The 55,877-nt window shown below is 71.4% G+C and carries 51 protein-coding genes, 7 tRNA genes and 1 pseudogene (2 of these 59 running past the window's edge); 17 read left to right on the top strand and 42 right to left on the bottom strand.

Annotated elements, in window-relative coordinates:
* The 5 genes and pseudogenes from pdxS to pgsA all read right to left on the bottom strand — a co-directional run.
* Positions 1 to 361, bottom strand: the 5' portion of a protein-coding gene (gene pdxS / locus MB828_RS29485; protein ID WP_133025986.1) for a pyridoxal 5'-phosphate synthase lyase subunit PdxS. It extends 545 nt beyond the left edge of the window; 361 of the gene's 906 nt are visible here — the first part of the coding sequence; its start codon is at positions 359 to 361; the stop codon falls past the left edge of the window.
* Positions 362 to 466: 105 nt separating this feature from the next.
* Positions 467 to 1,009: a membrane protein gene (locus tag MB828_RS29480; RefSeq protein ID WP_046726607.1), complete on the bottom strand. Its 543-nt coding sequence runs from the start codon at positions 1,007 to 1,009 to the stop codon at positions 467 to 469.
* 124 nt (positions 1,010 to 1,133) lie between these two features.
* Positions 1,134 to 2,297 (bottom strand): glycosyltransferase family 4 protein, encoded by a 1,164-nt coding sequence (locus MB828_RS29475; protein ID WP_301650835.1) that lies wholly within the window; start codon positions 2,295 to 2,297, stop codon positions 1,134 to 1,136.
* Entirely contained in the window at positions 2,294 to 3,202 is a 909-nt protein-coding gene (locus MB828_RS29470; protein WP_301650834.1) for a phosphatidylinositol mannoside acyltransferase, read from the bottom strand. The genes MB828_RS29475 and MB828_RS29470 overlap by 4 nt, the downstream gene beginning before the upstream one ends.
* Positions 3,199 to 3,934, bottom strand: a pseudogene (gene pgsA / locus MB828_RS29465) (phosphatidylinositol phosphate synthase). The gene MB828_RS29470 and the pseudogene pgsA overlap by 4 nt, the downstream one beginning before the upstream one ends.
* Before the next feature lie 222 nt (positions 3,935 to 4,156).
* On the opposite strand from pgsA, the gene MB828_RS29460 reads away from it, so the two are divergent.
* Both MB828_RS29460 and MB828_RS29455 read left to right on the top strand, forming a co-directional pair.
* The gene (locus tag MB828_RS29460) at positions 4,157 to 6,355 is read left to right on the top strand and encodes an elongation factor G-like protein EF-G2 (RefSeq protein ID WP_301650833.1); all 2,199 of its coding nucleotides are present in this window, start codon (positions 4,157 to 4,159) and stop codon (positions 6,353 to 6,355) included.
* A 151-nt stretch (positions 6,356 to 6,506) separates the two neighbouring features.
* Positions 6,507 to 8,150 carry a hypothetical protein gene (locus MB828_RS29455; RefSeq protein ID WP_301650832.1) on the top strand — a complete coding sequence of 548 codons (1,644 nt, stop codon included), beginning with the start codon at positions 6,507 to 6,509 and terminating at the stop codon, positions 8,148 to 8,150.
* A gap of 33 nt (positions 8,151 to 8,183) precedes the next feature.
* Here the strand turns inward: MB828_RS29455 and MB828_RS29450 are convergent, their stop codons facing one another.
* Positions 8,184 to 8,744 carry an HIT family protein gene (locus MB828_RS29450; protein ID WP_301650831.1) on the bottom strand — a complete coding sequence of 187 codons (561 nt, stop codon included), beginning with the start codon at positions 8,742 to 8,744 and terminating at the stop codon, positions 8,184 to 8,186.
* Between the two features lie 67 nt (positions 8,745 to 8,811).
* Here MB828_RS29450 and MB828_RS29445 point away from each other — a divergent pair, with 67 nt between their 5' ends.
* Positions 8,812 to 9,474 carry a potassium channel family protein gene (locus MB828_RS29445; RefSeq protein WP_301650830.1) on the top strand — a complete coding sequence of 221 codons (663 nt, stop codon included), beginning with the start codon at positions 8,812 to 8,814 and terminating at the stop codon, positions 9,472 to 9,474.
* Positions 9,475 to 9,505: 31 nt separating this feature from the next.
* Here MB828_RS29445 and thrS read toward each other — a convergent pair whose 3' ends face one another.
* From thrS to MB828_RS29430, 3 genes are all read right to left on the bottom strand, one after another.
* Positions 9,506 to 11,482, bottom strand: coding sequence for a threonine--tRNA ligase (thrS, locus tag MB828_RS29440; RefSeq protein WP_133025978.1), 1,977 nt, complete (start codon positions 11,480 to 11,482; stop codon positions 9,506 to 9,508).
* 110 nt (positions 11,483 to 11,592) lie between these two features.
* Positions 11,593 to 12,828 (bottom strand): hypothetical protein, encoded by a 1,236-nt coding sequence (locus MB828_RS29435; protein WP_301650829.1) that lies wholly within the window; start codon positions 12,826 to 12,828, stop codon positions 11,593 to 11,595.
* Positions 12,825 to 13,391 (bottom strand): DUF4365 domain-containing protein, encoded by a 567-nt coding sequence (locus tag MB828_RS29430; protein ID WP_093505297.1) that lies wholly within the window; start codon positions 13,389 to 13,391, stop codon positions 12,825 to 12,827. Before MB828_RS29430 ends, MB828_RS29435 begins: the two co-directional genes overlap by 4 nt.
* Positions 13,392 to 13,560: 169 nt before the next feature.
* Here MB828_RS29430 and MB828_RS29425 point away from each other — a divergent pair, with 169 nt between their 5' ends.
* Positions 13,561 to 14,286 carry a 3'-5' exonuclease gene (locus MB828_RS29425; protein WP_301650828.1) on the top strand — a complete coding sequence of 242 codons (726 nt, stop codon included), beginning with the start codon at positions 13,561 to 13,563 and terminating at the stop codon, positions 14,284 to 14,286.
* Positions 14,287 to 14,352: 66 nt separating this feature from the next.
* On the opposite strand, the gene MB828_RS29420 is transcribed toward MB828_RS29425, so the two are convergent.
* The 9 genes from MB828_RS29420 to MB828_RS29380 all read right to left on the bottom strand — a co-directional run bounded on the left by MB828_RS29420 (position 14,353) and on the right by MB828_RS29380 (position 23,078).
* Positions 14,353 to 14,427, bottom strand: a tRNA-Val gene (locus tag MB828_RS29420).
* A gap of 39 nt (positions 14,428 to 14,466) precedes the next feature.
* Entirely contained in the window at positions 14,467 to 14,913 is a 447-nt protein-coding gene (locus tag MB828_RS29415; RefSeq protein WP_301650827.1) for an SRPBCC family protein, read from the bottom strand.
* 120 nt (positions 14,914 to 15,033) lie between these two features.
* Entirely contained in the window at positions 15,034 to 17,772 is a 2,739-nt protein-coding gene (locus MB828_RS29410; protein ID WP_301650826.1) for a Tat pathway signal sequence domain protein, read from the bottom strand.
* A 100-nt stretch (positions 17,773 to 17,872) separates the two neighbouring features.
* The gene (locus tag MB828_RS29405; RefSeq protein WP_301650825.1) at positions 17,873 to 18,454 is read right to left on the bottom strand and encodes a hypothetical protein; all 582 of its coding nucleotides are present in this window, start codon (positions 18,452 to 18,454) and stop codon (positions 17,873 to 17,875) included.
* A 7-nt stretch (positions 18,455 to 18,461) separates the two neighbouring features.
* A complete protein-coding gene (locus MB828_RS29400; RefSeq protein ID WP_301650824.1) occupies positions 18,462 to 19,337 on the bottom strand; it encodes a carbohydrate ABC transporter permease in 876 nt (291 codons plus the stop codon).
* Positions 19,334 to 20,296 carry a carbohydrate ABC transporter permease gene (locus MB828_RS29395; protein ID WP_301650823.1) on the bottom strand — a complete coding sequence of 321 codons (963 nt, stop codon included), beginning with the start codon at positions 20,294 to 20,296 and terminating at the stop codon, positions 19,334 to 19,336. Before MB828_RS29395 ends, MB828_RS29400 begins: the two co-directional genes overlap by 4 nt.
* Before the next feature lie 11 nt (positions 20,297 to 20,307).
* Positions 20,308 to 21,594, bottom strand: coding sequence for an ABC transporter substrate-binding protein (locus MB828_RS29390; protein ID WP_301650822.1), 1,287 nt, complete (start codon positions 21,592 to 21,594; stop codon positions 20,308 to 20,310).
* An 875-nt stretch (positions 21,595 to 22,469) separates the two neighbouring features.
* Positions 22,470 to 22,541: transfer RNA gene (locus MB828_RS29385), tRNA-Val, on the bottom strand.
* A 75-nt stretch (positions 22,542 to 22,616) separates the two neighbouring features.
* Positions 22,617 to 23,078 (bottom strand): TIGR02611 family protein, encoded by a 462-nt coding sequence (locus MB828_RS29380; RefSeq protein ID WP_301650821.1) that lies wholly within the window; start codon positions 23,076 to 23,078, stop codon positions 22,617 to 22,619.
* 191 nt (positions 23,079 to 23,269) lie between these two features.
* Between MB828_RS29380 and MB828_RS29375 the strand changes: the two genes are divergently transcribed.
* Both MB828_RS29375 and MB828_RS29370 read left to right on the top strand, forming a co-directional pair.
* A complete protein-coding gene (locus MB828_RS29375) occupies positions 23,270 to 23,683 on the top strand; it encodes an SsgA family sporulation/cell division regulator (RefSeq protein ID WP_004002642.1) in 414 nt (137 codons plus the stop codon).
* A 308-nt stretch (positions 23,684 to 23,991) separates the two neighbouring features.
* The gene (locus MB828_RS29370) at positions 23,992 to 24,552 is read left to right on the top strand and encodes a CGNR zinc finger domain-containing protein (RefSeq protein ID WP_133025969.1); all 561 of its coding nucleotides are present in this window, start codon (positions 23,992 to 23,994) and stop codon (positions 24,550 to 24,552) included.
* Between the two features lie 96 nt (positions 24,553 to 24,648).
* On the opposite strand, the gene MB828_RS29365 is transcribed toward MB828_RS29370, so the two are convergent.
* The gene (locus MB828_RS29365) at positions 24,649 to 24,801 is read right to left on the bottom strand and encodes a hypothetical protein (protein ID WP_165941591.1); all 153 of its coding nucleotides are present in this window, start codon (positions 24,799 to 24,801) and stop codon (positions 24,649 to 24,651) included.
* Positions 24,802 to 25,048: 247 nt separating this feature from the next.
* Positions 25,049 to 25,495, bottom strand: coding sequence for a hypothetical protein (locus MB828_RS29360; protein ID WP_301650820.1), 447 nt, complete (start codon positions 25,493 to 25,495; stop codon positions 25,049 to 25,051).
* 547 nt (positions 25,496 to 26,042) lie between these two features.
* Between MB828_RS29360 and MB828_RS29355 the strand changes: the two genes are divergently transcribed.
* Positions 26,043 to 26,561, top strand: coding sequence for a DsbA family protein (locus tag MB828_RS29355; protein ID WP_046726634.1), 519 nt, complete (start codon positions 26,043 to 26,045; stop codon positions 26,559 to 26,561).
* Between the two features lie 334 nt (positions 26,562 to 26,895).
* Here MB828_RS29355 and MB828_RS29350 read toward each other — a convergent pair whose 3' ends face one another.
* The 3 genes from MB828_RS29350 to MB828_RS29340 form a co-directional block, all read right to left on the bottom strand.
* A complete protein-coding gene (locus tag MB828_RS29350) occupies positions 26,896 to 27,720 on the bottom strand; it encodes a GNAT family N-acetyltransferase (RefSeq protein ID WP_301650819.1) in 825 nt (274 codons plus the stop codon).
* A gap of 75 nt (positions 27,721 to 27,795) precedes the next feature.
* The gene (locus MB828_RS29345) at positions 27,796 to 28,617 is read right to left on the bottom strand and encodes an aminotransferase class IV (protein ID WP_301650818.1); all 822 of its coding nucleotides are present in this window, start codon (positions 28,615 to 28,617) and stop codon (positions 27,796 to 27,798) included.
* Positions 28,614 to 29,657 carry a chorismate-binding protein gene (locus MB828_RS29340; protein ID WP_301650817.1) on the bottom strand — a complete coding sequence of 348 codons (1,044 nt, stop codon included), beginning with the start codon at positions 29,655 to 29,657 and terminating at the stop codon, positions 28,614 to 28,616. Before MB828_RS29340 ends, MB828_RS29345 begins: the two co-directional genes overlap by 4 nt.
* Positions 29,658 to 29,835: 178 nt before the next feature.
* Here MB828_RS29340 and MB828_RS29335 point away from each other — a divergent pair.
* From MB828_RS29335 to MB828_RS29315, 5 genes are all read left to right on the top strand, one after another.
* Positions 29,836 to 29,908, top strand: a tRNA-Gly gene (locus MB828_RS29335).
* 37 nt (positions 29,909 to 29,945) lie between these two features.
* Positions 29,946 to 30,019, top strand: a tRNA-Cys gene (locus MB828_RS29330).
* A 1-nt stretch (position 30,020) separates the two neighbouring features.
* Positions 30,021 to 30,092, top strand: a tRNA-Val gene (locus MB828_RS29325).
* A 19-nt stretch (positions 30,093 to 30,111) separates the two neighbouring features.
* Positions 30,112 to 30,183, top strand: a tRNA-Val gene (locus tag MB828_RS29320).
* 34 nt (positions 30,184 to 30,217) lie between these two features.
* Positions 30,218 to 30,289 (top strand) — tRNA-Val (locus MB828_RS29315).
* 52 nt (positions 30,290 to 30,341) lie between these two features.
* Here the strand turns inward: MB828_RS29315 and MB828_RS29310 are convergent.
* From MB828_RS29310 to MB828_RS29295, 4 genes are all read right to left on the bottom strand, one after another.
* Positions 30,342 to 30,644, bottom strand: a complete 303-nt coding sequence (locus tag MB828_RS29310) for a zf-TFIIB domain-containing protein (protein ID WP_071659444.1) — start codon at positions 30,642 to 30,644, stop codon at positions 30,342 to 30,344.
* Positions 30,645 to 30,787: 143 nt separating this feature from the next.
* Positions 30,788 to 31,711 (bottom strand): phosphotransferase family protein, encoded by a 924-nt coding sequence (locus tag MB828_RS29305; RefSeq protein ID WP_301650816.1) that lies wholly within the window; start codon positions 31,709 to 31,711, stop codon positions 30,788 to 30,790.
* Positions 31,712 to 32,385: 674 nt separating this feature from the next.
* Positions 32,386 to 32,562, bottom strand: a complete 177-nt coding sequence (locus tag MB828_RS29300; RefSeq protein ID WP_046726640.1) for a hypothetical protein — start codon at positions 32,560 to 32,562, stop codon at positions 32,386 to 32,388.
* Positions 32,563 to 32,760: 198 nt separating this feature from the next.
* Entirely contained in the window at positions 32,761 to 33,015 is a 255-nt protein-coding gene (locus tag MB828_RS29295) for a hypothetical protein (protein WP_301650815.1), read from the bottom strand.
* Positions 33,016 to 33,212: 197 nt separating this feature from the next.
* Here MB828_RS29295 and MB828_RS29290 point away from each other — a divergent pair, with 197 nt between their 5' ends.
* Positions 33,213 to 34,589 (top strand): serine/threonine-protein kinase, encoded by a 1,377-nt coding sequence (locus MB828_RS29290; RefSeq protein WP_301650940.1) that lies wholly within the window; start codon positions 33,213 to 33,215, stop codon positions 34,587 to 34,589.
* A 14-nt stretch (positions 34,590 to 34,603) separates the two neighbouring features.
* Here MB828_RS29290 and MB828_RS29285 read toward each other — a convergent pair whose 3' ends face one another.
* From MB828_RS29285 to MB828_RS29245, 9 genes are all read right to left on the bottom strand, one after another.
* Positions 34,604 to 35,422, bottom strand: a complete 819-nt coding sequence (locus tag MB828_RS29285; RefSeq protein WP_046726642.1) for a TrmH family RNA methyltransferase — start codon at positions 35,420 to 35,422, stop codon at positions 34,604 to 34,606.
* 64 nt (positions 35,423 to 35,486) lie between these two features.
* Positions 35,487 to 36,734, bottom strand: coding sequence for a uroporphyrinogen-III C-methyltransferase (gene cobA / locus MB828_RS29280; protein WP_301650814.1), 1,248 nt, complete (start codon positions 36,732 to 36,734; stop codon positions 35,487 to 35,489).
* 286 nt (positions 36,735 to 37,020) lie between these two features.
* Complete coding sequence (gene cobT, locus MB828_RS29275) at positions 37,021 to 41,001, bottom strand: nicotinate-nucleotide--dimethylbenzimidazole phosphoribosyltransferase (protein WP_301650813.1); 3,981 nt, start codon at positions 40,999 to 41,001, stop codon at positions 37,021 to 37,023.
* Between the two features lie 344 nt (positions 41,002 to 41,345).
* A complete protein-coding gene (gene cbiE / locus MB828_RS29270; protein ID WP_301650812.1) occupies positions 41,346 to 42,572 on the bottom strand; it encodes a precorrin-6y C5,15-methyltransferase (decarboxylating) subunit CbiE in 1,227 nt (408 codons plus the stop codon).
* Between the two features lie 115 nt (positions 42,573 to 42,687).
* Positions 42,688 to 43,317, bottom strand: coding sequence for a GNAT family N-acetyltransferase (locus tag MB828_RS29265; protein WP_133025958.1), 630 nt, complete (start codon positions 43,315 to 43,317; stop codon positions 42,688 to 42,690).
* A 156-nt stretch (positions 43,318 to 43,473) separates the two neighbouring features.
* Positions 43,474 to 44,310 carry a MetQ/NlpA family ABC transporter substrate-binding protein gene (locus tag MB828_RS29260; protein ID WP_301650811.1) on the bottom strand — a complete coding sequence of 279 codons (837 nt, stop codon included), beginning with the start codon at positions 44,308 to 44,310 and terminating at the stop codon, positions 43,474 to 43,476.
* Positions 44,311 to 44,375: 65 nt separating this feature from the next.
* Complete coding sequence (locus MB828_RS29255; RefSeq protein WP_133025956.1) at positions 44,376 to 45,101, bottom strand: methionine ABC transporter permease; 726 nt, start codon at positions 45,099 to 45,101, stop codon at positions 44,376 to 44,378.
* Positions 45,098 to 46,132, bottom strand: a complete 1,035-nt coding sequence (locus MB828_RS29250) for a methionine ABC transporter ATP-binding protein (RefSeq protein WP_301650810.1) — start codon at positions 46,130 to 46,132, stop codon at positions 45,098 to 45,100. The genes MB828_RS29255 and MB828_RS29250 overlap by 4 nt, the downstream gene beginning before the upstream one ends.
* A gap of 373 nt (positions 46,133 to 46,505) precedes the next feature.
* The gene (locus MB828_RS29245; RefSeq protein ID WP_133025954.1) at positions 46,506 to 47,153 is read right to left on the bottom strand and encodes an HAD family hydrolase; all 648 of its coding nucleotides are present in this window, start codon (positions 47,151 to 47,153) and stop codon (positions 46,506 to 46,508) included.
* Between the two features lie 69 nt (positions 47,154 to 47,222).
* Here MB828_RS29245 and MB828_RS29240 point away from each other — a divergent pair, with 69 nt between their 5' ends.
* Together MB828_RS29240 and MB828_RS29235 are read left to right on the top strand one after the other, a co-directional pair.
* On the top strand, positions 47,223 to 47,582 hold the full coding sequence (locus MB828_RS29240) for a hypothetical protein (RefSeq protein WP_046726650.1): 360 nt from the start codon (positions 47,223 to 47,225) through the stop codon (positions 47,580 to 47,582).
* A gap of 1 nt (position 47,583) precedes the next feature.
* A complete protein-coding gene (locus MB828_RS29235) occupies positions 47,584 to 48,003 on the top strand; it encodes a hypothetical protein (RefSeq protein ID WP_301650809.1) in 420 nt (139 codons plus the stop codon).
* Positions 48,004 to 48,119: 116 nt separating this feature from the next.
* On the opposite strand, the gene MB828_RS29230 is transcribed toward MB828_RS29235, so the two are convergent.
* From MB828_RS29230 to MB828_RS29220, 3 genes are all read right to left on the bottom strand, one after another.
* Positions 48,120 to 48,617, bottom strand: a complete 498-nt coding sequence (locus tag MB828_RS29230; RefSeq protein ID WP_301650808.1) for a GNAT family N-acetyltransferase — start codon at positions 48,615 to 48,617, stop codon at positions 48,120 to 48,122.
* A 44-nt stretch (positions 48,618 to 48,661) separates the two neighbouring features.
* Positions 48,662 to 49,168: an RNA polymerase sigma factor gene (locus MB828_RS29225; RefSeq protein ID WP_301650807.1), complete on the bottom strand. Its 507-nt coding sequence runs from the start codon at positions 49,166 to 49,168 to the stop codon at positions 48,662 to 48,664.
* Between the two features lie 74 nt (positions 49,169 to 49,242).
* On the bottom strand, positions 49,243 to 50,424 hold the full coding sequence (locus MB828_RS29220) for a glycerophosphodiester phosphodiesterase (protein ID WP_301650806.1): 1,182 nt from the start codon (positions 50,422 to 50,424) through the stop codon (positions 49,243 to 49,245).
* A gap of 321 nt (positions 50,425 to 50,745) precedes the next feature.
* On the opposite strand from MB828_RS29220, the gene MB828_RS29215 reads away from it, so the two are divergent.
* Both MB828_RS29215 and MB828_RS29210 read left to right on the top strand, forming a co-directional pair.
* A complete protein-coding gene (locus MB828_RS29215) occupies positions 50,746 to 51,417 on the top strand; it encodes a lysophospholipid acyltransferase family protein (RefSeq protein WP_133025949.1) in 672 nt (223 codons plus the stop codon).
* A 191-nt stretch (positions 51,418 to 51,608) separates the two neighbouring features.
* Complete coding sequence (locus MB828_RS29210) at positions 51,609 to 53,249, top strand: multicopper oxidase family protein (RefSeq protein ID WP_301650805.1); 1,641 nt, start codon at positions 51,609 to 51,611, stop codon at positions 53,247 to 53,249.
* A 92-nt stretch (positions 53,250 to 53,341) separates the two neighbouring features.
* Here the strand turns inward: MB828_RS29210 and MB828_RS29205 are convergent, their stop codons facing one another.
* From MB828_RS29205 to MB828_RS29195, 3 genes are all read right to left on the bottom strand, one after another.
* A complete protein-coding gene (locus MB828_RS29205) occupies positions 53,342 to 54,853 on the bottom strand; it encodes an MFS transporter (protein WP_301650804.1) in 1,512 nt (503 codons plus the stop codon).
* Entirely contained in the window at positions 54,850 to 55,401 is a 552-nt protein-coding gene (locus MB828_RS29200) for a TetR/AcrR family transcriptional regulator (RefSeq protein WP_301650803.1), read from the bottom strand. Before MB828_RS29200 ends, MB828_RS29205 begins: the two co-directional genes overlap by 4 nt.
* Before the next feature lie 87 nt (positions 55,402 to 55,488).
* On the bottom strand, positions 55,489 to 55,877 hold the 3' portion of the coding sequence (locus MB828_RS29195) for an aldo/keto reductase (protein WP_301650802.1). 583 nt of this gene lie beyond the right edge of the window; 389 of the gene's 972 nt are visible here — the last part of the coding sequence; the start codon falls outside the window, past its right edge; its stop codon occupies positions 55,489 to 55,491.

Below are 55,877 nucleotides of genomic sequence, written 5' to 3'. Positions count from 1 at the left end.
TGACCTCGTCGGCCGGGGTGAGGACCTCGGACTCGTCGATGTAGTCGACGCCGAGGGACTGGAGGACCTGGGCCTCGACGAAGTGGCCGATGCGGGACTTGGCCATGACCGGGATGGAGACGGCCTCGATGATGCCTTCGATCATGTCCGGGTCGGACATCCGGGCCACGCCGCCGTCCTTGCGGATGTCGGCCGGGACCCGCTCCAGGGCCATGACGGCGACGGCGCCCGCGTCCTCGGCGATCTTCGCCTGCTCCGGCGTGACGACGTCCATGATCACGCCGCCCTTGAGCTGCTCGGCCATGCCGCGCTTCACGCGGGCGGTGCCGGTCTCGGGGGCCTGGTTGTCGGTGGTGGACACGGGTGACCTCACTCGCTGAAAGAGGGTTTCTTCAGAAACCGAGGAAACGCGAGCGGACCAGTCCACAGCAAGGGCCAATGGGAAGGGCGTGGATCCTTTTGCCGGCTAGGCGGCGCGGTCCGCCAGGGCGGTGGGCGGTTCATCGTCCATCTCGAAGGCCATCGGGAAGGGGGCGTGTCCGGCCAGCCGGAACCAGCGGACCTTGCGGTGTTCGCGCAGCCGGCGGGCCGCGCCGACGGCGTCGTTGTGGAACCGGCGGGCCATCGGCACCCGGCGTACGGCCTCGCCCAGCTCGGACGCGGCCGCCTCGCCGCCGGGTGCCTCGCGGACCTCCTCCACCTGCTGAGGCTCCTCGAAGACCACGCGCAGCGCCTGGCTCAGCTCGCTCTCCGCGACCTCCCGCTGCTCCTCCTCGGCCTGCCGGGCGGCGTGCGCGGCCTCGTAGAGCACGATCGAGGCGGCCGGATCCAGCACCCCCGAGGTCGCCAGCTCCTGGGCCACGGAGGCACGCCGCAGCAACTGGGCGTCGAGGGCCGCGCGAGCGGCGTCGATACGGGAGTGCAGCCGGTCGAGCCGCCCCGCGGTCCAGCTCAGGTAGAGGCCGATCACCACGAGAACAGCGAGGATCCAGATGAGCGTTGCGGTCACGGGCGGAACGCTATAGGAAACGCCCGCAGTAGCGCCCCGTCAGGGGCGCCGGGGCCGAAGGCCGGAGGAGGAACCGCGCGACCAGCCACGACAGTGCCGCGTCCGTCAGACTGCCTCTCGCGGCTCACTGATCCCGCGCCAGCCCGAACCGCGCCCGCAGCCCCGGACGTTCGACCGCCGCCACCGCCGCCGCTCCCGCGGTCACCGTCTCGTAGACGGACAGGATGTCCGCACCCACCGTCGACCAGTCGAAGCGGCGCACGTGCACGCTGCCGCGTTCGCTCAGCCCGGCCCGGCGCTCCGGGTCCGCCAGGAGCCGTACCGCCGCTTCCGCCAGTGCGTCCGCGTCCTCGTTGGCGAAGAGTTCGCCCGCCGCGCCCTGGTCCAGGACCTGGGCGAAGGCGTCGAGGTCGGAGGCGAGCACGGGAGCCCCCGCGGACAGCGCCTCGACCAGGATGATGCCGAAGCTCTCGCCACCCGTGTTGGGCGCGATGTACAGGTCGAGGCTGCGCAGGAAGCGGGCCTTGTCCTCGTCGCTGACCATGCCGAGGAACTCGACGCGGGAGCGCAGCTCGGCCGGCAGGGACTCGACCGCGGCCTCCTCGTCGCCCCGGCCGGCCACCAGGAGCCTGGTCGCCGGCCGGGCGGCGAAGATCTTGGGGAGGGCCTTCATCAGCACCGGGAGGCCCTTGCGGGGCTCGTCGATACGGCCGATGAAGCCGATGGTGTCGCCCTGCCACTCGGGGCGCGGCTCGGCCTTGGCGAAGAAGTCGACGTCCACGCCGTTGGGGATCACGACGGCGTCGCCGCCGAGGTGTTCGACCAGGGTGCGGCGGGCGTACTCGCTGACCGCGATCCGGGCGCTGATCTTCTCCAGGGCGGCCTGCAGGATCGAGTACGCGGCGATCATCGCGCGGGAGCGCGGGTTCGAGGTGTGGAAGGTCGCCACCATCGGGCCCTGCGCTGCCCAGCAGGTCAGCAGGCCGAGGGAGGGCGACGTCGGCTCGTGGATGTGGACCACGTCGAACGCCCCGTCGTGCAGCCAGCGGCGGACCCGCGCGGCGGACAGGAAGCCGAAGTTGAGGCGGGCCACCGAGCCGTTGTACGGCACCGGGACCGCGCGGCCCGCCGAGACGACGTACGGCGGCAGCGGGGTGTCGTCGTCGGCGGGGGCGAGCACGGAGACGTCGTGGCCGAGGCCGATGAAGTACTCGGCGAGGTCGCGGACGTGGAACTGGACGCCCCCCGGGACGTCCCAGGAGTAGGGGCAGACGATGCCGATCCTCACGACGGTCCCTTCGCGGGGTCGAGGTCGGCGAGCCACAAGCGCTGGAGCATGTGCCAGTCCTCCGGATGGTCGGCGATCCCGGTGGCGAAGGCGTCGGCCAGCGCCTGTGTCATGACAGACGTCCTCGAGGTGCGGTCACCTGACTCGGGTACCTCGATCGGGGCGTGGACGCGGCCCTTCATGACGGGGGTGTCGTCGTACCAGAGCGTCACGGGGAGCAGGTGGGCGCCGGTCTGCTGGGCGAGCAGGGCGGGTCCGGCCGGCATCCGGGCCGTGTCGCCGAAGAAGTCGACCTCGACGCCGGACTCGGACAGGTCTCGGTCGGCGACCAGGCAGATCAGGCCGCCGTCGCGGAGCCTGCGGGCGAGGGTGCCGAAGGCGGTGCCGCCGCTGTGCGGCAGGACCTCCATGCCGAGGCCCTCGCGGTAGGCGACGAACCGGTCGTACAGCGTCTCGGGCTTCAGCCGCTCGGCGACCGTGGTGAACGGGGTCTTCAGCTCGGTGGTGACCCACGCTCCGGCCAGGTCCCAGTTGGCCAGGTGCGGCAGCGCGATGATCACGCCCCGGCCGGAGGCGAGGCCGTCGGTGAGGTGGTGGAGGTCCTTGACGTCGAATCCGGTGCGCACCCGCTGCTCGCTCCAGGCGGGCAGCCGGAAGGACTCCATCCAGTAGCGCAGGTACGACCGCATGCCCGCGCGGGACAGCTCGCGCAGCCGCTCCGGACTCGCGGCGGGCCGTACGCGCGCGTAGTTGGACTCGAGCCGCTGGACGCCCTTGCCGCGCCGTTTCCAGGCGAGGTCCGCGATGGAGTTGCCGAGCCGCACGGCCACCGGTTCGGGGAGCTTCTTCACGGTGCCCCAGCCGAGTCCGTACAGGGCGTCGGTGAGCCGCTCCGTGACGGTCACTGCGCGGCCTCGCTGCCGTGCGCGGCCTTCTCGTGCCCGGCCGCCGCCTCCGCCTCGGCGGACTCGCGGCGCACCGTGACGACCCGCTGCACCAGGGTGACCAGGCTGCCCACGGCGACGATCCAGAGCGCGATCGGGAGCAGGATCTGGATGCCCGGGACGCCGAAGTTGTGGAACCCGGCCAGACCGGCCGCCACCAGTGAGATCACCAGCCGCTCGGCGCGCTCCACGAGGCCGTTGACGGCCACCGGCAGCCCGATCGACTCGCCGCGCGCCTTCGTGTACGACACCACCTGGCCGCTGGCCAGGCAGAAGATCGACACGGCGCACAGGACGTTGTCGTCGCCGTTGCCCGCGTACCAGAGGGCGAAGCCGCCGAAGATCGCGCCGTCGGCGACCCGGTCGAGGGTCGAGTCCAGGAACGCGCCCCAGCGGCTGGTGCGGCCCAGCTGGCGGGCCATGTTGCCGTCCACCAGGTCCGAGAACACGAACAGCGTGATCACGATCGTGCCCCAGAAGAACTCGCCCCGGGGGAAGAAGACCAGCGCGCCCGCGACCACCCCGGCCGTGCCGAGGAGCGTGACCGTGTCCGGGCTCACGCCCCGGCGGATGAGAAACGCGGCGAACGGTGTGAGGACACGCGTGAAGAATGCACGCGCGTACTTGTTCAGCATGGCCTTCCCGACGGTCGTTGCGCCGTGCGGCCCCTGCTGGCCACCCCGGCTGGCCCATCGTAGCCACGCGCGCGTGTGTGCGACGGGCGGGCACTCTCGGAGGGGGGCGGCGGCCGGGCCCGGAGGGCCGCGCGGGCACGATCACGTCCTTCGTATGGACGCACCGTGACGGGAGTGGAAAGCTCGAAGAACCGCGGGCGTCATCGGAGCCGCCACCGCACGCGGCCCGCCATGCTCGCCCGCGCCCACCGAGACCTCACCGTGCACGGGAGGCATAACCATGGGCGACAAGGTCAAGGAACACCCCGGAGCCGCCGGCAGGGCTACGGCGGCCGACCACCCCGCGTCCGTACGGAATGTGGTGCTGGTCGGCCACTCCGGAGCGGGCAAGACGACATTGGTGGAGGCTCTCGCGCTGACCGCGGGAGCGGTGAACCGGGCGGGCCGCGTGGAGGACGGCGGCACCGTCTCGGACTACGACGACATCGAGCACCGGCAGCAGCGCTCCGTACAGCTGTCGCTGGTACCGGTCGACTGGAACGGAATCAAGATCAACATCCTGGACACCCCGGGATACGCCGACTTCGTCGGGGAGCTGAGGGCCGGTCTGCGCGCGGCGGACGCGGCCCTCTTCGTCGTCTCCGCCTCGGACGGGGTGGACGGCTCGACCCGGATGGTGTGGGAGGAGTGCGCGGCCGTCGGGATGCCCCGGGCGATCGTCGTCACGCACCTGGAGGCCGCCCGCGCGGACTTCGAGGAGATGACCCGGGTGTGCGCCGAGGCGTTCGGCGGCGACGACCCCGACGCCGTCCTCCCCCTCTACCTGCCGCTGCACGGCCCGCAGGGCCCGGACGGACACGCGCCCGTGACCGGTCTCGTCGGGCTGCTCACGCAGAAGCTGTTCGACTACTCCTCCGGGGAGCGCAAGGAGTCCGAGCCCGGCCCCGACCAGCTCCCGGACATCGACGAGGCCCGCAACCGGCTCATCGAGGGGATCATCGCGGAGAGCGAGGACGAGACGCTCATGGACCGCTATCTGGGCGGCGAGCAGATCGACCTCAAGACGCTGATCGAGGACCTGGAGCGGGCCGTCGCCCGCGGCACCTTCTTCCCGGTGCTGGCCGCCGCTCCCGCGGCCGAGGGCGCCCGCCAGGGGCTCGGCACGGTGGAACTGCTCGAACTGGTCACGGGCGGCTTCCCGACGCCGTTCGAGCACCCCACCCCCGAGGTCACCACCGTCGACGGCAGGCCGCGCGAGATCAAACCGTGCGACACCGGCGGCCCGCTGGTCGCCGAGGTGGTGAAGACCGCCTCCGACCCCTACGTCGGCCGGGTCTCGCTGGTGCGGGTCTTCTCCGGCACCCTGCGGCCCGACGAGACGGTGCACGTCTCCGGACACGGCCTGGCCGACCGGGGCCATGAGGACCACGACGTCGACGAGAAGGTCGGCGCCCTGTCCACCCCGTTCGGCAAACAGCAGCGGCCGGTCACCCATGTCATCGCCGGTGACCTGGCCTGCGTGGCGAAGCTCGGCCGCGCGGAGACCGGGGACACGCTCTCCGCCAAGGACGACCCGCTGCTCATGGAGCCGTGGGAGATGCCCGACCCGCTGCTGCCGCTCGCCATCGAGGCGCACAGCAAGGCCGACGAGGACAAGCTCTCGCAGGGCCTCGCCCGGCTGGTCGCCGAGGACCCGACCATGCGGCTCGAACAGAACCAGGACACCCACCAGGTGGTGCTGTGGTGCCTGGGCGAGGCGCACGCGGACGTCGCCCTGGAGCGGCTGCGCAGCCGCTACGGCGTCCAGGTCGACGTCGTACCGCACCGGGTGTCCCTCCGGGAGACGTTCGCCGGCAAGTCCGCCGGACGCGGCCGGCATGTCAAACAGTCCGGCGGGCACGGCCAGTTCGCGATCTGCGAGATCGAGGTGGAACCCCTGCCGGGCGGCTCCGGCATCGAGTTCGTCGACAAGGTGGTCGGCGGGGCGGTGCCCCGGCAGTTCATCCCGTCGGTCGAGAAGGGCATCCGGGCCCAGGCCGTCAAGGGGGTCGCCGCCGGCTACCAGCTGGTCGACGTGCGGGTCACCCTGCTCGACGGCAAGGCGCACTCGGTGGACTCCTCCGACGCCGCCTTCCAGACGGCGGGCGCGCTGGCCCTGCGGGAGGCCGCCGCGGACGCGAAGATCCACCTCCTGGAGCCGGTGGCCGAGGTGTCCGTGCTGGTCGGCGACGACTACGTGGGCGCGGTCATGAGTGACCTGTCCGGCCGGCGCGGCCGGGTCCTCGGCACCGAGCAGACCAGCGGTGGGCGCACCCTCATCAAGGCCGAGGTGCCGGAGTTCGAGATCGGCCGGTACGCGGTCGACCTGCGCTCCCTCTCGCACGGCACGGCCCGGTTCAGCCGTTCGTACGCGCGGCACGAGCCGATGCCTCCGGGGATCGCCGAGAAGATCCGGGACCAGGCCAGGGAAGCCTCCTGAGTGGTGCCAGGGTGTGTTCGGCGGACGGCTTCGGCCGTCCGCCGAACAGCTGTCGGTGGCCGGGGATACTCTGAGTACTTGATCAACAGGTGTGCGGAGTACGGAAGTCGGGAAGGCCGCAGAAGCGGGACGGCGGCAAGTGGGGGCGGGAATGAGCTTCGAGGACTTCTTCGGGCCACAGGTGCCCAGGCCGGGCGGCGAGGCGCAGGCCCCGACCTACGCCCTGGCCTCGGCGGCCTACCGGGACACACCGATGGAGGAGATCAAGAAGGCCGACAACGAGTGGCACCAGTCCACGGTCAGCGAGGGCCGCAGGTGGGCGAAGATCTTCCGGCCCAACTTCGGTGAGGCGTACTCCCAGGCGATCATCGACCGCATGCTGGGCGTCGGCCGCAAGCCGCTCATCCAGTCCTTCGGCAGCGAACCCCAGGTGGTCGTCGAGCACTGCCTCGCGGCCAACCGCATCCGCAAGGAACGCGACCAGCGGCTGACCGCCGTCATGTTCGTGTTCGGCGTGCTGTTCCTGCCCGGCCTGCTGGTGTGGCTGCTGGTCTTCCAGCTCCGCACGACCATGCTGAAGACCGACAACAAGCGCGTCTCCGGGCTCGGCAGTGCCCTGCTGGCCGCGGTCGGCGTCCTCGCGGTGCTCTTCATCGTCAAGGTCCCCTTCACCGGCTTCTGGGGGTGGTACGCGCGCGGCTGCGTCGTGCTCCCCGTCATCGGCTGGTTTCTGGCCAAACGGCTCTGCGAGAGGACCGCGCAGGACCTGCGCGCCGCCTGGGACGGGCTGCTGTCCGGCGGCAGCGTCGGCGCGAAGGTCCCGGAGGCGGTGCCGACCAGCCCGGACCAGGCCGCGGCCGAACAGCTGCGGCAGTCGCTGGCCCGGCTCAGCGCCGAGCAGCAGTCCAACTCGGTCTTCTACGCGGGGCCCAAGGGGATACTCGGCATGGGCACCCGCTGGGGCTCCTGGCACCTCGCGGAGGAACTGGTCCCGCTCGACCCGGTCAAGGGTGTCCACGAGTTCCGGGCCTGGACCGTCGTCCGGGAGATCGAGAAGGAACTGAGCGTGCTGCACCGGCAGCACCTGAAGACCGGCGGTTTCCCGGAACCGCAGGTCAGGCACTGGATCGTCACCCATGTCGGGGAGGGCGCCAAGGAGGTGTCCCGGCCCGAGGGCACCGACTACAAGGTGGGGCCCAAGGACGTCGAGGACATCTGCAACAACAACCACTTCGACAAGGGTGACCGGCACTACCTGGGCGTGCAGTGGCCGTACCTGTGGAACGGCGAACTGATCATCACGATGATGGCCACCGTCACCGTGCTGAAGGAGACGCTGCGGATCGACGTCACGGGGCATGCCCTCGGTCCGGTCAACGGCCTGTTCGGCACCAAGCCCGCTGCTCCCACGAAGACGGTCGCGAAGACCGTGCGGTTCTGGGAGACCCGGACCGTCAAGCTGCCGCTGGTCACCCCGGACGAGGTGGTCCGGCTCGCCGCGCGGGCCACCATCAGCTGGTATCCGCCGCTGCTGAAGTGGCTCGGCGGCTCCATAGGGCTGCCCGAGCCCTTCGGTCTGCGGCACGCGTGGGCCGACCAGCCCTGGAAGCACCGCTTCATGGCCGACGACGCGTTGCGCGCGGCCACGCCGATACTGCGGGCGGTGCACCGGGCGGCGCTGCGGGTGCTCAGGGAACACGACGTCGACACCGACAAGTTCAGCAGCCGGGCGTCCGCGCTCAGCGGGTCCGTGCAGGACGCGGCACCGAAGAAGGCGGACACGTACGACGCCTAGCCGACGCGGGCGGAGGCGGGCACGGAAGCAGCGTCAGCTGGCCGGCCAGGCCTCCGCCAGCATCTTGCGGGTGTCGGCCAGCAGCTGGGGCAGCACTCTGGTGTGGCCCACCACCGGCATGAAGTTCGTGTCACCGCCCCAGCGCGGGACGATGTGCTGGTGCAGGTGGGCGGCGATGCCGGCGCCCGCCACCGAGCCCTGGTTCATGCCGATGTTGAAGCCGTGGGCGCCGGACGCGGTGCGCAGCGCGGTCATGGCCTGCTTGGTCAGCTCGGCGAGCTCCACGGTCTCCGCGCCGGTCAGGTCCGTGTAGTCGGCGACATGGCGGTACGGGACCGTCATCAGATGGCCGCCGTTGTACGGGTAGAGGTTGAGCACCGCGTAGACGTGCTCACCGCGCCGCACGATCAGGCCGTCCTCGTCGGACTTGGCCGGGATCGAGCAGAAGGGGCAGCCGTCGTCGGCGCCCGGGCCGGTCGGCTTGTTCTCGCCCTGGATGTAGGCCATCCGGTGGGGCGTCCACAGGCGCTGGAACGCGTCCTGCGTCCCCACTCCGATCTGCTGTTCCGGCTCACTCGTCATGCTAGGCAGCATATGGCTTCGCCCGTTCGCGGCGTGTCGCCGGGGCCGGGCCGAAGCGGTCGGCGGCGAAGCTGGGCGGATGGACGACGACAGCCGGCTGAAGGACTGGGAGCAGCGGACCGATATGCCGCTCGGCATCGCTTCACTGGTCTTCCTGGGCTCGTACGCGGTGCATGTGCTGGAGCCGGACCTGCCCGAGGCCGTACACGTCCTCCTCCTGTCGCTGACCTATCTGACGTGGGCGATGTTCGCCGTCGACTACGCGGTGCGCTGGCGGCTCAGCGGCGCGGGCCCGGGATTCGTCCGGCGCCACTGGCTCGACACCGTCGTCCTGGTGCTGCCGCTGTTGCGGCCGGTGCGGGTGGTGCGGACGTACGAGGCGATGCAGCGCCGGCACGGTGAGCCCCGGATGGGGCTGCACGCGCGCGTGGCGGCCTATTCGGCGCTGTCGATCTCGCTGCTGGGGTTCTCGGGCGCGCTCGCCGTCTACCAGGCCGAGCGCTCGGCCCCGAACGCCACGATCCGCACCTTCGGCGACTCCCTCTGGTGGACCTGCTCGACCCTGTCCACCGTCGGGTACGGCGACTACGTCCCGGTCACCACCCTGGGGCGGTTCATCGCGGTGGGGCTGATGGCCTGCGGTCTGGCGCTGCTGGGCACGGTCACGGGATCGTTCTCGTCCTGGATGCTGCAGCGGTTCGATCTGGGGGAGGACGAGAACAAGCGGCCCCCGCGGAAGTGATCCGCGGGGGCCGCTTCGTAGCCGGGCCTGATCAGACCTGGGTCCGCTCCTCGACCACCTTCACGATCTTGGCGATGGCCTCGTCGAAGGGGATGCCGTTCTCCTGCGAGCCGTCCCGGTAGCGGAAGGACACCGAGCCGGCCGCCATGTCCTCGTCGCCCGCGATGACCATGAAGGGCACCTTCTGCTTCTGGGCGTTGCGGATCTTCTTCTGCATCCGGTCCGAGGAGCCGTCGACCTCGACCCGCAGGCCCTTCTTCTTGGCCTCGGCGGCGAACTTGTGCAGGTAGTCGACGTGCGCGTCGCCGATCGGGATGCCGACCGCCTGGACCGGCGCGAGCCAGGCCGGGAAGGCGCCCGCGTAGTGCTCCAGGAGGACCGCGAAGAACCGCTCGATGGAGCCGAACAGGGCGCGGTGGATCATGACCGGGCGCTGCTTGGAGCCGTCCGCGGAGGTGTACTCCAGGTCGAAGCGCTCGGGCAGGTTGAAGTCGAGCTGGATCGTCGACATCTGCCAGGTGCGGCCGATGGCGTCCTTGGTCTGGACGGAGATCTTCGGGCCGTAGAAGGCGGCGCCGCCCGGGTCGGGCACGAGCGGGAGGCCCTGCTTCTCGGCGACCTGGCGCAGGGTCTCGGTGGCCTCCTCCCAGACCTCGTCGGAGCCGACGAACTTCTCCGGGTCCTTGGTGGACAGCTCCAGGTAGAAGTCGGTCAGGCCGTAGTCGCGCAGCAGGCCGAGGACGAAGGTGAGCGTCTTGTCGAGCTCCTCCGACATCTGCTCACGGGTGCAGTAGATGTGCGCGTCGTCCTGCGTGAAGCCGCGGGCCCGGGTCAGGCCGTGCACGACACCCGACTTCTCGTACCGGTACACGGTCCCGAACTCGAAGAGACGCAGCGGCAGTTCGCGGTAGGAGCGGCCGCGCGCGTCGAAGATCAGGTTGTGCATCGGGCAGTTCATGGGCTTGAGGTAGTAGTCCACGCCCTCGTCGAGCTGCATGGGCGGGTACATGCCGTCGGCGTACCAGTCCAGGTGCCCGGACGTCTCGAAGAGCTTCCCCTTGGTGGCGTGCGGGGTGTAGACGAACTCGTAGCCCTCCTCCTCGTGCCGGCGGCGCGAGTAGTCCTCCATGACCCGGCGGACGATGCCGCCCTTGGGGTGGAAGACGGCGAGGCCGGAGCCGATCTGCTCCGGGATGGAGAACAGGTCGAGTTCGCTGCCCAGCTTGCGGTGGTCGCGCTTCTCGGCCTCGGCGAGGAAGTCCAGGTACGCCTTCAGCTCGTCCTTGGACGGCCAGGCGGTGCCGTAGATGCGCTGGAGCATGGGGTTCTTCTCGCTGCCGCGCCAGTAGGCGGCCGCGTTGCGCATCAGCTTGAACGCCGGGATCAGGCGGGTGGAGGGCAGGTGGGGACCGCGGCAGAGGTCCTTCCAGCACAGCTCGCCGGTCTTGGCGTCCAGGTTGTCGTAGATCGTCAGTTCACCGGCGCCGACCTCGACGTCCGCGCCGTCGTCCGAGGACGCCGAACCCTTCAGTCCGATCAGTTCCAGCTTGTACGGCTCGGCCGCCAGCTCCTCGCGGGCCGCCTCGTCGGTCACCACGCGCCGCGAGAAACGCTGGCCGCGCTTCTGGATCTCCTGCATCTTCTTCTCGATGGCCTTGAGATCCTCGGGCGTGAACGGCTTCTCGACGTCGAAGTCGTAGTAGAAGCCGTCCTTGACCGGCGGGCCGATGCCGAGCTTGGCCTCTGGGAAGATCTCCTGGACGGCCTGGGCCATGACGTGCGCGGTGGAGTGGCGCAGGATGTTGAGACCGTCCTCGGAGGAGATCTCCACCGGCTCCACGACCTCGCCCTCGGCGGGCGCGTACGCGAGGTCCTTGAGCTCCCCGGCCACCCGGGCGGCGATGACCGCGCGCTCGCCGGCGAAGAGCTCGGCGGCCGTAGTGCCCGTCGTCACCACGCGCTCTTCCCGCTCGGAATCGCGTTGGATGATCACACGGACGTCTGACACCGGTCTCTCCTGACTGAAGGTGGATGCGGCGCCATACCAGGAGCGCGCGCAATACCGGATCGTACCGACCCGTCCCCACCGACTGCGAAACGGTCACCGACAGTGGCCCGTCAGTCGCAGTCGTCGCCGGTCCACGCCTCGTCGAAGAAGTCGAGGTTCTCCTGGAGCGACTTCATCAGACTGTCCCGCTCCGCCTCGTCCACCTGTACGGGTACGACCCCCGAGGCGCCGGACAGCCGCCGGAAGCCGCCCCGGCTCTCCAGCCGGCCGTGCACCCGTACCGGAAGTCCGACGAGGTGGGCCTGCCCGGCGATCCGGTAGTCCTCCTCGTCGAGGGTGACCCGGACGTACGGCACCTCGGCGCCGGCGATCACCCGCAGCCGTACCGCGCCCTCGCCGCGCGGCTCCGAGCGGCGCATCCGGACCACGGTGCCGGTGACGCGGACCGCCACGGAGGGTTCGTCGCGCAGGTAGCGGGCGCCGGCCTCGCGCAGCACGGGCAGGTCGCCGGGCGAGAACTCGACGGGGTCCAGGGCCGACGCGCAGTCGTCGGGCACTCCGGCGCCCGGTGCCCAGTCCACCGAGACGCGGGCGCCTTCCGTGCCACGCACGAGCGTGACGAGGGCGTCGGTCAGTTCACGGCTGACGCCTGCCTCGACGGCCCCGTCGAAGGCGTCCATGCCGCCGGTGGCCCGCTGGTAGTCGATGGCCTCGCGGGCGGCGTACAGGGCCTGGTGGAGGCGTACGGCGAGCGGCCGGCCGGTCCCGACGGGCACGAACGCGGTCAGACCGCGGCCGCCCTCCGCCGAGCCGACGAGCACGGACTCCAGCAGGGCGGCGGCGGCCCGCTTGTGCCGGGCGCCGTGGTAGCCGGCCCGCGCGCGGGTGGCGAGGGCGCCGGCCAGCAGGGTCCCCCGGGCGGCGGTGCGCAGCTGTTCCTCGGCCGTCCAGGACGCGGTGTCCGCGGGTCCGCTCGGCACGTCACGCCACCAGCGGATCTCGTCGCTGGGCACGGCGAGCCCGACCAGCACCTCGCGGGCGGCGGGCGTCCCGCTCCGCACCAGAGCGGTGAGCGCCTCCCCGAGCAGGTCGTCACTGTCCGGGAAGGCGCGGCTCTCGGGTACCAGCAGGCTGGTGCCGGTGCTGCCCGGCCCGGGTGGGGTCCAGCGGCCGTACCGGCCGGGCGCTCCGCCGCGCCGCTGCCAGCCGTGCCGGCGCAGCAGGGCGCCGAGCACGGCGGGGTCGACCTCGGCGGGCTCGGGGGGACGGCTCCAGTGGGGACCGTGGAGGTCGTCGGGGTGCGGCCGGACCTCCCGCAGCTGCTCCTCGTACGGACGGTGCCTCATGGTCTGCCTCCCGTCCCGACCCGCGTCATGATCTCGCAGAGCGCCCGGTCGTCGAATATGCGCGAGGTCGGGACCCGCACGGTGGTCCGGTGCCGGCCGGTGATCGGGTGCCCTGCCAGGTTGACCCAGTAGCAGCAGTGGCGCAGATCGAGCCGGTCGTGGCTGGCGCGCAGCCAGTCGTCCTGGGAGCGCGGGACGAGCATCACCACCAGGATCTTGTGCACCGACACCGGTGTGCGGGCGAGCTTGCGCAGGTGGTCGTTGTCGAGCGTGAAGGAGAAGAAACGTCCCGGCGGGTTGGGGGCGATCTGGTACGTGCACTTGAGCTGCACCTTTATGGTCACCTCGTCGTCGACGGTGTGACCGGGCGAGCCGTGGCTGACATGCCAGTCGATGCCGTTGTCCGGGAACGGCTGGGACAGCGAGCAGCCGGCCGCCGCCGCGACCGCGTGCAGGTAGCCCACCTGCAGTGTCTCCATGCAGGCGGTGGTCGCGAGTGTGCCGCGATGGGGGCCCGTCCGCTCGGGCAGCAGCCCGCCCCGTTCGGGCTGCGCTATCGCCATGACCAACAGCCTTCCCAGCCAAAGAGTTTCCCCGTGGCGGGCCGCTGAACTGCAAAGACCCGCACTCCTGTTGTGTCCTTCCGGCGTACGTCGCAAACGGCCCGGGTATCACCAAACAGGCAGAAGACGGAACGTCAGCTGCCGTGGGTGAACGAGGAGTTGTGTAGGCATGACGTGCTGGTACGAAGGGCCCCTGGCCGCCTTCGACACGGAGACCACGGGCGTTGACGTCGAGACCGACCGGATCGTGTCGGCCGCCGTCGTCGTCCAGGACGCCCCGGGTACCCGGCCGAGGGCGGTCCGCTGGCTGGTGAACCCGGGCGTGCCGGTGCCGGAGACGGCGACGGCGGTGCACGGGCTGACCGACGAACACCTTCAGCGCAACGGCCGTTGGCCGGCGCCGGTGATGCATGAGATAGCCGAGGAACTGGCCGAGCACGCGGCGATGCACCGCCCGCTGGTGGTGATGAACGCGCCGTTCGATCTGACCCTGCTGGACCGGGAGTTGCGCCGTCATCGGGCGTCCTCCCTGGACCGCTGGTTCGAGGCGAGTCCGCTGCTCGTCCTCGACCCCCGGGTCCTGGACAAACATCTGGACCGCTACCGCAAGGGCCGCCGCACCCTGACCGACCTGTGCGCGCACTACGAGGTCACCCTGGAGGGCGCGCACGACGCGGGTGCGGACGCGCTCGCGGCCCTGGAGGTCGTACGGGCACTGGGCCGCCGGTTCGCGACCCGCCTGGAGCGACTGAGTCCCGCCCAGTTGCACACGCTCCAGACCACCTGGCACGCGGCACAGGCCAGGGGCCTCCAGGCCTGGTTCACCCGCAGCGGCACACCGGAGACGGTGAACCAGGACTGGCCGCTGCGGCCGGAGCTGCCGACGGCGGCGTGAGGGGCAGGACAGGGTCGTGCGGCAAACGCAAAAGGCCGGTCCGCGCAGGCGGACCGGCCTTCCCGGTGGTGGGCGATACTGGGTTCGAACCAGTGACCTCTTCGGTGTGAACGAAGCGCTCTCCCACTGAGCTAATCGCCCGGGAACGCAGTGAACGATACAGGGAGCCGCGGGTTTCGTTCAAACCGCTTGCAGGTGCCCGAGCAGTCCGCGCCGTCCCGACCGCATCATCAGCCGGTGGTTGAGACGGAAGAGCGGCCGCCCGGGTACGGCCAGCCGCCGCAGCAGCGCCTTCTCGACGTCCACGACCTGCTCGTAGCGGGCGAGCGCGCCGGCGCCGTCGGGGACGACCGTCCAGCGGGCCCAGCCCACGATGTCGCCGGTCATGGCGGTCTCCAGCACCCCGGCCTCCGGATCGCGCCGCGTCTCGCGCGCGGTGAAGGTGATGTCGTACGGCAGGACGGAGCGGATGGTGATGATGCCCGTGGTGTCGTTCAGGCGGGTCACCGAGCGCACCTGGGGCCACCAGTGCGGGTAGTCCTCGACTCGTTCGAGTGCCCGGTAGACGGCCGCGGCCCCGAAGGGCAGCGGCCAGCGGCTGAGGAAGCGGTAGTGGGTCCAGTCCATGGGCGGAGTCTGCCCGCGTGCCGTGTCTGAGTACGCGTACTCATGCCTTGTGTAGTGACCGGGACCACACTCATGGGTGCGAGCGCCGCCGCCCGTGCGACGGCGCTCCCCCAACCCCTCTTACGAGGGCATCTTGTCGCCGAGCAGGGCCAGGTTCTCGATGGCGGCGAGTCCGTACAGCGCGGTGTCGTTCGAGGACACCCAGCTCGCCTCGCTGCCCGCGACGAGCGTGACCGGGCCCGACAGCGCCTCGGTCTTCCACGGCGAGGACTCCGTGTAGCCGTCGGAGCTGTAGAACTTCGTCCACGCACGCTTGGCCAGCGTCTCGTCACCGGTCTGCACGGCGGCGTACGCGTCGAGCCGCGAGTGGCCCTGGAAGAGCAGCAGGGTGCCGAAGTTGGAGCCGTAGCGGGCCGCCTGTTCGGCCTTGGTGGCGTTGAAGTAGCGGCAGTAGTCGAAGTAGGCCTCGTCGAACTCGGGCATGTCGACCAGGTGGATGAGCTCGGCGCAGAGTTCGTTGAGGCCGAAGACGGCGGAGAGGTGGGAGACGGAGACGACCGGGGTGGTGGCGGTGGCGAACCTGCCGGTGTCGAGGTCGTAGAGGCCGCTGCCCTGGACGAAGCCGTTGGGCTGGGCGGCGATGCCCTGCATGGTCGACAGGACGCGCGCCTTGGCCTTCTCCCACTTGGGGCCCTTGCGTTCCCACTCGGTCAGCCATGCCGACACCAGGCCGCTCCAGTCGGTGCCGAAGCCGATGGACAGGGCGTGCCGGTCGGGGGTGTAGGGGTCGGTGCGGACCTTGCGCTGCGGGTCGAGGACGAGGAAGGTCTCGTCGGAGTCGACGTTGGCGGCCATCAGGTCGCCGACGCGTTCGTCGGCGGTGAGGAAGTAGTAGAAGCGCCGGTAGGTGGTGTTGGCGATGCGCTGCTGCTTGGCGCTGTCCGCGAAGTGCTGGACGCCGTGCCGGGTGCCGAGGCCCGCCCACTGGCCGATGTGGTACACGTCGACCTCGCCGGTGTGCCGGGTCAGCGCCTCCGCGAACCGGAAGATGTCGGAGCGGCCGCTTCTCAGGTACGCGTACCAGAGCCAGAGGTCCGGGGAGAGCTCGGAGTTGTCCCAGGCGTAGCCACCGACGTCGTACCGCCACTGGTGGCGCACGGTGTCGTAGGTGTGCATGAAGTCGCCGTAGTCCCAGAAGCCGTACCAACGGCGCTGCTCCACCTGGTCCTTGTAGTAGGTGAAGAGGAAGTCGAGGTGGTCCTCGATCTTCGCCTTGGCGGCGGTGGAGCGGTCGGGCTCGGAGTACAGGCCGGGTCCGAAGACCTTGGCCTTGATCAACTGCTTGGGCGGGGCGGTGAGTTGCGGGAGCACCCGGACCGCTTCGACCTGGCCGGCCAGCGCCTCCGGGGTCGGTGTCGTCCCGTTGGCCCAGAACAGCAGCTCCGAGGTGCGGGCGATGCCGTAGGGGGTGCCGAACTCCGGCTCGTAGTCCTCGTAGGTGATGTTGAGGCCTTCGAGCTGTTCGGCGTAGGTGTCCTGGCCCATGCCGTCGTGGTAGAAGCGCAGGTCCATCGGCTGGGCCTCGGGCGACCAGAGCCAGAGGGTGACCTCGGCGGTGTCGGTGTGGGCGTCGCGGATGTCGAGCTGGGCCGGGAACTTCTCCCAGAAGTCCCTGAGCCCGAAGGAGAGTCCGCCGCTCGCGCCGCCGACGTACCCGAACCCGGAGGCCCGCTTGCCGCCGCCGGCCGCGATCCAGCCGTACCCCTTCTTCGTGCGCTTGCGCAGCGTGAACCCGTCGGCGGAGAGCTGGGAGAGGGTGTAGTCGCCCCAGTGCGGGATGTACTGGAGGCGGGTGGTGACGCGCTGGTCCCAGGTGGCCGGGTCGGGCAGCTTCTGGCCCGCGTACTGGGCCGCCTGCACGGCCGTGCCCGGGTCGCGGCGCAGTCCGGTGATGCCCTGGACGGCCTCCCGCAGCAGGCCGGTGCCCTCTCCCCCGATCCGGATGTGCCGGTCGTACGCCTCGTCGCGCATCGGCACGCTGAAGCGGACGCCGAGCCCGCGGATGAAGTCGCCGCTCGCCTTGCCCGGCTCCTGCGTGCCGTCGTACGTGATCGTGTGGACCATCCGGAAGGAGTCGGCGCCCGCGTAGAAGTAGAGCCGGATCGAGAACGGCAGCCAGCTCCGGCTGCCCTTGCGGTGCTTGCCGTCGACGCGGACGACCGCGCGGACCGGGCCGTCCTGTTCGACGGTGACGGAGTCGATGGCGCCGTCGAAGCGCTCGGTCTTCACCGCGCCCTGGTCCTCGTCCTCGACCTCGGGCTGGCGGATGAGGACGAGCCTGCCGTTCCTGGCGATCTCGGTGGCACCGCGGGTCACCGACTTGATGATCGTGGAGCCGTTCTTGCCGATCTTCACCGCGATCACGCCGGTGGACACGTCGATCGTGCCGCCGCTCCTGTCGACGGTGACCTTCTTGTCGGGCGCGGCCGCGTCGCCCGCCGCGAGGGTGAGTTTTCCGCTCCCCGAACTCACCGCGTGGGCGGTCCACTTGAGGGAGCCGTCCGGCCAGTAGGCGATCGGCCAGGACTGGACCGGCACGTCCTTGCCGTTCGCGTCCGTCAGCGCGAAGGTCTGGTCCTCCCGGAAGGCGCCCATCGGCCAGGGCACGCCGACGGTCGAGCCGGGAGCGGCGCCGAGGCCGCCGTCCTCCAGCCAGTCCAGGGTCACCGGGTCCGCGTCGGCGGCCTCGGCTCTGGGCGCGGCCTGCGCTTCCCTACCGCCCAGCGCCCAGCTGAACTGGGCGGCGGCGCCGGCCACGGCGGCCGCCTTGAGAAGGGACCTGCGAGGGATGGGAGACATTTTTCCGCCTTTCCTTTCCGTGCGAGTGCAGAGTGGTCAGGGGCATGACAGAGATGGGCATGGCGCCGGTGGCGCCGCCCTCGGCATGGGACACCGCCGGTCAGCGGCGGCGGTGGCGCTCCTCCACGGCGACGGCCGCCGCCGCGACGGCGCCCAGCACGGGCACCGCCAGCGGCGCGACGAGCAGGGCGGAACAGACCACGAGGACCGCTCCCCCGACGAGCAGGAAGGATCCGCCGGGGTCGAGGACGGTACGGCGGCCGGCCTGCGCGAGCAGGGTGCGCCAGCGGTCGCCGGGTGTCCAGACGGCCGCCGCGCGGAGCCCCGCCACCGCGAGGCCGATCACCGCGAACAGGCCCACGGCCCCGACGAGCGGTCCGCCGGGCAGCCCGGCGCGCACGGCCTGGACGTCCACCCAGGCGACCGCGACCGCACCCCAGCCGGCGAGCCCGACGACCCAGCCGCCGCGCACGGCGACCCGGAAGTCCGCGACGAACTCCCGCCAGCCGCCCGCCACCTGACCGGTGCGGCGGCGCAGATGCCGGGCACCGGCGGCGAAGGCAGCCGGGTAGGTGACGACCCCCAGCGAGGCGACCGCGATCCACACCCCGGTGAGCAGGCACTCGGCGAAGACGCCGAACCGCTCCGTGAAGACGGACGGCTTGGTGCGCACGTCGGCCACGACGTCATCAGCCCTTCAGTCCGGAGGTCGCCATTCCGTCGATCAGATAGCGCTGGAAGGCGAGGAAGAACAGCAGCACGGGCAGCAGCGCCACCAGGGACATGGCGATCATGCCGCCGTAGTTCGCGGCCACGCCGTCGGAGTCGCGGAACATCATCAGTCCCAGGGAGACCGTGTACTTGCCGGGTTCGTTGAGGTAGATCAGCGGACCCATGAAGTCGTTCCAGGCGTTGATGAAGGTGAAGATCGCGCTGGTGATGAGCGCCGGCCGGCACAGCGGCAGCACGATCGACCAGTAGATGCGGAGGTGTCCGCAGCCGTCGAGCCGGGCCGCCTCGTCGAGCTCACGCGGCAGGTTGCGCATGAACTGCACCATCAGGAAGACGAAGAACGCCTCGGTGGCGAGGTACTTGCCGATCAGCAGCGGGGCATAGGTATTGATCCAGCCGAGCTTCTGGAACATCACGTACTGCGGGATCAGCAGCACGTGGTACGGCAGCAGCAGGGTCCCGATCATCAGGGAGAAGAGCAGGTTGCGGCCGGCGAACCGGATACGCGCGAACGCGTAGGCGGTGAGGGCGCAGGAGATCAGTACGCCCACCACGGCACCGACGGCGTAGAACAGCGAGTTCTCGAAGAACGTCCAGATGCCGATGTCCGCGATGCCGTCGGCGAGGCCCTTGAAGTTCGACAGGATGGGGTGGCCGGGGAACAGTTGCAGGCTGTTGATGATGTCCTTGCTGGGCTTGAACGAGGCGCCGATCACCCAGACCACCGGGTAGAGGATGACCGCGAGGATCAGCAGGGCACCGAGGTGCCAGGCCAGGGATCCGGCTCGCTTGCGGCCGACCGTGTCCGTGACCTTGGTGGTGATCGCGCTCATCGGGCGTCCTCCTCGTAGTGCACCCACTTCTTCTGGGACCAGAAGAGGACGGCCGTCACCAGCGCGACCGCGAGCAGCAGCATCCATGCCATCGCCGCCGCGAAGCCCATCTGGGCGTTCTTGAAACCCTGCTGGTACAGGTAGCAGGTGTAGACGAGCGTGGCGTCGGCCGGACCGCACTGCGTGTTGGAGACGACGTAGGCCGAGCCGAAGATCTGGAAGGAGTGGATGGTCTCCAGGAGCACGTTGAAGAACAGCACCGGGGAGATCATCGGCAGGGTGATGTTCCAGAACCTGCGCAGCGGCCCGGCACCGTCCATCTCGGCGGCCTCGTAGAGCTCCCTGGGCACCTGCTTCAGACCGGCCAGGAAGATGACCATCGGCGCGCCGAACTGCCACACCGTCAACGCGACCAGGCAGTACAGCACCCAGTCGGCGTTGCCGACCCAGCCGCCGACGTGCCAGCCGAAGAAGGACTGGGTACGGTCCACCACCGCGCCGTCGGAGAACAGCGACCGCCAGACGAAACCGACGGACACGCTCGCGCCGATCAGCGAGGGCGCGTAGAAGGCGGCCCGGTAGAAGGCCTGGCCGCGCCGGCTCTGGGCGAGCAGCAGCGCCACCCCGAGAGCCAGCAGCAGCTTCAGCGGGGTGCCGATGACCACGTACTTCGCGGTCACCTCCACCGACTTCTGCCAGCGGGGGTCGTCGAACATCCTGGTGAAGTTGTCGAAGCCGACCCACTTCGGCGTGTTGAAGAGGTTGTAGTCGGTGAACGCGAAATACAGCGAGGCGACCATCGGGCCCGCGGTCAGCAGCAGGAAGCCCGCGATCCACGGGGACATGAACAGGTAGCCGGCGAGGTTCTCACGCCGGCGGCCTGGTCGCCGGCCCGCGCCGGCGGCGGCGGCCGAACGCGGCTCGCGGGCCGCGGGCAGGGTGTCCTTGACGAGCGTCACGGCAGGTCCCATCAGGCCTGGAAGGCGGCCTCGGACTCGGTGAAGAACTGCTTCACCGCGTCCGCGACCTTGGTCTTGCCCTGGCCGAGGTCGCCGCCGATGCGCAGGAAGGCGGCCTCGATGGTGTCGGCACCGGAGGGGTGCGGGGTGATCGTGCCGAGCACGCCCGCCTTGGCGGTGTCGTCCTCGTACTGCGCGATCTCCTTGTTGACCGGGTCCGTCGGCTTGTACGCGGTGTACTGCTCGGTGCTCGCGAGAATGCCCCGGTCGTAGCCCATGATCTTGCCGGCCTCGGGGTCGTGGACCATGAAGTCGATGAACTGGGCGACTTCCTTGGGGTGCGCCGTGCGGGCGGAGGCGCTGAGCATCAGTGAGGCGAGGTACTGCCCGGTGTGCTTGCCGTCCGTGGTGGGGATCGGGGCGAGGCCGTAGGTGCTGCTGCCCTCCGCCGTGTAGCGGACGGTGAAGTTGTCCCAGGTGAACTCGGAGGCGCCGTGGCCTGCGGAGAGGGAGGACTTGGGCGCGTCCTGCTGGACGACCTTCGGGTCGGTGACCAGCCCGGCCTTGACGCGGTTGTAGCCGTCCGTCCACCACTCCGTCAGGTCGGCCTTGTCGAAGCCGAGTCCGTCCGCGGTGTAGAACGCCTTGCCGTTCTGACGGAGGTAGAGGTCGTAGAGGTACATGATCGCGAAGTAACCGGTGTCCCCCGCGACCTTGGTCTTGTCGTGGATGGTCTTGAGGGCCTTGAAGTAGTCGTCCCAGGTCCAGCCCGCGTGCGGCTCGACCCCGGCCTTCGCGAAGACCTTCTTGTCGATGACCAGCGCCATGGTGTTCGAACCGACCGGCACTCCCAGCTGCTTGCCGTCGACCTGGCCGACCTTCGTGACTCCGGCCCGGAAGTGATCCAGGCTCAGATTTCCCGCCTGAACCTGCGACTTCAGATCGAGCAGAATTCCTCGCTTGTCGTACTTCCGAAGAAAGGTGACGGCATTCTGGAAAACGTCCGGGGGATTTCCGCCGGCGGCCTGGGTCTGGAACTTCTCCCAGAACGACGCATACGTCTGAAAGTCGGTCTTGACCTTGATCTTCGGGTACTTCTTCTCGAAGAGCGCGATGGTCTGGTTGATCTTCTTGGCGCGTTCCTCCGCACCCCACCACGAGTAACGGATCGTCACCGTCCCGTCCCCGGAGCCGCTGCCGCCTCCGCAACCGGCCGTCCCGGCGAGCCCGAGCGCGGCCGCCGAGGCCCCGGCCGCCTTCAGGATGGTCCGCCTCTCCACATTCCTGCTGGTTCCCACAGTCGGGCCCCTCCCCGCAGCGGCCGCCGCCGCTTGCATGAATCGTTTCAAGTAAGCGCTTGCTGGCACAAGTTACGGAGGGGCCGGTGGGGCGTCAATGACTCGGACAGGATTTTCTTGAGACCGGGGACGCCGGAACGACACGGCGGAGCCACGGGCTGGCACCCGCAGGACGAGCGACGTCGCAGGTGAGAAGCACACGGTCGGGTGACCGAACGTCAAGCGGGCGGCTGAGGACGGCGGTTACGGGTTGGCTTCGATGGCGGGTGGAGTGGGGTGGTGCGAGTGGGTGGGTGAGTGGTGCGAGTGGGTGGGTGACCGGTGCGAGTGGGTGGGTGACCGGTGCGAGTGGGTGGGTGAGTGGTGCGAGTGGGTGAGGTTGGGCGGCTCGGCTCGGCTCGCTGGGGTTCGGGGTTCGGTGCTGTGGGCGCTCGCCCGACCTGGGGCCTGCCGGGTTCGGGCGGTGTGACTCGGGCGACGGGAGGCCGGGGAGGCGCGGGGGTGGGCGGGAGCGGCCGTCCCGAGAGGGACGGCCGTGCTCACACCTCCGACGATTGCGATCGGTATCGGCTCGCCCGGTACCGCAGCCCGATGCCCCTGAAGATCCACGCTGAGTTACGACGGGCTTCATGCCGGACGCGCGTTCACCACGCCGTCGAGGCAGCAGGAGTCTCTTCGAGTCCAGGGTCTGCGGAACCCTGCCGGCCGACGCGGGTCCGCCTCCTGGCGCCTGAGCCTGAGCCTGAGCCCGGAGCCCGGAGCCCCACCGTCGCGAGCCCCCGAACCGGCTCTGCGCAGCCGCACCGCCGTGCACCTGGCACCGCACGCACGACTGCGGCCCACCTGCTGTTTCGCAGGTGGGCCGCAGTTCCGGGTGGGCGATACTGGGTTCGAACCAGTGACCTCTTCGGTGTGAACGAAGCGCTCTCCCACTGAGCTAATCGCCCGGGCGCAGGAAGAACATTACCCCATGTCAGGGGGTGCCCCCGACCAGTCGTCGGGGCGTGCGGCCGGTGGCCTGTTCACTCCTCGATCTTCCAGGGCATCACGACGCCGTACCGGGAGAGGTAGATCCCGACCCCGCCGGCCACGATCGCCAGGCCGATCGCCGTCAACGTGAGGTTGCGGCGGCGCACCCTGGGATCGAGGGCCTTCTGGGCGGCCTCCGTGACCTTGCGTTTCGTCCAGCGGAGCACCAGCTGGGCCCAGACGAACTCGGTCGCCCAGATCGCCATGCCGGCAAAGATGATCACCCAGCCCGGACCGGGCAACGGCAGCAGGACGATGCCCACGCCCACCACCGCGAGACCGACCGCGAAGACCCCGACCTGCCAGCTCAGGTGCAGCATCCGGCGCGCCTTGACGAACTCGGGCGCCCGTGATCCGAGGCCCCGCTCGTCGGCCGCGCCGTCCGTGGTTCCGTCCACCTCGCTCCCGTCCGAGGCCACGGCAGCCTCGCCCGGTTCGTTACTCCCCGTATTCATACGACCAAACCCTACCTGAGCGATTCAGGTCACCGGAATGGTCGTAGATCATGCCCGGCTTCTCGGCCGGAAGAGTTACGTAAACACACGCAAAACACTCAGAGGGGTTTACAACGGCACCGTAGGTGGCATGTCGATTTCGCCGACGTGCGAATCCCCGAGCGCACACTGAGCGAAAGGCCCTGGCGCTTATGAACACCACGGTCAGCTGCGAGCTGCACCTGCGCCTCGTTGTGTCGAGCGAGTCCTCCCTGCCTGTCCCCGCAGGCCTGCGGTACGACACGGCCGACCCCTACGCCGTGCACGCCACCTTCCACACCGGAGCCGAGGAAACCGTCGAGTGGGTGTTCGCCCGCGACCTCCTCGCCGAAGGGCTGCATCGCCCCACCGGCACCGGCGACGTCCGCGTCTGGCCGTCCCGCAGTCACGGTCAGGGCGTCGTCTGCATCGCCCTGAGCTCCCCGGAGGGCGAAGCACTGCTCGAAGCCCCGGCGCGGGCCCTGGAATCCTTCCTGAAGCGAACTGACGCCGCCGTGCCGCCCGGCACGGAACACCGGCACTTCGATCTCGACCAGGAGCTCTCGCACATCCTGGCGGAGAGCTAGGGCGAATCCCCTCCAAGCCGCCCGGCGCCGTCCACTCGGGGAGACGGCTCGGGCCTAGACAACCGCATACGGCAGCACCGGCGCCGTCACCGTGATCGCCACGGGACGGTTCCGGTGTGTCCGCGTGTCCGCACGCATCCGCGCCTGCATCCATGTCCGTGTCCGCGCCCATGGGAACCTCCGTCGAGTGGCGACCGTTGTACGGACAGCCACGAGTGGGACAGGGCACGGTGCGGGGCCGCCGTATGTCGCTACCATCGGCCACCATCGGCGGGCGCCCGCCCGACCCCCAGGCCAGGGAGCGAAACGTGCTGATCACCCACGACACCCGGTGTTCCCTAGACGCCGTGGTGGATCTGGTGAACACCGCGCCGGAGGACGACACGGCGGTGGACGGGCTGCCCGATGTCCCGGCCCTCCAGAATTTCGTACGAAGCCACGACATGAGCGACGTCGGCGTGCTGTCCGAGTTCGACCTGTCGGCAGTGCGCAAGATCCGCGGACGGTTCGCGGGGATCTTCGCCGCCCCGGACGCCCGGACCGCCGCCGGGATGATCAACGAACTGGTGGCGGCCGCCGGCACTACCCCTCAGCTCACGGATCACGACGGTTACGACTGGCACGTGCACTACTTCGCGCCCGGCGCCTCGGTGGCCGACCACCTCGCCGCCGACTGCGGGATGGCGCTCGCGTTCTTCGTCGTCGCCGGGGAGCAGGAGCGGCTACGGCGCTGCGAGGCCCCGGACTGCCGGCGCGCCTTCGTGGATCTCTCCCGCAACCGCTCGCGCCGTTACTGCGACAGCCGGACCTGCGGTAACCGTCTGCACGTCGCCGCCTACCGGGCGCGCCGCAAGGAGGCCGCCGGCTGACCGCCGGTCGCCGGGCCGGCCCAGGGGCGGCCGCGGTCGGGGGTGTCGATGCCGACGCCGGCCCCGGCGGGTGACGCCGGGACGGGCGGGTACGGCTCACAGCCACAGCAGGTCGTGCAGCGCAGCCATGAGGAGCAGACACCCGATCACCGCTAGGAAGATCATCAGCGGTGGCTGGGAAAGGGCGAAGAGGCACCCGCGGGGCTCGTCCTTCGGCGGCGCGGCCTCGCTCTGTTTCGTGTCCGGCATCTCGCGGCGATGATGACCTAGTGGAACCCCTCCCCGCGATCAACACGCCCGTAATAGGCGGTAGTTCGCCGAATTCCGCGATGTCCGTTTCGGTTCCGCCCGCCCGCTGAACGCTTCCGCGCGGGCCGCGGGCGCACTGTGTCGTTTCAATGCCTCATGTGACTGTCATATGCATGCGTGGGCCGCGGGGTGGGCAGGGTGTCCGGCACCGCCCGTCGACCCGCCCTCGCGCCCTCGCGCCGCAGAGTCATATCCCGTGCTTTTTGAGGATGGCCTCGATGTCGCTGAAGTCGTCGCCGGAGTTGGCGCCGCGAGGCGGAACGGCGGGCCGGGTCGCCGGGCGGGTGGCGGGGCTCAGTGACGGTGCCGAGGCGGCGGGGGCGACGGCGTCGCGCTGTCCGGCCCGGGCAGCCGCCTTGCGCTCGGCACGGGTGCCGCCGCGGCGCCGCTCGACGGCACGGGTGGTGGCGAACAGGGCCCAGGCCACGCCGAGCACTCCGAAACCCGCCCAGGCAGTGGGGCTGAACGCGGTGTCGGCCAGCCAGCCGACCACTCCCGTCATCACCAGGCCGACGGGCACGAGCGAGTAGGCGGCGATGCGGGCCGCCGCCAGGTACCGCTTGCGGTACGCGGTGACCACGGCGATGCCCAGGCCGGCCGCGGAGGCGGCGGAGCAGACTGTCTCGGCGATCATCCGGTCCTCCTGGGCGGGCTCGGGCGGCGGGCGGGGCGACGGGCTCGCACTGCGCTTCGCCCCTTCCATCGTGCACCGCCCGGCCCGTGCGATCCATGCCCAGGCCCGACAATCAGGGGCATCTCGGGGTCCACTCCGGGTCACCTCCACCCCAGGTACGACGAGCTGCGGCACCCGCGGTGCGGGCGGCAGCACCGGCGCCGTCGGACCCGTGGCCGGCCGGCACCGGCTCGAAAACGGACATCGGCGGTGTGACGACGGGCCGGGTTGCGGCGCCCCGAGGAGGCAAAACGAGGGCGGCGGCCGATCCGAGGGCGGTCCAGACCGCGGGAAAAGGTCGGAACAGACGGCGGGAGAGGGTGAAAGAGACGGTGGGAGAGGGGAAACAGACGGCGAGAACACGGAAGAGGGGACGGACGGCGGCGAGCCGCGGACGAGACAGAGACGGACCGCAGCGGCCCGAAGGCGAGGTCGGCGACGGGGTCCCCTCGTACCTCCTCGCCGTCTCGATTGGGTGCACACAGCGCGGGCTGGAAGACTGGTGCCCATGAACGACTCCTCCCCCGCCGCCGGCGCCCCCGTCCTGGACGTCTGGTGCGAACTGCAGTGCACCGACTGCCGCAGCGCCCTGGACGACCTCCGCGCGCTGCGGGCCCGGTACGGCGACCGGCTGGAGCTGCGGCTGCGGCACTTCCCGCTGGAGAAGCACAAGCACGCCTTCGCCGCCGCGCAGGCCGCCGAGGAGGCCCTGGAGCAGGGGAAGGGCTGGGAGTACGTCGAGGCGGTCCTCGGCCGGGTCGAGGAGCTGGACCGCGAGGGCGAGCCGTTCCTGGTCGAGGTCGCCCGGGAACTGGGCCTGGACGCCGAGGAGTTCGACACCGCGCTGGTCGACGGGCGGCACATCCTGATCGTCGACGCCGATCAGGCCGAGGGCAAGGCCATCGGCGTGACCGGCACCCCGACCTATGTCATCGACGGCGAGCGCCTCGACGGCGGCAAGAGCCAGGAGGGCCTGCGCGAGCGCGTGGAGCAGATCGCGGACCGCCTGCTGGCCGGACCGGCGTGACCGAGCCCGCGTGACGGGGGCCCGCGAGACCGGACCTGCGTGACGGGGTCGGCGTGACCGGACCGGCGTGACCGAGCCCGCGCGACGGGACCGACGTCACCGGGCCCGCGCGACCGGACCGGCGTTTGCCGGACTCGCGTGAGCGGACCGGCACGACCGGGCTCCGGGCCGCCCCGGACCACCCAGCCCCTCCGGACCACCCGGCCCCTCCACCGCCCCGGACCCATCCGGACCCTCCGGACCGCACGGCGCCTCCACCACCCCGGATCCTCTGGACCGCCCCAGACCCATCCGGACCCTTGCTGCCTCCGGACCGTCTGCGTTGCCATTGCGCTCAGATCAGGTCCTTGTACAGGGAGTACGAGACGGTGGTGTATCCGAGCGATTCGTAGAGCCGCTCGGCCGGGGTGTTCCCGGCGAACACGTTGAGGCTCAGGACCCGCTTGCCCGCGGCGATCGCCTGGGCCTCCGCGAGCAGCATGAGGGTGCGGCCGTGCCCCTGGCCTCGGTGGGCGGCGTCGGTCTCGACCCGGTACACCCAGGCGGCGTCCGCCCGCAGGGCCAGCCACAGGACGCCGACGCGCGTCCCCTCGTGTTCGAGGACGCTGAGTCGCAGCCCCTCCGTGGCGAGGCCGCGCGGCAGCAGCCGTGCGTGGTCGCGCCGTGACCTCTCCCGGGCCTCGGCCTCGGACACGCCCCGCTCCTGCCACACGCGCGCGTACTGCGCGGAGGCGTGCGCGAGCCACCCCTCGTACTCGGCCTCGGTCAGGTCGCGGCCCCGGCTGCCCGCGGGCAGTCCGGGCGGGGTGTCGCCGAGCCGCTTCTCCATGCCGCGGTTGCGCAGGACGTATCCGAGCGCCCGCACCAGGTGCAGGGCCGGCTCCGCGGCGGCGGGCACCTGCACCTCGATCTGCCGGCAGCCCCAGCCGCGTGCCACCTCCTCGGCGGCGAGCGCGGCCACCGTGCCCCGGCCGCGGCGGCGGTCGGGCTCCTCGATGCCCAGCTCGACGATGCGGGCCGTCAGGGTGCCGAAGTCCCGTGAACTGCCCAGCCCGAGGGTGCCGACGGGCCTGCTGTTCACGCATACCTGGAAGCGGCGGGACAGCACCCCGTCGGCGCTGCGCTGGAGCGGCTCGGTCGGCCGCAGGGTCGTGGTCATCAAGGGGTGTTCTACCCACCAGTGGCGCGCACGTCAGCCGAATAAAACCGGCCTAAAACCGGCCCTGATCCGGTCCTACGGATCCAGGTCCGCGCCGGACCGCTCGTCGAAGATCCGCATCGCCTTCGCGGTCACCGGTCCCGGGGCGCCGGGGAGTTCGCGTGCGTCGACCCGGTGCACGGCCTGGACGTCACGCAGCGTGGAGGTGAGGAAGATCTCGTCGGCCCGCGCCAGGACGTCCATGGGCAGGTCGGTCTCCTTGGCGCCGGTCCACTCGACGGCCAGGGCCCTGGTGATGCCGGCCAGGCAGCCGGAGGCGACCGGCGGGGTGTGCAGCTCGCCGTCGAGGACGACGAACACGTTGGAGCCGGTGCCCTCGCAGAGCTGTCCGACGGTGTTGGCGAACAGGGCCTCGCTGGCGCCGTGTTCGTGGGCGCGGGCCAGGGCGACGACGTTCTCGGCGTACGAGGTGGTCTTCAGGCCGGTGAGCGCGCCGCGCTCGTTGCGGGTCCAGGGGACCGTGACGACCGCGGTGGCGTCGGGACGGCGGGTGGTCTCACCGAGGGCGACGATCAGGGTGGGACCGTGGGCGCCCCGGTCGGAGCCGAGGGGACCGTGGCCGCCGGTGTAGGTGATGCGCAGCCGGCCCAGCGGCATCGGGTTGGCCTCCAGGACCGCGGCACAGGCCCGGCGCACCTCGTCGTGGTCGGGGTCGGGCAGGCCCAGGCCCCGGGCCGAGCGGGTCAGCCGGTCGAGGTGCCGGGTGAGCGCGAAGGGCTTGCCGTCGGTGGCCTTGACCGTCTCGAAGATGCCGTCGCCCACGGTGAGCCCGTGGTCGAAGACGGAAACACGCGCGGTGTCCACGTCCTGCAGTCGGCCGTCCAGCCAGATCCTCACCCGAGGCCTCCTTCGTTCATGTCGTACGTGCCCGACGCTATCGCGAGCAGCCGGGATGCCTTCAGCTCGGTCTCCCGCCACTCGCCCTCGGGGTCGGAACCCCAGGTGATCCCGGCTCCGGTGCCGAACCGCAGCACACCTTCGGCGCGGTCGATCCAGAAGGTACGGATCCCCACGGCCAGCTCGCCGACACCGCGGTCCGCGTCCACCCAGCCGATGCCTCCGCAGTACGGACCGCGCGGCGCGGTCTCCAGTTCCGCGATGATCCGCAGCGCGCTCGACTTCGGCGCTCCGGTGACCGAGCCGGGCGGGAAGGCCGCGGCGAGCAGTTCGGGCCAGCCGGCGTCCGGGCGCAGCTCACCGCGGACCGTGGAGACCAGATGGACCAGACCCGGGTGCTTCTCCACGGCGCACAGATCGGGAACGGTCACGCTGCCGGTGGCGCAGACACGCCCGACGTCGTTGCGGACCAGGTCCACGATCATCACGTTCTCCGCGTAGTCCTTCTCCAGGAGGTCCGCCTCGGTACGGCCGGTGCCCTTGATGGGCCCGCTCTCCACGGTCCGCCCCGTCCGGCGCAGGAACAGCTCGGGTGAGGCGGTGGCGGTCTCGACGCCGTGCTCCGGCAGCCGAATCGTTCCGGCATACGGTGCCGGGTTGCCGCGGGCCAGCAGCGCGGTCAGCGCGTCCACGTCGGCACCGGGAGTGACCGGCGCGGACAGCACCCGGCACAGGTTGGCCTGGTAGACCTCGCCGGCCGCGATGCGGGTACGGATCCGCTCCACCGCCGCCGTGTACGCGGTGCGGTCGAGGGAGGACGTCCAGTCACCGGCGGCCGGTCCCCGCCACGCCCCCGGGACCGGCGCGGGCACCGGCTCCTCGCGTACGTCACGGAAGCGGGCGCAGGTCAGCCCGCCTTCGAAGGTCGCGCACACGGCCCAGAAGCCGGTCGATTCCAGGGCCGCGGGATCGCTGGTGACGTCGACGAGACCGGTGGCGACACGGCCGCCGAACCGGGCGAGAGGAGGGTGATGGAGCACGTCGTCGAGTCTATGGCGGGTGTCCCCGGGGTGACCCGGGCATGTCGTCGAGGCGCCCCTGACCACGTCGTCCGTCGGGTGCAGCGCAGCACGCTGCGCAAACGCGTTTTTGTGCTGGCCCGGGAATCCGCTAGAGTTCAACACGTCGCCGGGACGCGAGAGCGGACCGAAACGACAGGCGGACGTAGCTCAGTTGGTAGAGCGCAACCTTGCCAAGGTTGAGGTCGCGAGTTCGAGCCTCGTCGTCCGCTCGCAGGAACAGGGGTCTTCCCGGTCCCCTACACTCCTGGTGGAGTGGCCGAGAGGCGAGGCAACGGCCTGCAAAGCCGTCTACACGGGTTCAAATCCCGTCTCCACCTCCAAGGACGATTAGCTCAGCGGGAGAGCGCTTCCCTGACACGGAAGAGGTCACTGGTTCAATCCCAGTATCGTCCACTGATCCGTGAGGATCCCCGCGCGATTAGCTCAGCGGGAGAGCGCTTCCCTGACACGGAAGAGGTCACTGGTTCAATCCCAGTATCGCGCACGCACCGCCCATGGTCTCCGGATCATGGTCCCGAGGACGATTAGCTCAGCGGGAGAGCGCTTCCCTGACACGGAAGAGGTCACTGGTTCAATCCCAGTATCGTCCACACCGCACGAAGCCCCCGGCCGTCTCGCACGGCCGGGGGCTTCTTCGTGGGCTCAGCTGGAGAAGAGCATGTGGGCCCAGCTCTTGTGGCCGTGGTGACCGTGGCCGCCGTAGTGCTGCCCGTGACCGCCGTGGTGACCGCCGCCGTGCGGGGCGCCCCAGGCCGGCGCCGGCGGGGCCGGCGGGTACGCCTGCGGGGCGGGCGGGACCGGCTTCGCCCACTGCGCCTCCAGTTGGGTCAGCGCCTCCAGCTCGCCGTAGTCGAGGAAGATGCCCCGGCAGCCGCTGCACTGCTCGATCTGGACGCCGTTGCGGTTGTAGGTGTGCATCGGCGCATGACACTTCGGACACTGCATGGTCGGCTCAACTCCTCGCCGGTCAAAACTGCTTCACGTTCTTCCAGGACAGACTCCGTCCGACCCTGGCCGGTTGCAGCCTACTTCGGGAAACCGCGCGTCAACCGGACGGGGACCGGGGTCGTTCCAGACCGGACAGCGGGTCATTCCGGTGCCATCCGGGCACATGCGTCGATCAGGGACTGCTCCACCTCGTCCAGGGGGCGGTCCGCGGCGAGCGCCTTCGTGAGGTAGCGCGCGGCGGTCTGGACGGTGAGCGCGCGGGCCGGGACGTCGAGGGCGGCCCAGGGGTCGCCGTCCGCCGGTACCGCGGGACCGCCGGCCGCGCGGTAGGCGGTGAGGAAGCGGGTCCACTCGTCCGGTGGGAGGAGGCCGCAGGCGTACCAGGAGGCGGGGCGGGCGAGGTCCCAGCTGGGCACACCGACGCCGAGGTCGTCGACGTCGATGAGCCGCCACGGGCCGTCCGGCGCCGGGTGCCGGACCAGCTGGCCGAGGTGCAGGTCGCCGTGGCAGAGGGTGCGGGTGCCGGGCATGGGCGCGTCGTCTCGGGCCCAGGCCGGCAGCGCGGACCAGGCTCGGAGGACGGGCGGGGCGGCGGGGTGCGGGGGCGAGGTCGCCAGCGTGGCCTGGAGGCGGGCCATCGCCAGGGCGGCCTTCGCGGGGCCGCGCATCGGCGGTGCGGCCGGGGTGGGCGTGCTGCGGTGGAGGCGGGCGAGCAGGACGGCGGCGGCCTCCCAGGGAGCGGCCGCCGGGGTGTCCGGGTCGACGGGGGCGCCGTACGGCCAGAGGGTGACGGGGCGGTCGTCGACGAAGGCGGCGGGGGCCGCGGTGAGGGGCGGGAGGAAGACCTCGGGGAGGCGGGCGGCCGTGGCCAGGCGGTGGGCGAGGGCGGCCCGGTCGGTGTCGGGGGCGTGCGCCTTGGCGACGGTCTCCGCGTGGCGGAGGACCGTGGTGTCGGGGCGGTGGGCGAGGGTGGTGGTGGCCGTGCCGCAGCGGCAGGGGGCCGCGTCCGGGTGGGCGGCGGCGGTGACCTCGGCGGTCAGCTGGGGCAGTACGTCTGCGGTCATGGGGTCCCCCGGGAGGTGCGGCTGCGCTGCGGTGAGGGTACGTGGGTGCGGTGGGCCGCGGGTCGCGGTCGGCCGGGGGTGGGGCTGGGGTGCCGGGGTTTCGCTCGCCCGCGCTTGCGGGGTGCCGCCGCGCCCACCCGTGCCGCCCTGCGGCACGCCTGCCCGCGGTCTCGAGAGGGGCTGCCGGCTGCCGGCTGCCGGACTCCCCGGCGAGTGCCCGCGGTCGGAACGGGGGCTGCCGGACTCCACCACGACTGCCCGCGGTCTCGAAAGGGAGCTGCCGGCGGCCCGACTCCCCCGCGAGTGCCCGCGGCCACGGAACGGGGCTGCCTGCCGGACTCCACCACGACTGCCCGCGGTCGCGGAACAGGGGCTGCCGGACTCTCCCGCGAGTGCCCGCAGCCGCGGAATGGGGCTGCCTGCCGGCTGCCGGACTCCACCACGACTGCCGGACTCCACCACGACTGCCCGCGGTCTCGCAAGGGGGCTGCCGGACTCCCCGGCGAGTGCCCGCCATTACACGTGGTGCTGCCGGGCTTCGTCGGGAAAAGCAATGCCGGCGCAGCTCCCCAGCTGCGCCGGCATTTTTTGCCGTCCGCCGCACCCCCGTCCCCACGGGGTTTCATGGGTGGATGTCCCCGCCCGGACCGCTCTTCCGGGCCTGGGGTCGCCGCTCAGCGCCCCAGCATCACTCCCACGGACGACGCCTGTGTGGCCACTGTCTCCCAGCCGTCGAAGACCAGGAGGAGCAGGGCCGCCAGGGGAAGGGCCATCAGCGTCGCCACCAGGGGGTGGCGGCGGCCCTGTCGGCGGGGGCGGGTGGTGTGTGTCCGCTGTGCCGTAAGGGCCATGGTCCCTCTCCTGACCGTGCTCGGTTGTGGTTGGCAGCGGCGGGTGTCTGACCTCGGGGGACGAGTGCTGCACCCGCCGCTTGACCTCAAATCTAGGCGCGCGGCCCCCGGCGGTCGTCATGCCCTCGTACCGAATCGCGGGCCTCCGAGAGGATGAGCCGTGACCTGCGGACTACTCCCCTGGGTGGAGACGGAGGCCTACCTCTCGTCCTGGGGCTCGGGGTCTTCCCGGAGGGGGTGCCCGGTCCTTCCCGGTTTCTCCGAGCTGTCCTCGCGCGGCACCGGCTGCTCGACGAACGAGGGCCAGGACCCCCATCGCGTGACTTCGCTCACTTCGACCACCCCCCGTCGTACCGCCGTCTCCACCCGGCCGCCCGCTCTGCTCGCCACCACCTCGTACGTGCGGGTCGTGTCGCCGGCGTCCACCACTGTCTCCACGCGGTCACCCTTCACAGCATCAATCCCCCTTTTTGTGAAGGCTTGTTGGAGCAGGCGGGTGCTCAAAGGCGCCGATTACGGCGCCTTCCTGACCACTACTCAAGTCTCGCACCCGACACTGACAATCGATCGGGGCGAGAGGGCGCGGCCTCTGCGCACGGGCGGCCCGGTAAACGTAAGCTGTGCCACGTCAGACGGACCGGGCAGCGGGGATGAACATGGCGATGATGCGCCTGAGGCGCGAGGACCCGCGCGTCGTCGGCTCGTTCAGGCTTCACAGAAGGCTCGGCGCCGGCGGGATGGGCGTGGTCTACCTCGGCTCCGACAAGAAGGGGCAGCGGGTCGCGCTGAAGGTGATCCGGCCGGATCTGGCGGAGGACCAGGAGTTCCGTTCGCGGTTCGCGCGTGAGGTCTCGGCGGCCCGACGGATCAGGGGCGGTTGCACGGCACGGCTCGTCGCGGCGGACCTGGAGGCCGAGCGGCCGTGGTTCGCCACCCAGTACGTACCCGGGCCCTCGCTGCACGACAAGGTCGCCGACGAGGGCCCGCTGCATGCCGCGGAGGCGGCCTCGGTCGGGGCGGCCCTGTCCGAGGGCCTGGTCGCCGTGCACGAGGCCGGGGTCGTCCACCGGGACCTGAAGCCGTCCAACATCCTGCTGTCCCCGAAGGGGCCGCGGATCATCGACTTCGGCATCGCCTGGGCCACCGGGGCGTCCACGCTCACCCACGTCGGTACCGCGGTCGGCTCCCCCGGGTTCCTCGCGCCCGAGCAGGTCCGGGGCGCCGCCGTCACCCCGGCCACCGACGTGTTCTCGCTCGGCGCGACCCTGGCGTACGCCTCGACCGGTGACTCGCCGTTCGGCCACGGCAGTTCCGAGGTGATGCTGTACCGGGTCGTCCACGAGGAGCCGGCGCTGCACGGGGTGCCGGACGCGCTGGCACCCCTGGTGCGGGCCTGTCTGGCGAAGGACCCGGAGGAACGGCCGAGCACGCTCCAGCTGTCGCTGCGGCTGAAGGAGATCGCCGCGCGGGAGGCGCACGGGCTGGGCGACGTACGCCCGCCGGCGCCACGGGCCGCGGAGGCCGACCGGCCCACCGGGCGGCTCGCCGAGACCTACCCGGAGCCGCAGCGCACCCAGCGCCGGACGCAGTCCGCACCGGGCGCACCGGTCCGGGGCAACGCACCCTCACGCGGCGGCAGCACCCCCTCGCGCGACGGCAGCACCCCCTCACGCGGCGGCAACGCTCCCTCGCGCGGCGGCAGCGGCAGTCGGCCGGGCGGCGGGGTGCCGTCGCGGCCGAACGGCGCCCGCCCCACCCCCGCGCCGCGCGGCAGCGGCGGCCGGCCCGGCAGTGGTGGCCGGCCCGCGCCGCGCAGCGGTACCGGACGTCCGGCGCCGCGCCCGACGGGTACCGGCCTGCGGCCGGCCAATCCGCGGCTGCTGCGCCAGCGGCTGTTCGTGTTCGTCGTCGTGACACTGCTGGTGGCGCTGGGGATCGCGCTGGCCCAGGGCTGTTCCGGCCCGGCACACGGGATGGGCGTGCCCGGCGGTGCCGTACCCGCGAAGGCCGTGGCCCTCAGGGAGTAGCGGGGACCGGGGTGCTAGACCTCGGGGCGGCCGGCGGTCACCGCGTAGAAGGCGACCGCGGCCGCCGCGCCGACGTTGAGGGAGTCGACGCCGTGGGACATCGGGATGCGCACCCATTCGTCGGCGGCGACCAGCGCCTGGGTGGAGAGGCCGTCGCCCTCCGCGCCGAGCATCAGGGCCACCCGGTCCATCCGGTGCGGGGCGGCCTCGTCGAGGCTCCGCGCCTTCTCGTCCGGGGTCAGGGCGAGCAGGGTGAACCCGGCCTCGCGGACCGAGTCCAGCCCCTTGGGCCAGGTGTCGAGACGGGCGTACGGAACGGAGAAGACCGCGCCCATCGAGACCTTGACGCTGCGCCGGTAGAGGGGATCGGCGCAGTCCGGGGACAGCAGGACCGCGTCCATGCCGAGGGCCGCCGCCGAGCGGAAGATCGCACCGATGTTGGTGTGGTCGTTCACGGATTCCATGACGACCACCCGACGCGTGGTGCGCAGCAGTTCGGTCGCCGTCGGCAGCGGCTTGCGCTGCATGGAGGCGAGCGCGCCACGGTGCACGTGGTAGCCGGTGACCTTCTCGGCGAGCTCCGGGCTGACCGCGTACACGGGGGCCGGGAGCTCGTCGATGACGTCACGCATGACGTCGACCCACTTGGCGGACAGCAGCATCGAACGCATCTCGTAGCCCGCGTCCTTCGCCCTTCGGATGACCTTCTCGCCCTCGGCGATGAACAGGCCCTCGGCCGGTTCGCGCTTGCGGCGCAACTCGACGTCGGTCAGGCCTGTGTAGTCGCGGAGGCGCGGGTCGTCGGGATCCTCGACGGTGATGAGATCGGCCACAGGGTGATACTGCCTTGTCCTGGGTGGGGTGCCAATGGTCTGGAACGGGTTGTGTTACCCGGGGTTACGCGGGCGCCTCTCCGGGTGCCGTCCGGGGGCCCACGTTGACGACCTCGCCGATCACGATGACCGCCGGGGGCTTCACCTGCTCCGTGCGGACGACGTCCGCGACGGTGGCGAGGGTCGCGTCGACCCGGCGCTGCGCGGCCGTCGTGCCCTCCTGGACCAGGGCGACGGGGGTCCCCGGCGGCCTGCCGTGGGCGACCAGCGTCTCGGCGATCTTCCCGATCTTGTCGACGCCCATCAGGACCACGAGGGTTCCGGTGAGCTTCGCCAGCGACGGCCAGTCGGCCAGCGAACGCTCGTCGTCGGGTGCGACATGGCCGCTGACCACCGTGAACTCGTGGGCCACGCCCCGGTGCGTGACCGGGATGCCGGCGGCGGACGGTACCGAGATCGAGCTGGAGATGCCGGGGACGACCGTGCACGGGATCCCGGCCTCGGCGAGCGCCTGGACCTCCTCCATGCCCCGGCCGAAGACGTAGGGGTCGCCGCCCTTCAGCCGTACGACCGACTTGCCCTGCTTGGCATGTTCGATCAGGGCGTTGTTGATGGCCTCCTGCGCCATGTACCTGCCGTACGGGATCTTCGCCGCGTCGATCACCTCGACGTGCGGCGGGAGTTCGGCGAGCAGATCTCGGGGGCCGAGACGGTCGGCTATCACCACGTCGGCCTCGGCGAGCAGGCGGCGGCCGCGCACCGTGATCAGGTCGGGGTCGCCGGGGCCGCCGCCGACCAGGGCGACGCCGGGGGTGCGGGTGCGGTGGTGCGGGGCGACGAGGGTGCCGTCGCGCAGGCCCTCGACGACCGCGTCCCGGATGGCGGCGGTGTGCCGGGGGTCGCGGCCGCGCGCGTCGGTGGTGAGGACGGCGACCGTGACACCCTCGCTGTGGCCGGTGGCCGGGGTCCAGGCGGTGGCCTGGTCGGCGTCGTCGGAACGGACGCACCAGACGCGGTGGCGCTCCGCCTCGGCGGAGGCGGCCGTGTTGGCGGCGGGGTCGCTGGTGGCGATCAGGGCGTACCAGGCGTCCGCGAGGTCGCCGTCCTGGTAGGGGCGCCTCGCCCAGGTGAGCTCGCCGGTGTCCGCCATCGCCTCGACCGAGGGGGTCGCCTCCGGGGACACGAGGGTGATGTCGGCGCCCGCCGCGATGAGAGCCGGGAGGCGGCGTTGGGCCACCTGGCCGCCGCCGAGGACGACCACCTTGCGGCCGGTGAGGCGGAGGCCTACGGGGTAGGCGGGGTGTTCGGCCATGAGGTGCGGCTCCTCCTGAGGCTGCGGTGCGATAGCCCTGACGTGGGCATTTTAAGCGGGGCGGGGTTTCGGCGGGTCAGGTGTCCGGTGGCTGGGCGTCGCATGCCGAGTGCGGCGCCGTGGGTGGTTGTGCCCACCCGTGCCGCCCTGCGGCACGCCCGCCCACAACCACCGGTCGGCCGGCAGGGAACCCGGCACCGCCGCCCCGCGGCACACCACCACAGGCCCGCCGCGCCCGTGCACCCGGAACCGGTCGTCCCAGGGCCCCGCGTCTCGGCGGCTCCCGCTACTTCTCCGTCACGCCCGCCGAGTCGAACGTGGCCACCTCGTGCATCGCCCTGGCCGTGCTCTGGACCAGCGGCAGGGCGAGCAGCGCGCCCGTGCCCTCGCCCAGACGCAGGTCCAGGTCGACCAGGGGGCGCAGGCCCAGCTTGTTCAGGGCCGCCACGTGGCCCGGTTCCGCGCTGCGGTGCCCCGCGATGCACGCGGCCAGGACCTCGGGGGCGATGGCGCGGGCCACCAGCGCGGCGGCGCCGGCGCTGACGCCGTCCAGGATGACCGGCGTGCGCAGGGACGCGCCGCCGAGCAACAGGCCGACCATCGCCGCGTGTTCGAAGCCGCCGACCGCCGCGAGGACGCCGATCGGGTCGGCCGGGTCCGGCTGGTGGAGCTCCAGGGCGCGGCGGACGACCTCGGTCTTGCGGGCGAGCGTCTCGTCGTTGATGCCGGTGCCCCGGCCGGTGACCTCTGCGGGGTCGGCGCCCGTGAAGACCGAGATCAGCGCGGCGGACGCGGTCGTGTTCGCGATGCCCATCTCACCGGTGAGGAGCGCCTTGTTGCCGGCCGCGACCAGGTCGCGGGCGGTCTCGATGCCGACCTCGATGGCCTGCTTGGCCTCCTCGCGGGTCATCGCGGGACCGGTCGTCATGTCGGACGTGCCCGCCCGGACCTTGCGGGGAAGCAGCCCCGGCGTGGCCGGCAGTTCGGAGGCGACACCGACGTCCACCACGCACACCTCGGCGCCCACCTGGCCGGCGAACGCGTTGCAGACCGCTCCCCCGCCGAGGAAGTTCGCCACCATCTGTGCGGTGACCTCCTGCGGCCACGGCGTGACGCCCTGGGCGTGCACCCCGTGGTCACCGGCGAAGATCGCGACGGCCGCGGGCTCCGGGATCGGCGGCGGGCACTGCCGGGACAGGCCGGACAGCTGGGCGGAGATGATCTCCAGCATGCCGAGCGCACCGGCCGGCTTGGTCATCCGCTTCTGCCGCTCCCAGGCCTCGCCGAGCGCCTTGGCGTCCAGCGGGCGGACGCTGGCGACGGTCTCGGCGAGCAGGTCGTGCGGGTCCTCGCCGGGCAGCGCGCGGCGGCCGTACGTCTCCTCGTGGACGACCCAGGACAGCGGGCGCCGCTTGGACCAGCCGGCCTGCATCAGCTCCGGCTCGTCCGGGAACTCGTCGACGTACCCGACGCACAGGTAGGCGATGACCTCGAGGTGCTCGGGCAGGCCCAGCGCGCGGACCATCTCCCGCTCGTCGAAGAAGCTGACCCAGCCGACGCCGAGGCCCTCGGCGCGGGCGGCGAGCCAGAGGTTCTCGACGGCGAGCGCGGCGGAGTACGGCGCCATCTGCGGCTGGGTGTGCCGGCCGAGGGTGTGGCGGCCGCCGCGGGTCGGGTCGGCGGTGACGACGATGTTCACCGGGGTGTCGAGGATGGCCTCGATCTTCAGTTCCTTGAACTGCTTCGCGCGGCCCTTGGGGAGGGACTTGGCGTAGGCGTCGCGCTGGCGCATGGCCAGTTCGTGCATCGAGCGGCGGGTGTCCGCCGAGCGGATGACCACGAAGTCCCAGGGCTGGGAGTGGCCGACGGAGGGCGCGGTGTGGGCCGCCTCCAGGACGCGCAGCAGCACCTCGTGCGGGATGGGGTCGCTGCGGAAGCCGTTGCGGATGTCACGGCGTTCGCGCATGACCTTGAGGACGGCCTCGCGCTCGGCGTCGTCGTAGGCGGGCGCGGCCGGACCGGTGGACTGTCGTGCTTCTGCCACGGGGGCCGTGCTCTCTTCCTGCTCGGCGACCCTGGTCTCCAGGTCCGCCGCCTGCTGTACGACATCGGGGTGGGCTTCCGCCACCGGGCCGGGCTCGGCCTCGCGGGGCGCCGGGACCGTCGCGGCCTGCCCCGTGACCGGCTCGCCCTGGTCCTGCGCGGGGAGGACGAGGGGGTGCGGCGGGGTCGGGGCGAGGTGCGGGGTGGTCGGCACCTGGCCGTCGACGGCGACGAACTCACCGAGGGCCGGCTGCTCCGGCTCCGCCGCCTCCGCCGTGCGGTCCGCGGCCGGGGGCTGCTGGGCCACCGCGGGTTCGGTGGGCGCGGTTCCCTGGATCTGGGGGCCCGCGAGGGGTACCTCGACAGGCGGCACGGGCCGCGTCGCGGGGGCGTCGGGGCCGGCGAGGGGTCGCGGGACGTCGACGCCCTCAGGGGTGACGGTCTCGGCCTGCGGCACGGCGGCCGGCGCGGCAGCGTCCTCGGCCGGCACGGCGTCGGGCGCGGGCTGTCCGGCCTCGGGGGCGACGGCGGCGAGAGCCTGCGGGGGCTCGGTGACGGCGGTGGGCTCCGCGACCGGGGCCGGTCCGGCCGGGTCGACGACCTGCGGCTGCCCGGGCTCGGCGGCCACGGCTTCCGGAACCGGCACGGATTCGGGCACGACGGCCTCCGACACGGGAACGGACTCCGGCACGACGGCTTCCACCGCGACGGCCGCGGGCACGAGGGCTTCGGGAACGACGGCTTCGGGGGCCACGGCCTCGGGGGCGACGGCCTCGGGGGCGACGGCCTCGGGGGTCACGGCCTCGGGGGTCACGGCCTCCGCGGCGGCCTCGGGTACGACGGCCTCCTCGGCGACGCCCGGCTCAGCGACGACCGGCTCTGCCACCGCCTGCTCTGCCACGGGCTGCTCGGGAACGACCGTCTCCGGGACGACCTGCCCGGCCGGGACCTGTTCAACGGCCTGCGGATCCGGCACGTTCGGCTCGGTGGCGACCGGCTCGGCGACGACCGGCACCGGCTGCTGCCCGGGCGGCGCCACCTCGGGCCCCACGGCCTCGGCCACCGCCTGCGGAGCCACGCCCTCCGGGGCAACGACCGCAGGAGCCACGGCCGCAGGAGCCACGGCGTCCGCGTCCGCGGCCACGACCGCCTGAACCACCACTTCCGGACCTGCCGCTTCCGAACCCGGCGCTTCCGGACCCACCGCTTCCGGAGCCGCTGCTTCCGGAGCCGCCGGCTGAGGAGCCGCACCCTCCACGGCCGCGGTCTCGGGAGCCCCTCCCTCCGTCGCAGGCGCCGGGACCACGACCGTCTCGGCCGGAGCACCCCCGGCGCCCTGGACGTCCACCGGTCCCGCGCCCGTCGGTGCGGCGGCCTGCATCGGCACCGCGCCCTGTCCTGGCAGTACGTGCGGCGGCTGCGGCGCCTCCGCGACCGGCACGGGCTGCGGCTGGCCTCCCGTCACCGGCCCCTGGGCACCCTCCGAAGCCTGCGCCACCGGCTGGGCCACGCCCTGCGGCCCGTACCCGTCCACGCCCGCCATGGCGAGCGGGGCGGCGCCGGACACGTCAGGGGTCTGCGCCACGGCCTGCGCCGCCACGGGCTCCGGGACCGGCACAACCGTTTCGGCGGCCGCCACCTGTGCGGCCACCTGTGCCACGGGAACCGCCTGCGGCACGGCCGGCGAGACGGTCCCCGGCGCACCCCAGGGCGCGGCGGACTGCGGCGCGGCCTCCCGCAGCGGCTGGGCGTCCAGGTACTCCGGGCCGGCCGACGGCACGCCCGGCTGCCTGACCGGCGCACCGGCGGGGCCGCGGTCGGCGAGGGAGCGGACCGGGCTGGCGGAGGCGTCGGGGATCGGCGGGCCGAGGTGCAGCGGGCGGCGCGGGGCCGGAGCCGTCGCGGGGTCGTGCGGCACCGAGAGGATCGGGGACGCCGGGACCGAGTTGGGGAGCCGGACGGCGGTGAGGTCGACCTGTCCGCTGTCCCGGCCGCCCGTCTCGTGCGGGCCGGGCTCGTGGACGGCCTCGACGACCGGCTCGGGGGCCGGCGGCGGCACCTCGTTGCCCCAGGCTCCCTGGGCGCCGGGGAGCAGCAAATCTTCGTCCTCGGCGGGCGACTCGGAGAGGTAGGTGTACGCGCCGTGCGCGGGAACGCCCGGCTGTTCCACCATGCCTGCGCTCTCCGGCAGTCCCTCGCCCGGGACCTGGCCGGTGTCCGTCATGCGTACCCCTCGCCCATCGGTTAGTGCCTTCTACGACCAGCTCACCCGGGGCGGCGCACCGACCGCCCCACTGTGAAGAACGAGCGTGCGTGCCCAGCGGCACGAACGACCCGCCGGAAAAGGCGACAAAGCCATTCAGTGGCATTGTCCCGGCCGTTCGGCCGTCGCGACAGCGTGATCCGCGACAGTCCGCTGTGGACTGCGCCACGTTGCGCGTCCCCGGTTCTGCCGTACCACACCCGCCCCAAAAGAAGCGCGTTTTCCGGATATTGGCGAACGAATTTCCGGGTCACCGGTGCAGTGCAGCGATCGGCCAGCCTACCGCGCGCAGTATGACAACAGGATCACGGGGCGCGCTCGGGGAGAACACCGCTGAGCAGGAACGCGACGTTCCGCTCGGTCTCCGTCCAGGCCCTGGTGTCGAGTTCGACGGACTGCAGAAGGGCGCACTCGACCTGGTATCCGTGCTCGGTCAGGTCGCGGCCGACGAGTTCGGCCGCGTCGCGGGTGGCGGCATGGGTGACGATGCGCTGGGGACGGCGGTCGGCGACCGCGGTGACCACGGCGGCTCCCCCGCCGCCGACCCGGACGACGTCGGGTTCGGGCAGGTTCTCCAGTACGTGGGGCGCGGCGCCGTGGACGAGCTGGAGCTGGACGCCGAACTTCCGGGCGGCCGTCTCACTGCGCACGCACGCCGCGAGGTCCCGGTCGACGGCGATGACGGCGGCTCCGGCGCGGGCGGCCTCGGTGGCGAACGCGCCGCTGCCGCAGCCGATGTCCCAGACCAGGTCGCCGATCCGGGGCCCGAGGCGCGCGAGTTGGGCGGCCCTGAGCAGATCCGTCTCCCCTTCGCCGAGCGGGGCGCCGTCGCCGTACTCCGCGTCGGGCTGCACCCAGCCGCGCGGGCCGGTCGCCGGATCGCGGCCGGCGATCCAGCCGCCGCCCTCGGGTGCCGTCACCGGTCCGCCGGTGCCGCCGATGACGATGACGACGTTGGGGTCGCGCCAGGCGTGGTCGGCGGCCTTGTCGGAGGTGACGACGTGGACCTGCTCGCGTGCGGTGCCGAGTTCCTCGCAGATGACGAAGGTGCGGTGGACGCCTTCCAGGAGCAGTCCGAGTTCGGCGGGGCCGGCACCGGGCGAGGTGAGGACGGCCACCTTGGTGTGGGCCCGGCACACGTTCACCGCGCGTCGCAGGGTGCGCCGGTGGGCGACGACCACCTGTGCGTCGTCCCAGGGCATGCCGGCGCGGGCGAAGGCCGCGGCCACCGAGGAGACGGCGGGGACGACCTCGACCTCCAGGCCGAACTCGGGGGCGCGCAGGGTCCGTACGACGCCGAAGAAGCCGGGGTCGCCGTCGGCGAGCACCACGGCGGTGCCGCGGTGGCCGGCGATCCGGCGGGCGGCGAGGGCGACGCTGCCGAGGCGGATGCGTTCGGCGCGCGGCGGGATTTCGGGCAGGGCGAGATGGTGGGCCGCGCCCGCGACGAGGGTGGCGGCGCCCAGCGCGCCGCGTGCCGCCGCGGTCAGGGGCGAGCCGTCCCAGCCGATCACCGTGACCCGGTCGGCCATCGTCGTCAGTCTCCAGAGGTTCTTGCAGGTCGTCAGGGTCCGGTGCCCGTGCGCGGGCTCCGTGAGAGTACCTGGTGGAGGTGTCCGGCGCGCGACGGGGCGGGTGCCGTCGGCGTCAGTTCCAGGAGGTGAAGCCGTCGCTTCCGGCCAGTTCCTCGCCGGCGCCCTCCAGGTCCTCCGGGAGGAGGCTCCACACGATGAAGTCGGTGCGCAGGTCCGCCCAGGTGCCGTCCTCGGTGCGGACGTGGGCTATGCAGGCGTTGCGCAGGACGCCCTCGCTGATACAGCCGATCTTCTGCGCCACCTGCTGGGAGGCGGTGTTGTCGGCGGCCGTGCGCAGCTCGATGCGTTCGAACTTCTGGTCGCCGAAGAGCCACTGGGCGGTGGCGAGCGCGGCCTCGGAGGCGTAGCCCTCGCCGCGTGCCCAGGGGGCGACGATGTACGACAACTCGGTGGCGCGGATGTGCCAGTTGGTCTTGGTCAGCTGGATGACGCCGACCAGGCGCTGGGTGAGGAACTCGGTGACGGCGAGGTCCAGGCCCCGGCCGGAGGTGCGCTCGGCGGGGGCGTAGGCGGTGATCCAGTGCCGGGCGCCGGCCTCGGTGAACGGCTGGGGGACGTCGGTCCAGGCGGCCACCTGTTCGTCGTTCATCATCTCCGCCAGGGCGGGCACATCGTCCTCGTCGAGGGGACGCAGCACCAACCGCTCCGTGCTGATGGAGATGTTGGGGAAGGTGCTAGTCATGCGCCGCTCCGTAACCTTCGGAAATACTTCTGGGCCCAGACCATGAGAGCCCGCGAACTGCCCAGCATGCAGCATGAAACCACTGAACCGCACGACGGGGCCCACCCGCGGTGAGCGAGTGGACCCCGTGCGTGGCGATACGCCGTATACGTGCCGTCAGAAGGACGGGATGACCGAACCCTGGTACTTGTCCTCGATGAACTTCTTGACCTCGGGCGAGGTGAGGAGCTTCGCGAGCTTCTTCACGCGCGGGTCCTTCTCGTTGCCCTTCTTCACCGCGAGGAAGTTGCCGTAGGGGCTGTTCTTCGCGGACTCCAGGACGAGGGCGTCCTTGGCGGGCTTGATGCCGGCCGAGATGGCGTAGTTGCCGTTGATCACCGCGGCGTCCACGTCGTCCAGGGAGCGCGCGGTCTGGGCCGCCTCGACCTCCTTGAACTTGAGGTTCTTCGGGTTCTTGGCGATGTCCTGCGGGGTCGCCTCGCTGCCGGCGCCGTCCTTGAGGGTGATGAGTCCGTTGGCGGCGAGCAGCTTGAGGGCACGCGCCTCGTTCACGGCGTCGTTGGGGACGGCGATCGTCGCACCGCTCTTCAGCGCGTCGGCGCTCTTGACCTTGTGGGAGTAGAGGCCGAGCGGCTCCAGGTGCACCGTGACGACGGGCACGATGTGGGTGCCGCGCTTCTTGTTGAAGTCGTCCAGGTACGGCTGGTTCTGGAAGTAGTTGGCGTCCACCGAGCCGTCCTCGGTCGCCGTGTTCGGCGTGATGTAGTCGGTGAACTCCTTGACCTGCAGGTCGAGTCCGGCCTTCTTCGCCAGGTTGTCCTTGACGTAGTCCAGGATCTCGGCGTGCGGGGTCGGGCTCGCGGCGACGACCAGCGGTCCGCTGTAGTCGGAGGAGCCGGAGGCGGAGTCCTTGTCCGAGCCGCAGGCGGTGACCCCGAAGGTGAGGGCTCCGGCGGCGAGGACGGCGGTGGTGAGCTTGGCGGTGTTACGCACGAAAAGTGCCTTTCCTTAAGGGTGGAGCGACCCCGCGAAGGGTGGTGCGGGGAAATCGGGGAGGGTCAGACGGTCTTGCTCGTGGCTGTCGAGGCCTTCAGCAGACGCAGCTTCGGGGCGGGGCCCGAGCGGCCGCCGCGACGGTGCAGCGAGCGGGCCGCGTAGTCGCCGGCGAACTGGATCAGCGAGATGACGACGGCGAGGATCGCCACGGTGATCCACATCAGTTCGGTCTCGAACCGCTGGTAGCCGTAGCGGATGGCGATGTCGCCGAGACCGCCGGCGCCGACCGTGCCGGCCATGGCGGAGTAGCCGATGAGGGCGACGATCGTGGTCGTGGTGGAGGCGATGAGCGAGGGCAGCGACTCCGGTACGAGGACCTTGCGTACGACGGTCCAGGTGTTGCCGCCCATCGCCTGCACGGCCTCGACGAGTCCCCCGTCCACTTCGCGGACGGCCGTCTCGACCAGGCGCGCGAAGAACGGGATGGCGCCGATGGCGAGCGGCACGATGGCGGCCTCACGGCCGATGGTGGTGCCGGTGATCCAGCGGGTGAAGGTCATCAGCGCGACCATCAGGATGATGAACGGCATCGAGCGGGCGATGTTCACGATCTGCCCGATGACCTTGTTGGCCAGCACGTTCTGGAGCAGTCCGCCGCGGTCGGTGAGGACCAGGAGGATGCCGAGCGGGAGTCCGCCGACGACCGCGATCAGCGTGGACCAGCCGACCATGTAGAGGGTGTCCCAACACGCCTGGGACAGCAGCGGCTGCATCTCGGACCAGGTCACTGGGCACCGTCCTTCACCAGCAGGGCCTCCCGGCCCAGTACGTCGATCTGGAGACCCTGCTCGCGCAGGAAGCCGATGGGCACCACGTTGTCCTCGTAACGGCCGGGCAGTTCGATGCGCATCCGGCCGATCTGGAGGCCGCCGACGGTGTCGATGGCGGCGCCGAGGATCGATATGTCGATGTTGTAGGTGCGGGAGAGCTGGGAGATGACCGGCTGGGTGGCGGCCTCGCCGTGGAAGGTGACGTCGAGGACGGTGCGGTCGTCGCCGGAGGCCTCGCCGCCGACCGGGAAGAGCGCGGCGGCGAGTTCGGATCCGGGGGTGCCGAGCAGTTCGCTGACGGTCCCGGACTCGACGATCCGCCCCTTCTCCATGAGGGCGGCGGAGTCGCAGATCGTCTTCACGACGTCCATCTCGTGCGTGATGAGCAGGACGGTCAGGCCCAGCTGGCGGTTCAGGTCGCGCAGCAGCTGGAGGATGGAGCGGGTGGTCTCCGGGTCGAGGGCGCTGGTGGCCTCGTCGGAGAGCAGCACCTTGGGGTCGCCCGCCAGCGCGCGGGCGATGCCGACGCGCTGCTTCTGGCCGCCGGAGAGCTGGGCCGGGTAGGCCTTCGCCTTGTCGGCGAGCCCGACGAGGTCGAGCAGTTCGAGCGCCTTGCGGGAGCGTTCCTTCCCCGACTTTCCGAGGATCTCCAGGGGCAGCTCGACGTTGTCCTGGACGGTCCGGGAGGACAGCAGGTTGAAGTGCTGGAAGACCATGCCGATACGGCTGCGCGCCTGCCGCAGTTCCCGGCCGGCCCGGGGACCGCGCCCGGCGAGGGCGGTGAGGTCCTGACCGGCGACGGTGACCGTCCCGGCGGTGGGGCGCTCCAGCAGGTTGACGCAGCGGATCAGCGAGGACTTGCCGGCGCCGGACTGGCCGATGACGCCGTACACCTCGCCTTCGCGGACGTGCAGATCGACGCCGTCGAGGGCGGTCACCTCGCGGCCGCGGGTGCGATAGACCTTGGTCAGGCCCGTTGTGGTGATCACGTGGGTTTCCGTCACTGTCGAGTGCGCGGGCGTGGGTGTGCCCGGGCGCACGGATGCGTTCGTTCAGGGACGCGGCACGGTTCTCGCGGAGGCGCTGAACCGGGGAGAACATGTGCGCGGGGCGGCTTGCGTCACGTACGGGCGTCGGGGCGTCGTACGGACATGCCACCTGTCTCGCTTCGGGGCGCGAGCTCGGGGGTGGTGCGGGGGCCCTCTAGAAGGCGCACATTCGACACATACAACGAGCACCGGGCGTCATGGTCGCCTCGGTCGCCGGGGTGCGGTCGCTCGTCGTGGTCATGCGATCAGTAAACCAGACCTACGGTCCTGACAGGCCGCCGCTGTCCGCATCCTGGACAGCGGCGGACAGCCGTCAGACGTGCTCGGCGATCTCCATGCCCCGGGCGGTGACCAGTACCGACAAGGCCGAGAGGTCCTTCACCACGAGGTCCGCGACCAGTTCGTGCCGCTGGTGGGTTGTGGTCAACGCCACGGTCCGCATCCCGGCGGCGCGGCCCGCCTGGAGTCCGGCCGGGGCGTCCTCGAAGACGACGCAGTGGGCCGGGTCGACGCCCAGCTGCCGGGCGGCGAGGAGGTACGGCTCGGGGTCCGGCTTGCCGCGGGTGATGTCGTCGGCGGAGACCAGCGTCTTCGGGCGTATCCCCACCGCGTCCAGGCGGGCCTCGGCCAGCCGGCGGGTGGCCGAGGTCACGACGGCCCAGCGGTCGGCGGGGACGGCGTCGAGCAGGGCGGCGGTGCCGGGGAGCAGGTGGACACCGCCCGGGACGTCCTCCACCTCCAGCTGTTCGACCCTGGCGACGGCCTCCGGCACGCGGGCCGGGGGCAGCAGGTCGGCGACGATCTCGGCGGCGGGCCGGCCGTGCAGTTCGACGCGGGCGAACTCCTCGGGGGTGATCCCGTACTCGGCGGCCCAGCGGGTCCAGCAGCGGTCGACCGAGTCGAGGGAGGAGACGAGGGTGCCGTCGTTGTCGAAGAGCAGGGCCTGTGCGTGGATCGTCATGGTCTCGACCCTACGGCGTACGGCAGGGGCGACGGCATCGCGCCCTTTCGGCCGTAATAAGGTCACCGCATGCTCAATGCCCTGCTGCTGGTGACCGGTGTCGCCGCGCTGCTGCTCGCCGTGTGGTGCGGGTGGGCGGCGTACCGGGACCAGCCGACGAAGGACTGGCACTTCATCGGGATGGCCGTGGTGACGGTGCTGGCGCTGGTCCAGCTGGTGGCCGGGATCGTGCTGCTGGCGCGGGGCGGCAAGCCGGACCAGGGGACGACGATCTTCGTCGCCTATCTGCTGGGGGCGTTCGCGTGTGTGCCGGCCGCGGGGTTCATGTCGCTCGCCGAGCGGACCCGGTGGGGTTCCGTGACGGTCGCCGCGGGCGGAGTGGTGCTGGCCGTGCTGGAGGTGCGGCTCTATGACATCTGGGGAGGCTGAGATGACGGCGGTGGAGGAGAAGCCGAAGCGGCTGACCAGTGGGCCGGGCACGCTGCTCGTGTGGTTCTACGGGGTGATGGTCGTCGGGGCGGTGTCGCGGTCCGTCTACCAGATCGCGACGGAGTTCGACCGGGCGCCGCTCGCGTACTCGCTGTCCGCTGTCGCGGGGGTGGTGTACGGGTTCATCACGTACACGCTGGTGCGGGGCGGCGAGACGGCCCGCCGGGTCGCCGTGGTGTGTTGTGCGGCGGAGTTGGTGGGGGTGCTGACGGTCGGCACGTGGACGTTGGTCGAACCGTCAGCGTTTCCCGACGCGACCGTGTGGTCGGACTTCGGTATGGGGTACGTGTTCATCCCTGTGCTGCTGCCGCTTTCCGCCCTGTACTGGTTGCGGAAGGGCGCGAAAGGGGCTGCGGCCTGAGGAACGTGCGCGACTGACGGTGCGTTGTGGCTGGTCGCGCAGTTCCTCCCCCAGCCTTCGGCCGGGGGTACCCCCAGCGCCCCTATCGGGGCGCTTCAGTTCCGGGCGTTTTGAAGTCAGGCCGTTGTTGCGTATGTGCCGGCCGGCTTCTCCAGGACGATCATCGTCACTCCGTCCGCGCCCTTCGAGGTGCCTACCGTCTCGTAGCCGACGCGGCGGTACAGCCTCAGGTTCCCCTCGCTGCGGTGGCCGGTGAACAGGCGGAACTTCTTGGCGCCGCGCTCCTCGACCAGCGCGGACTCGGCCGCGCGCAGCAGCCTCGCGCCGATGCCGTGGCCCTGGAGGCGGGGATGGACGCAGAGCTTGCCGATGGCGGCCGCGCCGTCCTCGGTGACCGCGCCGCGGACCGAGCCGACGACCTCCTCGCCGAGGCGGGCCACGAAGACGCAGTCGGAGACGAGCTCCTGGCGGACCGAGTCGAGGCTCTGGACGAGCGGGTCGATGCGGTAGTTCCCGTACAGCGCCGCCTCGCCCTGGAAGCACAGGTACTGGAGCCTGAAGATCTGCTCTGCATCCTGCTCGGTCGCCACCGAGATGGTCACGCTCATGCCCATGTGCGCACGCCTCCCGCTCACCTGATCGCCTGTCGTCCTCACTCCTATCCCCGCACTTCGCGGGACGCAACCTCCGGCGTCAACAATCGGCGCAGACATCCCAGACATCTGGAGCGTTCCGGTCCCAGGCTGCCCTGTGAGATACCCAACTCCCCCGCGATCTCCCGGTATGTCAGGTCACGTGCCGAGAACAGGGCCTGGAGCAGCCGGGGGCAGCGGCCGGGAAGACGGGCGACCGCGGCCCGCAGGGCGCGGTGCCGGGCGGTGGCCAGGACGAGTTGTTCCGGGCCGGCCGCGGCGGCGTCGGCGGGTTCGGTGCCGTAGGGGCGTTCGTTCCGTGCGGTACGGCGGGCGCGGCGGGACTCCGCGCGGACGGCCCGGCGCAGCCAGTCCTCGGGGGCGTGGGGCGGGCCGTGGGTCTCCAGGCGCTCCAGGAGGCGGAGCCAGACGCTCTGCTCCAGGTCGCCGGGGTCGCTCCCGGCGGCATGCGCCTCGGCGGACGCCTCGGCGCTGAGCAGTGGGCGCAGGGCGGTGACCAGGTCGTACGTCATACGCGGAACGACGCGGCCGCCCCGGGGCAGGTTGCCGGGGCGGCCGGGAGACACCCCGAACGGGGGGCGGGGGCTCAGCCGTTGACGAAGTCGGCGCGGGCCAGCAGGGCGGTGTCGGCGTTGTCGGTGAAGACACCGTCGATGCCGGTCTCGAAGTACGCCTGGAAGACCGGGAAGACGGTGCCGTAGGCGTCCGCGGCGCTGCCCTTGCGGAAGGCCGGGGGCAGGAACGGGTTCTCGTTGCGCATGGTGTAGGGGTGCAGGATCAGACCCACCTTGTGCGCGTCCGCGACCAGTGTGCTCGGCTTGGTGAGGTCGCCGTTGGCGTCCTTCGGGATGACCAGGTCGAGGGTCGGGCCGATGCCCTGCGCGTAACCGGCTATCTCCCGCAGGCCCTTGGGCGTGATCAGGTCGGCGACCGTGCGCGGGTCACCGGTGGCGACGAAGTCGTAGGGCTGGGTGTTCGCCGCGGACAGCAGCACGACCAGCGGGTTGTCGACCAGCGTGTTCAGGCGCTGGATGCTGGTCGGCTCGAAGGACTGGAGGATGACCGGCGAGTTCCGCTTGTCCTTGCCGTGCTTGCGCAGCAGCTTGGCGACCCGCTCCTCGAGCCCCAGGCCGAGCCTGCGGAAGTAGGTGGGGTGCTTGGTCTCGGGGTAGATCCAGACCTGCTTGCCGCGCTTGCGGGTCTGCTCGTCCTGCCACTTGAGGACTTCCTCGAAGGTGGGGATCTCCCAGCGGCCGTTGTAGAGCGTGTTGTGCGGGCGGTTGGCCGGGATGCGCTCGACCGCGCGCAGCGTCTTGAGCTCGGCGAGCGTGAAGTCCTCGGTGAACCAGCCGGTGGTGGGGACGCCGTCCAGGGTCTTGGTGGTCCTGCGGTCGGCGAACTCGGGGTGGTCCGCGACGTTCGTGGTGCCGCCGATCTCCGGCTCGTGACGGCAGACCAGGTGGCCGTCCCTGGTGGGGACCAGGTCGCCCGCCTCGACGATGTCGGCGCCGAGGTCGAGGGCCAGGTCGTAGGAGCCGAAGGTGTGCTCCGGGCGGTAGCCGCTGGAGCCACGGTGGCCGATGATCGTCGGCTTCGGGAGGCTCTTGAGGCCGGCGCCGTGTCCGGCCTGCCTGGCCTCGGCCGCTCTGGCCGTGCCCGACAGTCCGAGGACCGCTCCGCCGGCGCCGAGCACCGCGGCGCCGAGCAGCGCCCGCCGCCCGGTCGTGCCGTTCACCTGGGTCCGCTCGTTCGAGTCGTTGTTGTCCATGAGCGCTCTCCTGCCGTCCGCGCTGTCGAATGCGGGCCGATCGTAGGGGTGCGGACGTGACCGAAGGGAGACCGCAGGCCCAACGGCCGGGTGACTCCGCATGGCTGCTGGACGGCACCTCGTGACGGTCCGTCGGCGATTTCCGTCACATGGCCGAGTCCGGTCACCGCCTGTCTCCGGGACGCCACCGCAGGTAAACCAGCGTCAACAGTACGTAAGACCTCGGTGAACCGGCCGTACCCGATGTGCGCTTCCCGCACAGCCGCGAGTAATGTCCTCACCTGCACAGACTCATACCGCCCCTCGACATCGGAGGACCCGTTGTCCCGCTTCGCGCTCATCAAGGCAGTGCTCGGACCGATCATGCGCCTGATGTTCCGCCCCCAGGTGGAGGGCGTGGAGCACATCCCGGGGGACGGTCCGGTCATCCTCGCCGGCAACCACCTGACCTTCATCGACTCGATGATCCTGCCGCTGGTCAGCAAGCGGCAGGTGTGCTTCATCGGCAAGGACGAGTACGTCACCGGCAAGGGCTTCAAGGGCCGTCTGATGGCCTGGTTCTTCACCGGTGTCGGCATGATCCCGGTGGACCGGGACGGCGCCAGCGGCGGTGTCGCCGCGCTGATGACCGGCAAGCGGGTCCTGGACGAGGGCCGGATCTTCGGTATCTACCCGGAGGGCACCCGCTCCCCCGACGGCCGGCTGTACCGGGGCCGTACGGGCATCGCGCGGCTGACGCTGATGACGGGCGCCCCGGTGGTGCCGTTCGCGATGATCGGCACGGACAAGCTGCAGCCGGGCGGCAAGGGCATCCCGCGGCCCGGCAAGGTCACCGTCCGGTTCGGCGAGGCCATGGAGTTCTCCCGGTACGAGGGCATGGACCGGGACCGCTACGTGCTGCGGGCGGTGACCGACTCGGTGATGGCCGAGGTCATGCGGCTGTCCGGCCAGGAGTACGTGGACATGTACGCCACCAAGGCGAAGGCCGCCTGAGCACGGGTGAGCTTCTGACACTCTTTCGGGGGATGGGCACGGGCCGTCGGTCCGTGCCCTTTTGTCTGCCATCCGCCTGACATCCGGCCGCCCCCGTCCGGGGTCCGCCTGCCGGTGGAATCTGGCCCGACACTTCGGTCGTTCCTTCGCATTTACCGGCCATATGAGCACACAGCATGTCTTATTCAGACATGCAGAAACCTTCTCGGCGTACCCTGCTCCGTGCTCCGTTCGCCGCCGCGGGCGCGGGACTCCTGGCGGCATGTTCCGACTCCGGCTCCGAACCCCGCTCCGGCCCACAGCACACGGCCGGCACCGCAGCGTTCGTCCCCCAGGGACCCAAGGGGTACGTCAACCCGTCGGACCCGGAGGTGCTCGCGACCGAGCGCAGGCGTGGGTCCGGCCCGGTGCGCATGGTCAGGTTGACGGCCGCCGAGAGCATGCTGGACCTGGGCGGGCGGTCCGTGCACAGCTGGGCGTACAACGAGTCGGTGCCGGGGCCACTGGTGCGGGTCACCGCCGGTGACGTCCTCAGTCTGACCCTCAGCAACCGGCTGATCGAGAAGACCACACTGCACGCCCACGGGGTGCGGCTGCGCTGCGACATGGACGGTGCCCCGGACCTGACCCAGGCGCCCATCGCGCCGGGCACGGACTTCATCTACCGGTTCACCGCCGCCCACCCGGGCACGTACCTGCTCCACTCGCACGTCGGCATGCAGCCCGACCGTGCCCTGTACGCGCCGTTCATCGTCGACGACCCGAGGGAACCGCTGAAGTACGACAAGGAGTGGGTCGTCGTCCTGGACGACTGGGTCGACGACATCGAGGGCTCCACCCCCGACCAGGTGCTCGAACAGCTCAAGCCGGGCGGGGGGATGAAGATGGGGATGGGCATGGGCCCGGGCCGCGACGGCCCCGGTCACCACGGGTCGGCGAGTGCCGCCGCGCCGCGGTCCAAGTCCTCGCCCGGGGCGAAGAAGGCGCTGGGTCCCGACCGCGTGCTGCGGGACTCCCACAGCCCCATGCTGCACGGCGAGGGCGGCAACGTCGCCTATCCGCACTACCTGATCAACGGACGGCTGCGCACCGACCCCTCCGTCTTCCGCTGCCGCCCGGGCGACCGCATCCGGATCCGCATCATCAACGCGGGCTCCGAGACGGCCTTCCGGGTCGCGCTCGGCGACCACCCCATGACCATCACCCACACCGACGGCTATCCCGTGCAGCACCGCAGGACCGACGCGCTGCTCGTCGGCATGGCCGAGCGGTACGACGTGCTGGTCACCGCCAAGGACGGTGTCTTCCCCCTGGTCGCGCTCGCCGAGGGCAAGAAGGGCAAGGGGGTGGCGATCCTCCGGACCGACAAGGGCAGAAACCTTCCGGCGCCGGATGCCCGCCCGAACGAGCTGGACCGCGAGATCGTGCCGGCGCGCCGGCTGGAGCCGGCCGAGTCCGTCGCCATGGACGACCGGCACCCCGACCGCGAGCTGCGCATCCGGATCACGGGCACCATGCAGCGGTACGACTGGGGGTTCGACCACAAGACGTACGACGTGCGGGAACGGCACACGGTGCGGGCCGGGGAGCGGGTGCGGCTGACGCTCATCAACGCGACCGACATGTGGCACCCGATGCATCTGCACGGGCACACGTTCGCGGTGACCGGCATCAGCTCGACCGGGGCGCGCAAGGACACGACGATCGTGCTGCCGCACCGCAAGCTGGTGCTCGACTTCGACGCCGACAACCCCGGTCTGTGGATGCTGCACTGCCACAACCAGTACCACTCGGAGAGCGGGATGATGACGGTGCTGGGTTACAGGAGGTGAGGTGCCGGTCGTCCTTCGGGTGCGGGGGGGGGTGGGGGCTGGTCGCGCAGTTCCTCGCGCCCCTTACGGGGCGCTTGTCCCTGGGGCGGTGTTCAGAGTTTCTGGTTCCTGAGCAGGAACCAGGCTGCCGCCGACGTTGCCAGGAGGACCGCCGCGCCCGCGCCCGAGGCCAGGTGGAGGCCGTGGACGAAGGAGTCCCGGGCTGCCGTCAGCATCTGCGCCGCCGGGTCGGCCGGCATGGCCTTGGCCGCCTCCGTCGCCGCCCCGAGGGACTCGTGGGCGGCGGCCGGGGTGCCCGCCGGGGAGGCGAAGTCGCGGTAGACGCCCATCACGATCGAGCCGAGCAGGGCGATGCCGAGTGCCGCGCCCAGTTCGTACGCGGTCTCGGAGACCGCCGAGGCGGCGCCCGCCTGCTCCTTGGGGACGCTGGACAGGATGACGTCCGCGGTGACCGTGAAGGAGAAACCCGCGCCCACGCCGACCACCAGGAGGGCGGCGCCGAGGATCGGGTAGCCGGTGGACTGCGAGAGGGTGGTCAGGGCCGCGAGGGCCACACCCACGGCCGTCAGACCGCCGGAGACCACCGCCCGGACCGAGTGCCGGCGGGCCGCGCGGCCGGCCACCAGCCCCGCCGCCACCGCGCCGACGGCCGCCGGGAGTTCGGCCAGGCCCGCCTCGAACGGGGGCCTGCCCTGGACCAGTTGCAGGTACTGCGAGAGGAAGAACACCAGGCCCGACATGCCGAGCACGGTCAGCAGGTCGGCCAGGACCGCGCCGCTGAAGCCACGGCTGCGGAACAGCCGCATGTCCAGCAGGGGCTTGGGCATGGTGAGCTGACGGCGGACGAACCCGAGGAGGGCCGCGGCACCGAGCAGCGCGGCGGCGGCGGTCACCGCGGTGAGGCCGTGCGCCGCGGCCTCCTTCACCGCGTACACGAGCGCGATCATGCCGACCAGCGACAGGACGACACTGGCCAGGTCCCACGGCCCGGGGTCGGGGTTGCGGGACTCGGGGAGCGTCCGGATGCCGACCAGGACCAGGACCACCATGACCGGCAGGTTGATCAGGAAGACCGAGCCCCACCAGAAGTGTTCGAGCAGGAAGCCGCCCACGATCGGGCCGACGGCGGTACCGGCCGAGGCCGCGGCGCCCCACACGCCGACGGCGAGGCTGCGTTCGCGCGGGTCGTGGAAGAGGTTGCGGATCAGGGCGAGGGTGGCGGGCATCAGGGTGGCACCCGCGACGCCCAGCAGCGCACGGGCCGCGATCATCATCTCCGGGGTCGTCGCGTACGCGTTCAGGACGGATATCGCGCCGAACGCCGTCGCGCCGCCGAGCAGGATCCGCTTGCGGCCGATGCGGTCGCCGAGGCTGCCCATGGAGACCAGCAGACCGGCGATGACGAACGAGTAGACGTCACCGATCCACAGCAGCTGGGTGCCTGACGGGTCGAGGTCTTCGCTGATGTACGGGGTCGCGAGGCCGAGGACGGTGGCGTCGACGGCCACCAGCAGCACGGCGAGCACGAGGACGGAGAGCGCGAGCCACCGGCCCGGGCGCTGCTCCGTCTCCGTGGCGACCGCCGGCCGCAGGGCGCTGCTCATGATTCCTCTCTTCTTCGTGCGCCGCCGAGCAGCAGCTCGACGATCATGTGGGTGAAGTCCCTGGGGGCGACGCGGCCTTCGGAGACCGCCCAGGCCGCGGAGGCCAGCAGGCCGTACAGCGCCTCGGTGAGCCAGGCGGGCGTGAGGTCGATGCGGAACTCGCCGCTGCGCTGTCCGCGCCGGAAGAGGGCCGCGATGCGGTCGTCGATCCTGTTCCAGCCCTGGTTCTGCCCCTCGCCCTCGAACAGCTGGTTCTCGGTGTAGAGGAAGGCCAGCAGGCCGGCGGCCGGTTCGATCTCGCGGACCAGACGGTGCACGGCGTCGGCCGCCGGTCCCTCGTCCAGGCGAGCCGCGGCCAGGGCGGCCTCGCACTCCGCGATACCGAGCGCCTCCAGCGCGCGGACCAGCGCGTCGCGCCCCGCGAAGTGCCGGTGCAGGGTGGCCCGGCTGATGCCGGCCGCCTTGGCGACCTCGTCCATGGTCGCCGTGGACTTGCGGGTCAGCAGGGCGGCGGCGCTGCGGAGGACGTGGTCACGGTCGAGGGCCATGAGACAAGGGTAGCCCACATGAGACATCTTTGTCTCACTGTGGGCATGCGTGACTCAAGAACGGGTGGTCGGCGGCGGTTCCGGCGCTCAGTGCCAGGGCAGGCTGCCCCGGCGCTCCCAGTAGACGTGCGGGTCCTCGGTGAGCGCGACGAGACGGGCCAACTGGTCCTCGTCCAGGTCGATGACGGCCGCGTGGAGGTTGGAGGCGAGCTGGGTGAGCGTGGCGGCCCCGGACAGGACGACCCCGGCCCAGGGCTGACGCAGTACGACGGCGAGGGCCACGGCGTCACAGCCGAGGCCGGTCTGCTCGGCCACCGCCTTGAGGGCGTCGGGGGCGTGCGGGGCGGCCAGCCGGCCGTTGGCCATGCCCTCCTTCACGATCACCGTGAGTCCGGCGTCGTGCGCCTCGGCGAGGGCGGGGGCCGCCGAGGTCTCCAGGGCGTTGTACGTCGACTGGACGGTACGGAAGAGGGGCT

Source organism: Streptomyces arenae (genome assembly GCF_022343545.1).
Lineage (GTDB): Bacteria > Actinomycetota > Actinomycetes > Streptomycetales > Streptomycetaceae > Streptomyces > Streptomyces humi.
Note: the sequence above shows the minus strand (reverse complement) of the source record. Positions and strands in the feature narration are given on the sequence as shown.

Bases quoted from the DNA above. Each gene is read 5' to 3' on its own strand.
- MB828_RS29240 (WP_046726650.1), top strand. From the start codon at position 47,223: ATGCTCAATGCCCTGCTGCTGGTGACCGGTGTCGCCGCGCTGCTGCTC.
- MB828_RS29435 (WP_301650829.1), bottom strand. From the start codon at position 12,828: ATGAGGCACCGTCCGTACGAGGAGCAGCTGCGGGAGGTCCGGCCGCAC.
- MB828_RS29350 (WP_301650819.1), bottom strand. From the start codon at position 27,720: ATGACCACGACCCTGCGGCCGACCGAGCCGCTCCAGCGCAGCGCCGAC.
- MB828_RS29265 (WP_133025958.1), bottom strand. From the start codon at position 43,317: ATGACTAGCACCTTCCCCAACATCTCCATCAGCACGGAGCGGTTGGTG.
- MB828_RS29455 (WP_301650832.1), top strand. From the start codon at position 6,507: ATGAGCTTCGAGGACTTCTTCGGGCCACAGGTGCCCAGGCCGGGCGGC.
- MB828_RS29300 (WP_046726640.1), bottom strand. From the start codon at position 32,562: ATGGCCCTTACGGCACAGCGGACACACACCACCCGCCCCCGCCGACAG.
- MB828_RS29245 (WP_133025954.1), bottom strand. From the start codon at position 47,153: ATGACGATCCACGCACAGGCCCTGCTCTTCGACAACGACGGCACCCTC.
- MB828_RS29230 (WP_301650808.1), bottom strand. From the start codon at position 48,617: ATGGGCATGAGCGTGACCATCTCGGTGGCGACCGAGCAGGATGCAGAG.
- MB828_RS29290 (WP_301650940.1), top strand. From the start codon at position 33,213: ATGAACATGGCGATGATGCGCCTGAGGCGCGAGGACCCGCGCGTCGTC.
- MB828_RS29360 (WP_301650820.1), bottom strand. From the start codon at position 25,495: ATGATCGCCGAGACAGTCTGCTCCGCCGCCTCCGCGGCCGGCCTGGGC.
- MB828_RS29415 (WP_301650827.1), bottom strand. From the start codon at position 14,913: ATGGACTGGACCCACTACCGCTTCCTCAGCCGCTGGCCGCTGCCCTTC.
- MB828_RS29355 (WP_046726634.1), top strand. From the start codon at position 26,043: ATGAACGACTCCTCCCCCGCCGCCGGCGCCCCCGTCCTGGACGTCTGG.
- MB828_RS29210 (WP_301650805.1), top strand. From the start codon at position 51,609: ATGCAGAAACCTTCTCGGCGTACCCTGCTCCGTGCTCCGTTCGCCGCC.
- MB828_RS29220 (WP_301650806.1), bottom strand. From the start codon at position 50,424: ATGGACAACAACGACTCGAACGAGCGGACCCAGGTGAACGGCACGACC.
- MB828_RS29205 (WP_301650804.1), bottom strand. From the start codon at position 54,853: ATGAGCAGCGCCCTGCGGCCGGCGGTCGCCACGGAGACGGAGCAGCGC.
- MB828_RS29200 (WP_301650803.1), bottom strand. From the start codon at position 55,401: ATGGCCCTCGACCGTGACCACGTCCTCCGCAGCGCCGCCGCCCTGCTG.
- MB828_RS29365 (WP_165941591.1), bottom strand. From the start codon at position 24,801: ATGCCGGACACGAAACAGAGCGAGGCCGCGCCGCCGAAGGACGAGCCC.
- MB828_RS29235 (WP_301650809.1), top strand. From the start codon at position 47,584: ATGACGGCGGTGGAGGAGAAGCCGAAGCGGCTGACCAGTGGGCCGGGC.
- MB828_RS29450 (WP_301650831.1), bottom strand. From the start codon at position 8,744: ATGCTGCCTAGCATGACGAGTGAGCCGGAACAGCAGATCGGAGTGGGG.
- MB828_RS29445 (WP_301650830.1), top strand. From the start codon at position 8,812: ATGGACGACGACAGCCGGCTGAAGGACTGGGAGCAGCGGACCGATATG.
- MB828_RS29375 (WP_004002642.1), top strand. From the start codon at position 23,270: ATGAACACCACGGTCAGCTGCGAGCTGCACCTGCGCCTCGTTGTGTCG.
- MB828_RS29430 (WP_093505297.1), bottom strand. From the start codon at position 13,391: ATGGCGATAGCGCAGCCCGAACGGGGCGGGCTGCTGCCCGAGCGGACG.
- MB828_RS29400 (WP_301650824.1), bottom strand. From the start codon at position 19,337: ATGAGCGCGATCACCACCAAGGTCACGGACACGGTCGGCCGCAAGCGA.
- cobA (WP_301650814.1), bottom strand. From the start codon at position 36,734: ATGGCCGAACACCCCGCCTACCCCGTAGGCCTCCGCCTCACCGGCCGC.
- MB828_RS29225 (WP_301650807.1), bottom strand. From the start codon at position 49,168: ATGACGTACGACCTGGTCACCGCCCTGCGCCCACTGCTCAGCGCCGAG.
- cbiE (WP_301650812.1), bottom strand. From the start codon at position 42,572: ATGGCCGACCGGGTCACGGTGATCGGCTGGGACGGCTCGCCCCTGACC.
- MB828_RS29380 (WP_301650821.1), bottom strand. From the start codon at position 23,078: ATGAATACGGGGAGTAACGAACCGGGCGAGGCTGCCGTGGCCTCGGAC.
- cobT (WP_301650813.1), bottom strand. From the start codon at position 41,001: ATGACGGACACCGGCCAGGTCCCGGGCGAGGGACTGCCGGAGAGCGCA.
- MB828_RS29310 (WP_071659444.1), bottom strand. From the start codon at position 30,644: ATGCAGTGTCCGAAGTGTCATGCGCCGATGCACACCTACAACCGCAAC.
- MB828_RS29410 (WP_301650826.1), bottom strand. From the start codon at position 17,772: ATGTCTCCCATCCCTCGCAGGTCCCTTCTCAAGGCGGCCGCCGTGGCC.
- MB828_RS29305 (WP_301650816.1), bottom strand. From the start codon at position 31,711: ATGACCGCAGACGTACTGCCCCAGCTGACCGCCGAGGTCACCGCCGCC.
- MB828_RS29460 (WP_301650833.1), top strand. From the start codon at position 4,157: ATGGGCGACAAGGTCAAGGAACACCCCGGAGCCGCCGGCAGGGCTACG.
- MB828_RS29425 (WP_301650828.1), top strand. From the start codon at position 13,561: ATGACGTGCTGGTACGAAGGGCCCCTGGCCGCCTTCGACACGGAGACC.